50 protein-coding genes and 1 pseudogene are annotated in these 45065 nt (G+C 63.2%); 17 read left to right on the top strand and 34 right to left on the bottom strand.

Annotated features, from left to right (window positions below; translation table 11 throughout):
• A pseudogene (locus AC1DX6_RS20110) lies at positions 1–274 on the bottom strand (peptigoglycan-binding protein LysM); the annotation flags it as partial.
• Between the two features lie 116 nt (positions 275–390).
• Here AC1DX6_RS20110 and AC1DX6_RS20105 point away from each other — a divergent pair.
• Complete coding sequence (locus AC1DX6_RS20105; protein ID WP_477316436.1) at positions 391–1002, top strand: LOG family protein; 612 nt, start codon at positions 391–393, stop codon at positions 1000–1002.
• Positions 1003–1134: 132 nt separating this feature from the next.
• On the opposite strand, the gene AC1DX6_RS20100 is transcribed toward AC1DX6_RS20105, so the two are convergent.
• A complete protein-coding gene (locus tag AC1DX6_RS20100) occupies positions 1135–1617 on the bottom strand; it encodes a hypothetical protein (RefSeq protein ID WP_477316434.1) in 483 nt (160 codons plus the stop codon).
• Positions 1618–1906: 289 nt separating this feature from the next.
• On the opposite strand from AC1DX6_RS20100, the gene AC1DX6_RS20095 reads away from it, so the two are divergent.
• Positions 1907–2185 carry a hypothetical protein gene (locus tag AC1DX6_RS20095; RefSeq protein ID WP_477316432.1) on the top strand — a complete coding sequence of 93 codons (279 nt, stop codon included), beginning with the start codon at positions 1907–1909 and terminating at the stop codon, positions 2183–2185.
• Positions 2186–2239: 54 nt separating this feature from the next.
• Positions 2240–3235 carry a transporter gene (locus tag AC1DX6_RS20090; RefSeq protein ID WP_477316430.1) on the top strand — a complete coding sequence of 332 codons (996 nt, stop codon included), beginning with the start codon at positions 2240–2242 and terminating at the stop codon, positions 3233–3235.
• A 21-nt stretch (positions 3236–3256) separates the two neighbouring features.
• Here AC1DX6_RS20090 and AC1DX6_RS20085 read toward each other — a convergent pair whose 3' ends face one another.
• The 9 genes from AC1DX6_RS20085 to cysS all read right to left on the bottom strand — a co-directional run bounded on the left by AC1DX6_RS20085 (position 3257) and on the right by cysS (position 10982).
• Positions 3257–3943: a glutathione S-transferase family protein gene (locus AC1DX6_RS20085; RefSeq protein ID WP_477316428.1), complete on the bottom strand. Its 687-nt coding sequence runs from the start codon at positions 3941–3943 to the stop codon at positions 3257–3259.
• A 9-nt stretch (positions 3944–3952) separates the two neighbouring features.
• Positions 3953–4879, bottom strand: a complete 927-nt coding sequence (gene rarD, locus AC1DX6_RS20080; RefSeq protein WP_477316426.1) for an EamA family transporter RarD — start codon at positions 4877–4879, stop codon at positions 3953–3955.
• Between the two features lie 140 nt (positions 4880–5019).
• Entirely contained in the window at positions 5020–6642 is a 1623-nt protein-coding gene (gene cimA / locus AC1DX6_RS20075) for a citramalate synthase (RefSeq protein WP_477316424.1), read from the bottom strand.
• Positions 6639–7595 (bottom strand): prolyl aminopeptidase, encoded by a 957-nt coding sequence (gene pip, locus AC1DX6_RS20070; protein ID WP_477316422.1) that lies wholly within the window; start codon positions 7593–7595, stop codon positions 6639–6641. Before pip ends, cimA begins: the two co-directional genes overlap by 4 nt.
• A 10-nt stretch (positions 7596–7605) precedes the next feature.
• Positions 7606–8082 (bottom strand): GFA family protein, encoded by a 477-nt coding sequence (locus tag AC1DX6_RS20065; RefSeq protein WP_477316420.1) that lies wholly within the window; start codon positions 8080–8082, stop codon positions 7606–7608.
• A complete protein-coding gene (locus tag AC1DX6_RS20060; protein WP_477316492.1) occupies positions 8079–8570 on the bottom strand; it encodes a GFA family protein in 492 nt (163 codons plus the stop codon). Before AC1DX6_RS20060 ends, AC1DX6_RS20065 begins: the two co-directional genes overlap by 4 nt.
• 6 nt (positions 8571–8576) lie before the next feature.
• Positions 8577–8963 carry a VOC family protein gene (locus tag AC1DX6_RS20055; RefSeq protein ID WP_477316418.1) on the bottom strand — a complete coding sequence of 129 codons (387 nt, stop codon included), beginning with the start codon at positions 8961–8963 and terminating at the stop codon, positions 8577–8579.
• Complete coding sequence (locus AC1DX6_RS20050) at positions 8960–9319, bottom strand: endonuclease domain-containing protein (protein WP_477316490.1); 360 nt, start codon at positions 9317–9319, stop codon at positions 8960–8962. The genes AC1DX6_RS20055 and AC1DX6_RS20050 overlap by 4 nt, the downstream gene beginning before the upstream one ends.
• A 226-nt stretch (positions 9320–9545) precedes the next feature.
• On the bottom strand, positions 9546–10982 hold the full coding sequence (gene cysS / locus AC1DX6_RS20045; RefSeq protein ID WP_477316416.1) for a cysteine--tRNA ligase: 1437 nt from the start codon (positions 10980–10982) through the stop codon (positions 9546–9548).
• A 401-nt stretch (positions 10983–11383) separates the two neighbouring features.
• On the opposite strand from cysS, the gene AC1DX6_RS20040 reads away from it, so the two are divergent.
• Positions 11384–11539 carry a hypothetical protein gene (locus AC1DX6_RS20040; protein ID WP_477316414.1) on the top strand — a complete coding sequence of 52 codons (156 nt, stop codon included), beginning with the start codon at positions 11384–11386 and terminating at the stop codon, positions 11537–11539.
• 134 nt (positions 11540–11673) lie between these two features.
• Here the strand turns inward: AC1DX6_RS20040 and AC1DX6_RS20035 are convergent, their stop codons facing one another.
• Positions 11674–12435, bottom strand: a complete 762-nt coding sequence (locus AC1DX6_RS20035) for an SOS response-associated peptidase (protein ID WP_477316412.1) — start codon at positions 12433–12435, stop codon at positions 11674–11676.
• 119 nt (positions 12436–12554) lie between these two features.
• On the opposite strand from AC1DX6_RS20035, the gene AC1DX6_RS20030 reads away from it, so the two are divergent.
• The 4 genes from AC1DX6_RS20030 (at position 12555) to AC1DX6_RS20015 (ending at position 14944) form a co-directional block, all read left to right on the top strand.
• Complete coding sequence (locus AC1DX6_RS20030) at positions 12555–12980, top strand: NUDIX hydrolase (protein WP_477316410.1); 426 nt, start codon at positions 12555–12557, stop codon at positions 12978–12980.
• A gap of 49 nt (positions 12981–13029) precedes the next feature.
• Positions 13030–13407: a TIGR02301 family protein gene (locus tag AC1DX6_RS20025; RefSeq protein WP_477316408.1), complete on the top strand. Its 378-nt coding sequence runs from the start codon at positions 13030–13032 to the stop codon at positions 13405–13407.
• 354 nt (positions 13408–13761) lie between these two features.
• Positions 13762–14019 (top strand): hypothetical protein, encoded by a 258-nt coding sequence (locus AC1DX6_RS20020; RefSeq protein WP_258603005.1) that lies wholly within the window; start codon positions 13762–13764, stop codon positions 14017–14019.
• A gap of 121 nt (positions 14020–14140) precedes the next feature.
• The gene (locus AC1DX6_RS20015; protein ID WP_477316406.1) at positions 14141–14944 is read left to right on the top strand and encodes a hypothetical protein; all 804 of its coding nucleotides are present in this window, start codon (positions 14141–14143) and stop codon (positions 14942–14944) included.
• Between the two features lie 103 nt (positions 14945–15047).
• Here AC1DX6_RS20015 and AC1DX6_RS20010 read toward each other — a convergent pair whose 3' ends face one another.
• The gene (locus AC1DX6_RS20010; protein WP_477316404.1) at positions 15048–15275 is read right to left on the bottom strand and encodes a hypothetical protein; all 228 of its coding nucleotides are present in this window, start codon (positions 15273–15275) and stop codon (positions 15048–15050) included.
• A 52-nt stretch (positions 15276–15327) separates the two neighbouring features.
• Complete coding sequence (locus tag AC1DX6_RS20005) at positions 15328–16659, bottom strand: dihydroorotase (RefSeq protein ID WP_477316402.1); 1332 nt, start codon at positions 16657–16659, stop codon at positions 15328–15330.
• Positions 16660–16741: 82 nt separating this feature from the next.
• On the opposite strand from AC1DX6_RS20005, the gene ygfZ reads away from it, so the two are divergent.
• The 3 genes from ygfZ to AC1DX6_RS19990 all read left to right on the top strand — a co-directional run bounded on the left by ygfZ (position 16742) and on the right by AC1DX6_RS19990 (position 20447).
• The gene (gene ygfZ, locus AC1DX6_RS20000; RefSeq protein ID WP_477316400.1) at positions 16742–17602 is read left to right on the top strand and encodes a CAF17-like 4Fe-4S cluster assembly/insertion protein YgfZ; all 861 of its coding nucleotides are present in this window, start codon (positions 16742–16744) and stop codon (positions 17600–17602) included.
• Positions 17602–18240: a YfbR-like 5'-deoxynucleotidase gene (locus AC1DX6_RS19995; protein WP_477316398.1), complete on the top strand. Its 639-nt coding sequence runs from the start codon at positions 17602–17604 to the stop codon at positions 18238–18240. Before ygfZ ends, AC1DX6_RS19995 begins: the two co-directional genes overlap by 1 nt.
• 68 nt (positions 18241–18308) lie before the next feature.
• The gene (locus AC1DX6_RS19990) at positions 18309–20447 is read left to right on the top strand and encodes a putative bifunctional diguanylate cyclase/phosphodiesterase (protein WP_477316396.1); all 2139 of its coding nucleotides are present in this window, start codon (positions 18309–18311) and stop codon (positions 20445–20447) included.
• A gap of 7 nt (positions 20448–20454) precedes the next feature.
• Here AC1DX6_RS19990 and AC1DX6_RS19985 read toward each other — a convergent pair whose 3' ends face one another.
• Positions 20455–21288, bottom strand: coding sequence for a helix-turn-helix transcriptional regulator (locus AC1DX6_RS19985; RefSeq protein WP_477316394.1), 834 nt, complete (start codon positions 21286–21288; stop codon positions 20455–20457).
• 107 nt (positions 21289–21395) lie between these two features.
• Between AC1DX6_RS19985 and AC1DX6_RS19980 the strand changes: the two genes are divergently transcribed.
• A complete protein-coding gene (locus tag AC1DX6_RS19980; protein ID WP_477316392.1) occupies positions 21396–22565 on the top strand; it encodes an amidohydrolase in 1170 nt (389 codons plus the stop codon).
• Between the two features lie 9 nt (positions 22566–22574).
• Here AC1DX6_RS19980 and AC1DX6_RS19975 read toward each other — a convergent pair whose 3' ends face one another.
• Positions 22575–23492 carry a fatty acid desaturase family protein gene (locus AC1DX6_RS19975; RefSeq protein WP_477316390.1) on the bottom strand — a complete coding sequence of 306 codons (918 nt, stop codon included), beginning with the start codon at positions 23490–23492 and terminating at the stop codon, positions 22575–22577.
• 87 nt (positions 23493–23579) lie between these two features.
• Between AC1DX6_RS19975 and AC1DX6_RS19970 the strand changes: the two genes are divergently transcribed.
• Entirely contained in the window at positions 23580–24491 is a 912-nt protein-coding gene (locus AC1DX6_RS19970; RefSeq protein WP_477316388.1) for a LysR substrate-binding domain-containing protein, read from the top strand.
• A gap of 35 nt (positions 24492–24526) precedes the next feature.
• On the opposite strand, the gene AC1DX6_RS19965 is transcribed toward AC1DX6_RS19970, so the two are convergent.
• From AC1DX6_RS19965 to recO, 7 genes are all read right to left on the bottom strand, one after another.
• Positions 24527–24799: a DUF3303 domain-containing protein gene (locus AC1DX6_RS19965; RefSeq protein WP_477316386.1), complete on the bottom strand. Its 273-nt coding sequence runs from the start codon at positions 24797–24799 to the stop codon at positions 24527–24529.
• A gap of 17 nt (positions 24800–24816) precedes the next feature.
• Positions 24817–26280: a RimK family protein gene (locus AC1DX6_RS19960; protein ID WP_477316384.1), complete on the bottom strand. Its 1464-nt coding sequence runs from the start codon at positions 26278–26280 to the stop codon at positions 24817–24819.
• 5 nt (positions 26281–26285) lie between these two features.
• Positions 26286–27383, bottom strand: a complete 1098-nt coding sequence (locus tag AC1DX6_RS19955; RefSeq protein ID WP_477316382.1) for a peptidase C39 family protein — start codon at positions 27381–27383, stop codon at positions 26286–26288.
• Between the two features lie 207 nt (positions 27384–27590).
• Positions 27591–28382, bottom strand: a complete 792-nt coding sequence (locus AC1DX6_RS19950) for an anti-sigma factor family protein (protein WP_477316380.1) — start codon at positions 28380–28382, stop codon at positions 27591–27593.
• Positions 28379–28897 (bottom strand): sigma-70 family RNA polymerase sigma factor, encoded by a 519-nt coding sequence (locus AC1DX6_RS19945; protein ID WP_477316378.1) that lies wholly within the window; start codon positions 28895–28897, stop codon positions 28379–28381. The genes AC1DX6_RS19950 and AC1DX6_RS19945 overlap by 4 nt, the downstream gene beginning before the upstream one ends.
• Positions 28898–29072: 175 nt before the next feature.
• The gene (locus AC1DX6_RS19940) at positions 29073–31766 is read right to left on the bottom strand and encodes a DUF2339 domain-containing protein (RefSeq protein WP_477316376.1); all 2694 of its coding nucleotides are present in this window, start codon (positions 31764–31766) and stop codon (positions 29073–29075) included.
• A gap of 185 nt (positions 31767–31951) precedes the next feature.
• A complete protein-coding gene (gene recO, locus AC1DX6_RS19935) occupies positions 31952–32713 on the bottom strand; it encodes a DNA repair protein RecO (RefSeq protein WP_477316374.1) in 762 nt (253 codons plus the stop codon).
• A gap of 267 nt (positions 32714–32980) precedes the next feature.
• On the opposite strand from recO, the gene AC1DX6_RS19930 reads away from it, so the two are divergent.
• A complete protein-coding gene (locus AC1DX6_RS19930) occupies positions 32981–33775 on the top strand; it encodes a CPBP family intramembrane glutamic endopeptidase (protein WP_477316372.1) in 795 nt (264 codons plus the stop codon).
• A gap of 51 nt (positions 33776–33826) precedes the next feature.
• On the opposite strand, the gene era is transcribed toward AC1DX6_RS19930, so the two are convergent.
• The 9 genes from era to rpoZ form a co-directional block, all read right to left on the bottom strand.
• Positions 33827–34762 carry a GTPase Era gene (era, locus tag AC1DX6_RS19925; protein ID WP_477316370.1) on the bottom strand — a complete coding sequence of 312 codons (936 nt, stop codon included), beginning with the start codon at positions 34760–34762 and terminating at the stop codon, positions 33827–33829.
• Complete coding sequence (gene rnc, locus AC1DX6_RS19920) at positions 34759–35484, bottom strand: ribonuclease III (protein WP_477316368.1); 726 nt, start codon at positions 35482–35484, stop codon at positions 34759–34761. Before rnc ends, era begins: the two co-directional genes overlap by 4 nt.
• Before the next feature lie 4 nt (positions 35485–35488).
• Complete coding sequence (gene lepB / locus AC1DX6_RS19915; protein WP_477316366.1) at positions 35489–36238, bottom strand: signal peptidase I; 750 nt, start codon at positions 36236–36238, stop codon at positions 35489–35491.
• Between the two features lie 96 nt (positions 36239–36334).
• Positions 36335–36748, bottom strand: coding sequence for a holo-ACP synthase (gene acpS, locus AC1DX6_RS19910; protein WP_477316364.1), 414 nt, complete (start codon positions 36746–36748; stop codon positions 36335–36337).
• On the bottom strand, positions 36745–37329 hold the full coding sequence (locus AC1DX6_RS19905) for a DUF2062 domain-containing protein (protein WP_477316362.1): 585 nt from the start codon (positions 37327–37329) through the stop codon (positions 36745–36747). Before AC1DX6_RS19905 ends, acpS begins: the two co-directional genes overlap by 4 nt.
• 263 nt (positions 37330–37592) lie before the next feature.
• The gene (locus tag AC1DX6_RS19900; protein WP_477316360.1) at positions 37593–37982 is read right to left on the bottom strand and encodes a VOC family protein; all 390 of its coding nucleotides are present in this window, start codon (positions 37980–37982) and stop codon (positions 37593–37595) included.
• 5 nt (positions 37983–37987) lie between these two features.
• The gene (gene pyrE / locus AC1DX6_RS19895; protein ID WP_477316358.1) at positions 37988–38566 is read right to left on the bottom strand and encodes an orotate phosphoribosyltransferase; all 579 of its coding nucleotides are present in this window, start codon (positions 38564–38566) and stop codon (positions 37988–37990) included.
• Between the two features lie 82 nt (positions 38567–38648).
• Positions 38649–40877: a RelA/SpoT family protein gene (locus AC1DX6_RS19890; protein ID WP_477316356.1), complete on the bottom strand. Its 2229-nt coding sequence runs from the start codon at positions 40875–40877 to the stop codon at positions 38649–38651.
• Between the two features lie 125 nt (positions 40878–41002).
• A complete protein-coding gene (rpoZ, locus tag AC1DX6_RS19885; RefSeq protein WP_454588394.1) occupies positions 41003–41404 on the bottom strand; it encodes a DNA-directed RNA polymerase subunit omega in 402 nt (133 codons plus the stop codon).
• Positions 41405–41734: 330 nt separating this feature from the next.
• Here rpoZ and AC1DX6_RS19880 point away from each other — a divergent pair, with 330 nt between their 5' ends.
• Positions 41735–42316, top strand: a complete 582-nt coding sequence (locus AC1DX6_RS19880; RefSeq protein ID WP_477316354.1) for a LabA-like NYN domain-containing protein — start codon at positions 41735–41737, stop codon at positions 42314–42316.
• Positions 42317–42327: 11 nt separating this feature from the next.
• Positions 42328–42984, top strand: coding sequence for a uracil-DNA glycosylase (locus AC1DX6_RS19875; protein WP_477316352.1), 657 nt, complete (start codon positions 42328–42330; stop codon positions 42982–42984).
• 20 nt (positions 42985–43004) lie between these two features.
• Here the strand turns inward: AC1DX6_RS19875 and AC1DX6_RS19870 are convergent, their stop codons facing one another.
• Complete coding sequence (locus AC1DX6_RS19870) at positions 43005–44018, bottom strand: zinc-binding alcohol dehydrogenase family protein (RefSeq protein ID WP_477316488.1); 1014 nt, start codon at positions 44016–44018, stop codon at positions 43005–43007.
• A 96-nt stretch (positions 44019–44114) separates the two neighbouring features.
• Here AC1DX6_RS19870 and AC1DX6_RS19865 point away from each other — a divergent pair, with 96 nt between their 5' ends.
• Entirely contained in the window at positions 44115–44474 is a 360-nt protein-coding gene (locus AC1DX6_RS19865; RefSeq protein ID WP_477316350.1) for a winged helix-turn-helix transcriptional regulator, read from the top strand.
• 16 nt (positions 44475–44490) lie between these two features.
• Here the strand turns inward: AC1DX6_RS19865 and AC1DX6_RS19860 are convergent, their stop codons facing one another.
• Complete coding sequence (locus AC1DX6_RS19860) at positions 44491–44964, bottom strand: Lrp/AsnC family transcriptional regulator (RefSeq protein WP_023727560.1); 474 nt, start codon at positions 44962–44964, stop codon at positions 44491–44493.
• Between the last annotated feature and the right edge of the window lie 101 nt (positions 44965–45065).

The following is a 45065-nucleotide window of genomic DNA, read 5'->3' as shown; positions in this document are numbered from 1 at the left end:
CCGCCGCAGGTGCTGCAGGCGCCGCCGGTGCCGCGGCAGCCGGCGCGGGTGCAGCCGGCGCCGTCGCATCGGTGGCTGCGGCGGGTGCTGGCGGCAGCCGTCCCTCGGTGCCCGGATCGGCCGGCTTTTGCGCCGGCGGTGTCAACGCCGCGACTTCCGCCGGAGGCGTGTGACTGAAATACGGGTCAAGTGCACCCGACACATAGGCCGTTCCCGCGACCGCAACGGTCCCACCCGCCGCGAACAAAAACGCCTTCAATGGATTGATTGCCATGTATTTGCTTACCCCTTAGCCACCTAATGCCGGTCTAGCGCGTTTTGTCTGGACCGACAAGAAAAAGCCCGCCCCGGGCTTGACCACGCTTTCAGACCCAATCACCAATCACTTGCATGAACACGATTCGATCCGTCTGTGTCTATTGCGGCTCGTCTCCGGGCCGCGATGAAACCTATGCCAAGGCCGGACACCTGCTTGGCCGTTCGATTGCCAGGTCCGGCCTGCGGCTGATCTATGGCGGCGGCACCAAAGGCATCATGGGCGCCGTCGCCGAAGGCGCATTGCGGGCCGGCGGCAAGGTTACGGGCATCATTCCGCGCTTCCTCATCAACAAGGAAGCAACCGGAACCGCGCTTGACCGGCTCGACGAGCTCGTGATCACCGACAACATGCACGAACGCAAACATAAGATGTTCGAGAAATCCGACGCCTTTGTGGCGCTGCCGGGCGGCATCGGCACGGTCGAGGAGATCGTCGAGATCATGACCTGGGGCCAGCTGGGCCATCACCGCAAGCCGATCGTCTTCGCCAACGTCAAAGGCTTCTGGGACCCGATGCTGGCGCTGCTCGACCACATGACGGCGGAAGGCTTCATCCACACCGCGCAGCGGGTCAAGCCGCTGGTGGTCGCCGACCCCGAAGCAATCGTCGCCGCCATCATGGTGGCGGGATCGTCCGTCGACGCGCCGACCGAGGGTGTGCAGTCGGTGATAGACAAGATGTGAGGCAGCCGGGAACTAGGAAGGGCAGCTATGCCTACCGCCGCGGTGCCGCTCGCGCCCTATTCCGGCTTCGGGCCGAAGTGCTGAGGCCGGAGCGATGAAGAAGCGAAGGCGTTGTCGCTGACGCGGCAGCGCTCACCCGCGACCGAAAATACGCCGAAGGACGCTTGCGCGCCGCGCGCTAATATAACGTTCGGGCAAGGGGCGGGTGAGCAAAAACTGCTCATGGCCCTCGATGGTTTCCGTGCCGCGATAGCTGCATTGCAGGGAACGGGCCAAGGGAGCGATTTCCTTCAGCACTGCCCGGAATCCCTCTCCATCGATCGGCACGTCCTTCACCATGCGCAGTTCCCGAGAGAATGCCTCGAAAGCGATGAAGCGATAGCCGCGTGATTCGAGCTCGGCGCGCAGCTTTGTCAGCGACGACTCCGCGCCCCAGAATTCGAAGCGCGTCGGCCGGATACGAGCGTCGGAGGCGATTTCCAGGCTGAGGTCGCCAATCGCCTCGGCAGGAAGAATTTGCGGGGCAACTGCGCCAAGCGAGTGCCGCTCGAGTGTCAGTGGAAAGGCAAGAGCCTGTGCGGCCGACCGCGCAATAGCCTCGAAGCCGGGGGACATCCTCCGTTACAAAGTAGAACTCCCGCCGTCCCTCGCCGTGCCGCTCGGCGAGGTAGCACGCAGGGCAGGCCGCGCTGACCAAACCCTCGCAGAGTTTTTCGAGGAAGGCGTAGTTCCGCTTCGACCCCTTGGGTGTCAGCAAAGCGTCTTTCCGCATCACTTCGTCTTCGCGGGATGTGGGCTTCACCAGCAGGATCGGAAGCGAAGTCGCAGCTTGCAGAAGTGCCATGTTCACCCTCGTATGGATGAACACCTCGCTGCCGTCGGCACGATACCGTATGAGGCTTCGATGCGGATCACCCTTGCGGATGACCTCTTCCGTCACATCGTCCGATACCTGTTCGCCGGTGACCTCGAACTGAAGCAAAGTCATTGCGTGGCCTTCGCTCCCAAATCGCAATTGGTGGGTGTGACGCCACCGATCATAGCTCATCATGCGCGGCAGTCGAATCAAAGCTCGCAGGAGCGCTACACGCCAAAGCGGATCCGCCAGCCGCGCGCCGCTGATCGACAGACTGTGATCCGCTGTCAAAAAACCGTCACACGAAACCGGGTTCGCCCATGCTAGGAATTTGCAGCCGCCGCCGCGCGGCGCAGTATTCGTGACCTTGGCGCAGCGACCATGAACATCGCCCTCAATCCGGAAAGCCCTTCGTCCCTCTTGCCCGACGAGCATGGGCTGTTCTTCATCTATCATTTCACCGCTGAGGGCGCGCGAACCAAGGACGTCGCCGCCGCGCACTGGACATGGCGCAGCTACCAGCTTTCCGATATGCGCGCCCGCCACGAAATCGCCACCGAGCCGGCGCTGCCGCCACCGGTGCGCGAGGCCTTTCTGACCTCGAACCATGGCTGCCACATCGACCTCGAGGACGACTGGCTCTATGGCGACCTGCCGGACCTGCGCCACGACTATTCGGCGGAGGCGCGCGGGCTCGGCCATTTCCGCTTCGCTCTCAACGAGACGATGCTGATCGGCGCTCGCAAGCAGCCGCTGCAATCGGTCGACAATGTGCGCAAGGCAATCGAGAACGGAGCGCGCAAATTCCGCTCGCCGGCCGAATTGATCGAGGCTGTCATAGGCCAATCGTTCGACGGCATGGCGAAAGAGCTCGCCGGCCTTGGCGACACACTCGACGGCATCGAGGACCGCATCGTCTGCGACGCATGGCACAATGAGCGCCAGGCACTGGTCGATGCGCGCCGGCATCTGGTGGTGATCCACCGGCAGATGGCGACGCTGACCAATCTGTTTCGCCATCTCGACCATTCGCACCGCAACGATCTGCCTGACTCGATCAACGACATGGCGGCACGGCTGTCGCACCGGGCGCAAACACTGCACTATGACGGCGAGCAGCTGCAGGCGCGCGCCCGGCTGTTGCAGGACGAGCTGATGGCCAAGCTGACGACGCAGTCGAACCAGTTGCTTTACGTGCTGTCGGTGATGACGGCGGTGCTGTTGCCGATGACCATCATCTCGGGCCTGTTCGGCATGAATGTCGGCGGTCTGCCCTTGGTCAACACGCCGATGGGTTTTTGGGTGGTGTCATCGGTGTCGCTGGTGATCGCTGGGATAACCTATCTCTTCGTCCGCCGGCTCGGGCGAGGGTTTTAGAGAGAGATAGCGCCCTTCCCTTCAAGCCGTGGCGCGCAGGTCTTCGATGATGGTGCCGCCGGCACGAACTTCCGCCTCATGGTCGGGTTCGCGCCATGTCTCGGCAATAGCCGCTTCATACCAGTCGCGCATCGCCGGCAGGTCGAGCAATTGCCTGGGATAGGCGTTGGCCGCACCCTCGAAGGACAGGGCATAGGACAACGCCCGAAATGCCACCGGAGCAAAGAAAGCGTCGACGGCGGTGAAGTGCTCGCCGGCCAGGAACGGTCCGCCGAAGCGGGCAAGACCGTCGTTCCAGAGATCGCCGAGGCGGAAGAGGTCGTGCTTCAGCGCATCCGACATTGGAAAGGGTTTGACGCGCAGGCCGCAGCTCATCGGGCATGAACCGCGCAGAGCGGTGAAGCTCGAATGCATTTCAGCGGCGGCCGAGCGCGCCCAGGACCGCGCCTTGGCTTCGACAGGCCACACACCATGGTGGCGCTCGGCGAGATATTCGGCGATGGCCAGCGAATCCCAGACCGCCCAGCCGTCGTCGATCAGGCACGGCACCCGGCCGCTGGGCGAAAAGGAACGGAAGAGATCAAAGCTCGATCCGGTCGGAAATGGCGTCAACCGTTCCTCGAACGGGATGTCCAGCATGCGCATCAGCACCCATGGCCGCAGCGACCAAGAGGAATAGTTCTTGTTGGCGATATGCAGCACGTACATTGGGGATCCCTAGCTTGTGGCCGCCACCGGCCGGATCTCGCGGCCACGGAACATCGACCACGAATACATCGCCAGCGCCGCCCAGATCAGGCCGAAGGCGATGGCCTGGACGGTGCCGAAAGGCTCATTGAAGATCAGCACGGCGATCAGGAAGACAATGGTCGGCGCGATGTACTGCATGATGCCGATGGTGGACAGCCGCAGCAGCCTGGCGCCGAACGCAAACAGCAGCAGCGGCACCGAAGTGATCGGGCCGCAGCCGATCAGCAAGGCGGTATCGGTCGCGGTGCCATGGACGAAATGGTCCTGTCCGGTGGCGATCAGGGAGGTGATGTAGCCGAGGGCCGGCACCGACAGCAAAAGCACTTCGAGCAGGAAACCCTGGCTCGGGCCGATCGGCAATGTCTTGCGGAAGAAGGCGTAGGCGGCGAAGGAGAAGGCCAGCGCCAGCGACACCCAGGGCAGCTTGCCGCCCTCGATGGTCAGCACCGTGACCGCGACCGCCGCCAGCGCCACTGCCGCGATCTGCAGCCGGTCGAGCCGTTCGCCAAGCAGGAGCGCGCCGACGACGACATTGACCAGCGGATTGATGTAGTAGCCGAGGGCGGTTTCGACGGTGCGATCCATCGCGATCGCCCAGACATAGATGCCCCAGTTGACTGAAATCAGCGCCGCCGTCAGCGCGGCCATTGCAATGGTGCGCGGCGAGCGAATAGCCGCCTTGAAATCCGCCGTGCGGCCGGCCCAGACCAGAACGGCCGCGGCAATCGGCACCGACCAGACGATGCGATGGGCGATGACTTCGGCCAGCGGCAGATGCGCGACCGCCTTCATGTAGAAGGGCAGCAGCCCCCACAAGAGATAGGCGGCGAGCGCCAGCAGGAAGCCGCGACGGGCTTTGGCATCTGCTTCCAGGCGAATTGCTTCAGTGACCATGGCCCAACGCTATGGCCCAGCCGCCTCGCCAAGACCATCGCAAATTACTGATGGATCAATGGACTTTTGGTGATGGTTCAAACGCCAGGCGCAAGTTCCTCGCCCCACGAAGTGGGGAGAGGAACCCAAGTCCTGCAAGCTCACTCCGCCGCCACCAGCCCGGCCATGTCGCGGTTCTTCATCAGCTTGTAGACGATCGAATCCATCAGCGCCTGGAACGAGGCGTCGATGATGTTTTCGGAGACGCCGACCGTCCACCATCGGGCGCCGGTGCCGTCATGCGATTCGATCAAAACCCGGGTGATCGCTTCGGTGCCGCCATTGAGGATACGCACCTTGAAGTCGGCCAGTTCGAGGTCGGCGATCTCGTTCTGGAATTTGCCAAGATCCTTGCGCAGAGCGATGTCGAGTGCGTTGACAGGGCCATGCCCTTCGGCCACCGACATCTTCTCCTCGCCGTCGACCACCACCTTGACGATCGCCTCGGAGACCGTCTTCAGCTGACCGTTGGCGTCGAAGCGGCGCTCGACCATGCAGCGGAATGAGGTGACGTTGAAGAATTCCGGCACGCCGTGCAGCATCCTGCGCGCCAGAAGCTCGAAGGAGGCGTCGGCACCTTCATAGGCATAGCCCTCGGCTTCGCGTTCCTTGACCACGGAAATCAGCGCGTCGAGCCGATTGTCATCCTTCGGCATGTCGATGCCGCGCCGCTTCAGCTCGGCGAGGAAATTGGCCTTGCCGCCCTGGTCCGAGACCATGACGCGGCGGCGGTTGCCGACGGCTTGCGGCTCGACATGCTCATAGGTTGCCGGTTCCTTTGCCAGCGCCGAGGCATGGATGCCGGCCTTGGTGGCGAAGGCGGACGCGCCGACATAGGGCGCCTGCGCTTCCGGGGCGCGGTTCAAGAGCTCATCGAAGGCGCGGGACAAGCGCGATACACCAGTCAAGGCCTCGGCCGAAATGCCCGTTTCGAAACGCGTGGAAAAGGCCGGCTTCAGCGCCAGCGTCGGCACGATCGAGATCAGATTGGCGTTGCCGCAACGCTCGCCGATGCCGTTCAGCGTACCCTGGATCTGGCGCACGCCGGCCTCGACTGCGGCCAGAGAATTGGCGACTGCCTGGCCGGTATCATCATGGGCATGGATGCCGAGATGGTCGCCGGGGATGCCGGACGCAATAACCTTGTCGACGATGGCGCGCACCTCCGACGGCTGCGTGCCGCCATTGGTGTCGCACAGCACCACCCAGTGCGCGCCGGCATCATAGGCGGTCTTCGCACATGCCAGCGCATAGTCGGGATTGGCCTTGAAGCCGTCGAAGAAATGCTCGCAGTCGACCAGCGCCTCCTTGCCCGAAGCGATCGCCGCCTCGACCGAGGCTTTTATCGAATCGAGGTTCTCCTCGTTGGTACAGCCAAGCGCGACGCGCACATGATAGTCCCAGGTCTTGGCGACAAAGCAGATGGCGTCGGACTTCGACTGCACGAGCGCGGCGAGGCCAGGATCGTTGGAGACCGACACCCCTGCCCGCTTGGTCATGCCGAAGGCGACGAATTTGGCGTTCGCCGTGCGCTTCTCCTGGAAGAAGGCGGTGTCGGTCGGATTGGCACCGGGATAGCCGCCTTCGACATAGTCGATACCAAACTCGTCGAGCAGCTTGGCGATGGCGATCTTGTCCTCGACGGAAAAGTCGATGCCCGGCGTCTGCTGGCCATCGCGCAGTGTGGTGTCGAAGAGATAGAGGCGCTCGCGAGCCATGGTCATTTCCCCGCAAACCGGTCGGTCGTCCGGATCAGACGGTCGAGGATGCCCGGCTCCGAATAGGCATGGCCGGCGCCCTCGATCAGATGGAAATCCGCTTTCGGCCAGGCCTTGTGCAGCGCCCAGGCATAGCGCGCCGGGCACGGCATGTCGTAGCGGCCGTGGACGATGGTGCCGGGGATATCGCTCAGCTTGCCAGCATCGCGCAGCAGCTGTCCTTCCTCCAGCCAGCCGGCATGGACGAAATAATGGTTCTCGATGCGGGCGAAGGCAATGGCGAAGTCGTCCTCGCCGAACTTGTCGCTGGTCTCCGGCTCCGGCAGCAGCGTGATCGTCTCGCCTTCCCACAGGCTCCAGGCAAGGGCGGCTTCTAGCTGCGCCTTGCGGTCGGAGCCGACCAGCCGCTTGCGGTAGGCGGCCATCATGTCGCCGCGCTCGGCCTCAGGGATCGGCGCCTGGAAACGTTCCCACTTGTCGGGGAACATTTCGGAGACGCCGAACTGATAATACCATTCAAGCTCGGCACGGGTCAGCGTGTAGATGCCACGCACGACGAGCTCGCTGACGCGATCGGGATGCGTTTCGGCATAGGCGAGCGCCAACGTCGAGCCCCAGGAGCCGCCGAACACCAGCCATTTGTCGAAGCCGCACATGGTGCGCAGCCGCTCGATGTCGGCGACCAGATGCCAGGTGGTGTTGGCCTCCAGCGAGGCGTTGGGCGTCGATTTTCCGCAGCCGCGCTGATCGAACAAAATAACGTCGTAGAGCTTCGGGTCGAACAGCCGCCGATGTTTTGGCGAGATGCCGCCGCCGGGGCCGCCATGCAGGAAGACAGCCGGCTTGGCGCCCTTGGTGCCGGAGCGCTCCCAATAGACCTGGTGGCCGTCGCCGACATCGAGCATGCCGGACTCAAAGGCCTCGATCTCGGGATAAAGGGTACGAAGGTCACTGCTCATATTTCAACGCTCACAATTGCAGTCCGTGCGCCGGCCAGTCCGTGGTTTCGTGGTCGGGATGCTGGAAGGAAATGATCTGCTCCTGGCGGGTGTAGAAATCCGGATCCTGATGCATGGGCTGATCGAAGATCGTCTCCACCCAGGGCAGCCGGACGGCGTAGTTGACCTGAATCTGCGGCGCCAAGTCCGAGCGGTCGTCGAAAGCGCCGATGGCGATCTCCAGCCCGCCGGGCTGGCGGTAGGTCAGCGGCGTGCCGCAACGGGCGCAGAAGCCGCGATCGATGTTGATCGAGGACTGGAAATAACTCGGCTCCTCGCGGATCCATTCGACACCGTCCTTGGGCACCGTCACCAACGCGCCGAAGAAGGAGCCGAACTGTTTCTGGCACATCCGGCAATGGCAGATGGACGGGCGGCCGAGCGCGCCGTGGATGCGAAAGCGCACGGCGCCACACTGGCAGCCGCCGGTTCGAACTTCATCGGTCATGATCTTTCCTTCGGCGGCCATTGTTCGGTGTCGTGGTCGGGATGCTGATAGGAGACGAGGTCGGCAAGATAGGGCGCCGACGAGAGATCGGCCTCCGTGTCCTCGCCCGGCAATTGCGGGATAGAGTCGACATAGGGCAGCTTTGCCTCGGTGCCCCACTGGATCAGCGGCACGATTTCCGCCGGCTCGTCGAAAGCACCGATGGCGAGGCCGACGCCGTCCGGCGCGGTAAAAGTCAGCGGCGTACCGCAATCGGCGCAGAAGCCGCGTTGGACATGGTTCGACGACTGGAAATATTTCGGCTGGCCGCGCGTCCAGTCGAGTTTGGCGCCGCGCACCGAGACCAGCGGCGCATAGAAGGCGCCGAAGGCCTTCTGGCACATGCGGCAATGGCAGATGGAGGCATCACCCAGCGTGCCTTCGACGCGAAAGCGGACCGCGCCGCACTGGCAGCCGCCGGTATAGATCGGCCGGTTGTCGAGGCTCATCATGCGTCACTCCGGGGCATGGCAGACGGCTTCGACATTGTTGCCGTCGGGATCGAAGACGAAGGCGCCGTAGTAATTCGGGTGATAGTGCGGGCGCAGGCCCGGCCCGCCATTGTCCTTTCCGCCGGCGGCAAGGGCCGCGGCATGGAAAGCATCGACCTCGGCGCGGCTGCGCGCGGTGAAAGCGACGTGCTGGTGGTCCTTCGGCTTGTCCTTGCCGGCATGCAGCCAGAACACCGGCCGGTCGCGGCCATAACCGCCGACCTTGGCGCCGCCGGTGTATTCCTGCGGCACCATGTAGAGAAGCGACGCACCGAGCGGCGCCATCGCCTTGTCGTAAAAGGCTTTTGACGCGTCGAAATCGGAAACGGTGATGCCGAGATGGTCGATCATGATACTGCCTCCCTTGCTGGTTCGCTTGCCGGCATTTCGGCGCCGGCCAGACCGGCCACAATCACGATGTGCTGGCAGACATTGTCGATATCGCGAATGACGTCGTCGTTCCAGAAGCGCAGGATGGTCCAGCCCAGCTCTTCAAGCCTTGCGCTTCTCTCGGTGTCCAATGCCGAAGCCGCGGCTTGGGCATGCTGTGACCCATCCAATTCGACGATCAGCTTTTTGTCCGGGCAGGCGAAATCGACGATGTAGCCGGCAATGGGCATCTGGCGGCGAAACGCCAATCCCATAAGCCGGTGCGCGCGAATCTCGTTCCAAAGCTTCAATTCGGCGTCGGTCATGGCTTTGCGCATCTTGCGCGCGTTGCCGCGGTTGTTGGCGGGTACTGGATAGTGGGTCACCGCAGTTCGCCCCCCTCTGTCCTGCCGGACATCTCCCCCTCAAGGGGGGAGATTGGCGGTTTCGCCGGCAGCGCCTTTTCTGCAATCTCGGCGATTGGCGAAAACGACGATGCCATCCAATCTCCCCCCTTGAGGGGGAGATGGCCGGCAGGCCAGAGGGGGGTATTCTGCCGAGCCCTCACCGCCTGACCTCCCACGTCGTCACGCGTTCGCCGGTGGCGGGGTCCTTGCCGTCCTTCAACTGTACACCTTGCGCCAAAAGCTCGTCGCGGATGCGGTCGGCCTCGGGCCAGTTTTTCGCAGCGATGAGCGCAAGACGGTTGGCGATCACCTTGGCGACATCGCCTTCATCGACAACAGCCGAAGCCACATCGAAGCCGAGGAACAGAAGGGCGGCCTTCAGCGACGCAGCTGCATCGTTGCCGTCGGCGGCCTCGCTGGCCAGTTGCGTCAGCACCTGGAACGCGGCATAGGAGGCAAGATCATCCGACAGGGCTTCGACCACGGCCTCAGGCAACGGCTTTACCGCCGCAGGCGCCAGGTCCGCCGCCCGCTTCCATTTGCGCAGCGTGTTCTCGGCCTCTTCCAGCTTGCGCACGGAAAAGTCGATCGGCTCGCGGTAATGCGTCATCAGCATCGCCAGCCTGAGCACCTCGCCCGGCCATTTGCGGCCGCCAAAGGTCTCGGTCTCCAGCAATTCGTTGATCGAGTAGAAATTGCCCAGGCTCTTGGACATCTTCTGGCCCTCGACCTGCAGGAAGCCGTTGTGCATCCACACCTTGGCCATGACATCGGTGCCGTGGGCGCAGCGCGACTGGGCGATCTCGTTCTCGTGGTGCGGGAAGATCAGGTCGAGGCCGCCGCCATGGATGTCGAAGACCTCGCCCAGATAGGCGGCCGACATGGCCGAGCACTCGATGTGCCAGCCCGGCCTGCCCCTGCCCCACGGGCTATCCCAGCCCGGCTCTTCCGGCGACGACAGTTTCCACAGAACAAAGTCGCCGGGGCTCTTCTTGTGCGCGTCGACGGCGACGCGGGCGCCGGCCTGCTGCTCGTCGAGATTGCGCTTCGACAGCTGGCCATAGTCCGGCATCGAGGCGGTGTCGAACAGCACTTCGCCTGAAGCGACATAGGCATGGCCGCGCTCGATCAGGCGCTCGATCAGGGTGATCATGTCGGCCTTGCCGTCGGCGCGCGGGGCGACGAATTCGGTGGCGCGCGGCTCGACCGTCGGCTCGAGGCAACCAAGCGTCGCGACATCCCTATGGAACTGGTCGGCGGTCTTTTCGGTGACCCGCCGGATCGCCTCGTTGAGCGACAGTTTTCCCGAAGCTATCTCGCCGCCGAAATCGCGCAGCGCGCGGGCGTTAATCTTGTCGTCGACATCTGTGATGTTGCGCACATACGTCACATGCGCCTCGCCGTAGAGATGGCGCAACAAACGGAACAGCACATCGAAGACGATCACTGGCCGCGCATTGCCGATATGGGCAAAGTCGTAGACGGTCGGGCCGCAGACATACATGCGCACATTCAACGGATCGATCGGGAAGAAATCTTCCTTGCTCCGCGTTAGCGTGTTGTAGAGGCGCAGGCCCTTCGATGCGTCAGACATTCGTGCCGTCCCGGTCGGTTGCTTCGTTCGAACATGGTTCGGAGCCAGCTTCGCGCCGAGGCGCAAATCAGGCTCCAGCCTGCTGGCCGGGGCGTTTGTCCACTCTAGAAGGAAGATGAGGCGAAAACGTCCGGACCAGCGCGAGGCTAGCCAATAATGCAAATGCCACAAATGGCGAAAAACGTTTTCATGCGCGGCTTTATCGCCTCGCCCAGTGTTGCCGTCAAGTCGCAACTTTCGGCAAAAGAGCCGTTGGACCAGAGGTAATCGAGGGCTGAAACATTTTATTAAACATGTCGGCACAGTCATGAAACATTCGCCGACTAGTTCACCAGACGTCACGATTCGGTCAGATTCGGCCGGCAAACGCAGACACGAAAATGTTACCAGGGAAGAGAAGCATGTCTCGAAGCAAGCAAGATACCAGCCGCGCCCAGCAACCGGCGCTGGCCAATCACTACCGGGCGATCGGTCCGGCCGCGATTGTCGCCGCCCTTTTGCACACCGCGAAAAAGAAGAAGCCGGCACCGAAGCTCGTATCGCCGCGCGCTGCCTGAATTGAGGCGCAGCCGGCGCAATGCGTCGGCGATGAAGGCTGAGGCGCCAAGCGCCTCGCAAACACAGCCTCTGTCCCCCTTTGCTCGAGCACGATCTTTCCCGAAAATCGGGAACCACTTTACGGGATCATGCGCTAAAACAACGTCATCTGAGTGTCGTCCGCGCCAGGCTTCTGGCGCTTGACCTTCTCCGGCTCCGGCCCAACGACACCCCTCTCCTGAATCTCCGGTCCGGTGTTGGCGACCTTGTTGACGAGGTCGGAAACGGAAATCGCCTCGAAGAAATCGGGCTGTGCCGGCCGCAGCAGGTCGGCCACGTCACGCGGCTCGAGCGCCCGGCAATCAAGCCAGCGGGCGAAATCCTCAGGCGCGATCACCACCGGCATGCGGTCATGGATGTGGGCGATGTCGGCATTGGCGTTGACGGTCAGGATGGCGCCGGTGTCCATTTCCGAGCCGCCCGGCTCGGCATAGGTCTCGATCAGCCCGGCGAAGGCGACCAGCCCGCCATGCCTCGGCCGTATCCAGTAGGGCTGCCCCTTCTTGCCGCCGGTTTGACGCCATTCATAGAAGCCGGAGGCCGGCACCAGAGCGCGGCGGTGGCGCATGGCGGCCTTGAACGATGCCTTTTCGGCCGCCCCTTCCGAGCGGGCATTGAACAGCAGCGGAAACTCGCGTGTGTCCTTGACCCAGGTCGGAATCAGGCCCCAACGCACCAGCATCGGTTGCCGGTCGGGCAGGTTCGAACCCGGCGCCTGTGGCAGGCTGGAGAGCGCCATCAGGATCGGCTGCGTCGGCGCGATGTTGTAGCGGGCTGGAAAATCCTCGAGCTCCGCCAGACCGAGAAAGGCGGCGGTCTGGTCCGGCGTGGCGGTCAGGGCAAAGCGTCCGCACATGAGGCTGAACTCGCGAATTGGTCCGATGCGAAAGTGGCGATGGAACCGGCGGTGCGCAACCGCTAAAGCTGTTTGTCACTGGCCGTCCACAGCGACAGCAGCCGAACGATCGGAAATCCATGGACGAGATGCGAAAGACACTGCCGGCGGTCTCGGTCGCCGTCGTGCGCGGCGACACGGTGCTGCTGGTCAAGCGGGCACGGCAGCCCTCGCAGGGGCTTTATGCCTTTCCGGGCGGCAAGGTCGAAACCGGCGAGACGCTGGAGCAGGCAGTGCAACGCGAATTGCTGGAGGAAACCGGGCTGCGTGCAGCCGCGTATCGCCCGCTGCGCGAAATCCATATCGATGGCAGGAGCGACGGCCATCCTGTCGACTACCTGCTGACGGTGTTTGGCGCCGCCTATGTCGGCGGCGAGGCGGTGGCCAGCGACGACGCCGAGACCGCCGCCTTCTATACGCTCGGTGAAATGACAGCACTGCCCCTCGCCGGTTCGGTGTTTGCCGTGGCCGAAGAATTGCTTGGCTCCAAGAGCACCGGAGCTTGAGCCCCGAGAATCGCCTTGCAGGCGACAAATTGTTTGGCCAGAAAGACTTATGACCCGCGCTTCGCTGTTCCTTGCCGCATGCCTCGCCGCCAGCACGGCTGTCGCGGCGCGCCCGGCCTTGGCAGTCGAATCGCCGTTCGAGCCCGGGCTGATGCGGCTGGCGGAGGTTCTGGGATCGCTGCATTTTCTGCGCAATCTGTGCGGCGAGAAGGGCGATCAGTGGCGTGGCGAGATGGAAAAGCTGATCGAATCGGAAAATCCAGACCCGGAGCGGCGCGCCCGCTTCATCGCCAGTTTCAACCGCGGCTACCGCTCCTTCGGCGGCACCTACACCCGGTGCACGGCGTCGGCGACCGAAGCTATCAGCCGCTACATGAAGGAAGGCGAGACGCTGTCGCGCGACATCGCCTCGCGCTACGGTAACTGACAGGCGCTTAAGGCGGCTTCCCACCTTGGCGCCATTCGCCTTCGAACCTCCCCGTCTTGTGTCCGATGCCCTCTTGGTGCAAACCTTGTGTTGCACTTCTGCAACGGTATTAACGAAACGTTACCGCGCAGATATGGAATTAACTCAAACTGAAGGTTTTCACCCCGTAGGCCGGCCTAATCGGCTAAGTTTGAATCGGATCGAACGCAGGTTTGCTAAAGACGACGCACCTTTTGGAAATCGACCCCAGAAATGTCGTATTTACAAACACTTACTTGGACCTGCGTATAAAAGGGACAGCCCAAGCCTGATCCGCATCTTTCGGATCGTCGCTTGCAAAGGGTGGACATCGCAATGGAACATGGCGTCAGCGACATCGACGCGTTGGTCAGGGAAGAAAAGCGCCTGACCGCAGTAGAAAGCCACAGCGAGGCCTGGGCGGAAGGATTGTCGGCTGGAATCGAGCCGGAAATCATCGCCGAGGCGGCACTCGAAACCGCATTCGGCGAGATGCTGCGCGCCAATGGCGAAACCTCGGCCCTTGCCCTGCTCGACCGCATGCGTGAAAAGGTAATTGCTGGCGCCTTCGAACCAGGACGATTGCAGCACTAGACCTGGTTCTTCGACGGCGACGCGCCACTTGGGCACCCGCCCCAAGGCATCTGGACGAGCCTGGGCACCTGTAAAGGCCCGAGGCACCTGTAAGGGCCTGAGAACCAAGGAGAAGCAGTCGGTGAATTTTTCGATGTCAGGCAAGCCGCGTGGCTTGATCCTCAGCATCTGGCTCGCCGCCTGCTGCGCCGCTACACCGCCGGCGCTCTGTCTTACCAGCAGCCCCGCTTTTGCCTTGAGCGAGATCAAGCGGGACGACCTTCCCTCGCCGGTCGCGCCACCCGCCGCCGACGACATGTCGCCGCCCGGAACTGCCGTGCCGATGCCCGATCCGCTCGGCACGACGCCACCGGCGGCCGGTCAGCCGAAGCCTTCCGACGATCCCGAACAGAGCGAGCCGGAAGGGCCGACCGACGATGGCGGCGTGGCCAACCCGCGTGCCGATCCGGATGCGCCCTTGCCCGAAGTCGTCTACGACCTTTCCAAGCTGCCGGAGCCGGTCAGGCGCATGCACGATCTGATCGTCGAGGCCTGCGTCAGCGGCGACATCGAGAAGCTGAGGCCGCTGATCGGCAAGGGCGATACGATGACCCAGTTGTCGCTGGGCGACATCGATGGCGACCCGATTGCCTTCCTGAAAGGCCTTTCGGGCGACACGGAAGGCCAGGAAATCCTCGCCATCATGGAAGAGGTGCTCAATGCCGGTTATGTCCATATCGACGTAGGCACGCCGCAGGAGCTCTATGTCTGGCCGTATTTCTTCGCGCTGCCGCTGGACAAGCTCGACGCGAAACAGCGGGTCGAGCTGTTCAAGATCGTCACCGCCGGCGACTATGACGACATGAAGCAGTTCGGCGCCTACATCTTCTACCGCGTCGGCATCACGCCCGCCGGACAATGGACGTTCTTCGTCGCCGGGGATTGAGCTCCCTTGTGGGGCAAGCGGGCGACAGTTTGACTTCTGCTCGCAGTGTGTCCTGTTTGATATTCTGGCTGCGAGAAGGAAGATCGGGAGGAGAGAGCGCGCTTCAGACAGTGGTTAAAAGGATGCCATGACCGAATTCGTTGGCCAGATTCTGGATAAGCAGCTTTTCACGCGCCGTCAGGCGCTTCTGATCGACAAAACGCCAATTGCGCTCGTATAGCGCAAATGCCTCTTCGGCCGGAATTGGGCGCGTAGCGTCGCGGCTCCAGGCGATTGCCTGGAGTTCCGGAAACTCAGCGGGGACGATCATGGGCGCGACATCTGCGTTCATAATTCCCTTAACGTAGTGGATTTTGCTTAAAAAATCCAACGCGTGGAAACACCTAGCCCGGCAACGCCTCGGAAAACTCCACTGCCCTGCCCTGGCCCGGTGTGACGATCTCACCGTCCCACACGACGCGTCGGCCACGCACGACGGTGCCAATTGGCCAACCGGTAACCTCTTTGCCGTCATAGGGCGTCCAGCCAGCCTTGGAGCCAGCCTGGGCGTTGGTGATGGTCTGCCGGCGCTTCAGATCGACAATGGTGAAATCGGCGTCGTAGCCGGCGGCGATGCGGCCTTTTCTGGCCATGCCGAAGATGCGCTGCGGGCCGTGGCTGGAGAGGTCGACGAAGCGCTGCAAGGTCAGCCGGCCGGCATTGACGTGGTCGAGCATGATCGGCACCAGCGTCTGCACACCGGTCATGCCCGACGGCGAGGCCGGATAGGACTTTGCCTTTTCGACCAGCGTGTGCGGGGCGTGGTCGGAGCCCAGCACATCGACGATGCCTTGCGAAATGCCATGCCAGACGCCGTCGCGGTGGCGCGCGGCCCGCACCGGCGGATTCATCTGGATCAACGTGCCCAGCCGCGCGTAATCGTCGGCGCTCAGCGTCAAATGGTGCGGCGTCGCCTCGCAGGTGGCAACATCCTTGTGCTGTTCGAGGAACACGATCTCTTCGGCGGTCGAGATGTGCAGCACATGGATACGGGCGCGGGTCTGTCGCGCGATGCGCACGAGGCGCTCGGTGCAGCGCAGGGCGGCGATCTCATCGCGCCAGACAGGGTGCGATGACGGGTCGCCGTCGATGCGCTCGCCAAGCCGCTCGCGCAGCCGGAACTCGTCCTCGGAGTGAAAGGCGGCACGGCGGCGGGTGTTTCTCAGGATCGAGGCGACACCCTCGTCATCCTCGACCAGCAGGTCGCCGGTGGACGAGCCCATGAACACTTTGATGCCGGCCGCACCAGGCAGCCGTTCAAGTTCGCCGACGTCTTTGGCATTCTCGCGGGTGCCGCCGACCCAGAAGGCAAAGTCGCAATGCATGCGGCCGGAGGCGCGCCGTAGCTTGTCGGCGAGCGCCGCCTCGCTGGTGGTCAGCGGGTTGGTGTTGGGCATCTCGAACACGGCGGTGACGCCGCCCAGCACCGCAGCGCGCGAACCGGTCTCCAGGTCTTCCTTGTGTTCCAGCCCCGGTTCGCGGAAATGCACCTGGCTGTCGACGACGCCGGGCAGGATGTGCAGGCCGCGGCAGTCGATCGTCTCGCCGGCCGAGGCCTGGCTGAGATCGCCAATTGCCGCGACGCGGCCGCCGCTGACGCCGACGTCGCGAATACCCTCGCCGTCATGGTTGACCACCGTGCCGCCTGTCAGGATGAGGTCGTAGGTCGTGGCCATGTGGCTCCGGTCTCTTGCGGGGGGAGTATCAGCGGCTTACGTAAAGGCCGACCGTTTTGCAAGATCAGGCTGCTTTTCACCCATGCCCTTTGCCCTGCTGAGAGACCGCGCCCTCATTTCCGTGTCAGGCCCGGATGCCGAGCATTTTTTGCAGAACATTCTCACCACCGACCTCGACGTGCTCCGCCCCGGCGAGGCAAAGCCGGGTGCGCTGCTTTCGCCGCAAGGCAAGATCCTGTTCGACTTCCTGATCTCGCGCACCGGTGACAATGGCTTTCGCCTCGAATGCCGCGCCGAGGTCGCGGATGATTTCATACGCCGGCTCATGCTCTACAAATTGCGCGCCAAGGTCGAGATTGCCAAGGTCGATCAATCACTTGTCACTGTCGCCTGGGGCGACGATTCAACTGCCTCACAATCTGATTCAACTGATGTCGCGGACACGCGCTTTGCCGACGCGGCCGTCAGGCGCGTCTACGGCGGCGGCGCCCAGAATGGCGACCTCATCGCATGGCAGGCCCTGCGCATCGCCCATGGCATCGTAGAAAGCGGGACCGACTACCAGCTAAGCGACGCCTTCCCGCACGATGTGCTGCTCGACGAGATCGGCGGCGTCGGCTTCAAGAAAGGCTGCTATGTCGGCCAGGAGGTGGTCTCGCGCATGCAGCATCGCGGCACCGCCAGACGACGGGTGTTGATCGTGCAGAGCCAAAGCCCCCTGCCCGCGCCGGGCACGGAACTGACGGTTGCCGGACGGCCGGTCGGCACGCTCGGCTCGACCGCCGGCACGACCGGCCTCGCCATCGCCCGCATCGACCGCGTCAAGGCGGCGCTCGATGCCGGCCAGCCTGTCATGGCCGGTGATGTCACCGTCTCGCTTGCCATTCCGGCCTGGGCAAAGTTCGGTTTTCCTAGGGAAGCCGTCGGCGCGGAGGAGGCCTGATGGCGCCCGACCGCGCCGGGGCGCCACCGCGCGCCTGGCAGCGCATGCTGTCGGGACGGCGGCTCGACCTGCTCGATCCCTCGCCGCTGGACATCGAGATTTCCGACATCGCCCACGGGCTCGCCCGCGTCGCCCGCTGGAACGGCCAGACCCGCGGTGAGCATGCCTTTTCGGTCGCCCAGCATTCGCTGCTGGTCGAGGCGCTGTTTTCCGAGCTGGTGCCCGACGCCATGCCCGATGCCATGCTGGCGGCGCTGCTGCACGACGCACCGGAATATGTCATCGGCGACATGATCTCGCCGTTCAAATCGGTGATGGGCGGCAGCTACAAGGATTGCGAATTGAGGCTGCAGCACGCCATCCATCAGCGCTTTTCGCTGCCGCAGGAACTCGGTGTGACGCTGCGCAAGGAGATCAAGCGCGCCGACCAGATCGCCGCCTATTTCGAGGCGACGCTGCTTGCCGGTTTTTCAACCGCCGAGGCAACCGAGTTCTTCGGCCGGCCGCGCGGCTTCAACGCCGAGCGCTTCGATGTCACCCCGCGCTCGGTGACCTGGGCGCAGAATGCCTTCCTCAAGCGGTTTGCGGCGCTTGAGACCAGGCGCCAGGCGGTCATTGCGGCGCATTCCGGTCCCTGAACGAACGGTAAATTAACCGGCGATGGCGACAACTATCCGTGTTTGATCACGGTCTGCAGGCTCGCCTCATGCCCGTCGCTCCTATCGAGGTTGATGCGCCTGTCCCAGGACAGGAGGCCGAAGGTGTGGCTACGCCGCGACCCATCGAAGACGAGCTGCGCGAGCAAAACGAGCGCTTTTCGGCCGCCGTCGAGAACATGTCGCATGGGTTGTGCATGTTCGATGCCGATGAGCGGATGATCATCTGCAACCGCCACTACCTCGACATCTTCTGCCTCGACCCCGCGATCGTGCGGCCCGGCATACGCTTCTTCGATATTCTGCAGCACAGCGTCGAGACCGGCGTCGCCTCGCACAGCGCCGCGGATCTCTATGGCATCCGCAAACCCTATATCGACGGCGCCAGGCCTTCGACCTATGAGGAAACACTGTCGGACGGGCGCATCATCGACATCTCGCACCGGCCGCTGGCGCCGGGCGGGTGGGTGTCGATCTATGAGGACATCACCGAGCAGCGGCGCGCCGAGCTGGAGCTGAAGGAGCAGCATCGCCGCTTCGACGCGGCGCTCGCCAACATGTCGCAAGGCTTGTTGATGTATGACGCCGACGGCAAGATGATCGTGCGCAATGAGCGTTTCCTGGAGCTCTACCAGGTCAACGCGGCCGACTTCCCGTTCGGAACGACGCACCGCGACGCACTCGAAAAACTGCTGGAACTGGGCATCTATGCCAAGATCGACGTCGAGAGCGAAGTCACCAAGACCGAAGCCAGCCTGAAGGCGACGAAAACGCATTCGGCATATCGCCATCTTACAGACGGCAGGACGCTTCTGGTCACACGCCGGCTCATGAGCGGCGGCGGCTGGGTAACGACGTTCGACGACGTCACCGAGCGCCAGCTTGTCGAAGAGCGCATGACCCATCTTGCGCATCACGACACGCTGACCAACCTGCCCAATCGTTCGATGTTCCGCGAACGGCTCGACCGGGCCTTGAGCGAGGCCAAAGGCACGCCACTGGCGATATTCTCGCTCGACCTCGATCGCTTCAAGGCTGTGAACGACACCTGGGGGCATCCGGCCGGCGACTGGCTGCTGAAATGCGTGGCCGAACGGCTGCAGCGCTGCCTGCGCAACGAAACCGATGTCGTGGCACGGTTCGGCGGCGACGAGTTCGCCATCATCCAGTTCAACCCCAAAGGTGCTGCCGACGCCGAGAAACTGGCAAAGCGCATCGTCGACATCATCGGCAAACCATTTCGCGACAAAAGCCGCGACATGCATGTCGGCATCAGCCTCGGCATCGCGCTTTACCCCAATGACGGCGAGGATGCCGACACGCTGCTGAAGAACGCCGACATGGCGCTCTACCGTGGCAAGAGCGAAGGCCGCAACGTCTACCGCTTCTTCGAGCCGGGCATGGACGCGATGGTGCGGGCGCGCCGGTTGCTTGAAAGCGACCTCGAAGCGGCATTGCCGCGGCGCGAGTTCGCGCTGGATTTCCAACCGATCATGAACATCGCCTCCGGCGACATCGTCGGCGCCGAAGCCTTGATGCGCTGGCATTCGCCGACCCGCGGCCTGATAGCCCCTGACGATTTCATTGCGGTCGCCGAAGAGACCGGGCTGATCGTGCAGCTGGGAGACTGGGCGTTGCGCAAAGCCTGCACGGTGGCGGCGGGCTGGCCGAACGGGCTGCGCGTCGCGGTCAATGTTTCGGCGGTGCAGATCAAGAGCGGCGGCTTTGCCCGCAGCGTCATCTCGGCGCTGGCATTTTCCGGCGTGGCGGCCAGCCGGCTCGAGCTGGAAATCACCGAGACGGTGCTGATGGACGAAAGCGACACGGTGCTGAAGACGCTCGGGCAGCTACGCGATCTCGGCATCCGCATCGCGCTCGACGATTTCGGTACCGGCTATTCCTCGCTCGGCTATCTCCGGCGCTTCCCCGTCGACAAAATCAAGATCGACCGCTCCTTCATCCGCGACATCGACAGCCACGAGACCGCGGCGATCGTGCGCACCATCATCGGGCTTGGCAAGGAGCTTGGCATCACCGTTACCGCTGAAGGCGTCGAGACCGATGCCCAGTTGGACACGCTGCGCAGATATGGCTGCGTCGAGGCGCAGGGCTACCTCATCGGCGTGCCGTCGAAGGTGGCGGATTTCAACCGGCTGATGAAAACCAGCGTGCTCAGCCAATCTGGCTGAGGCTATGTCAGCCAGCGCGCCTGAACATCCCCGGCGTCATGCCATGCGCCGCACGGAAAATGCGGGAGAGATGGCTCTGGTCGGAGAAGCCAGCTGCAAAGGCGGCATCGGCGAGACTTGAACCTTGCTGGATCAGCAGATTGGCGCGGCGCAATTTCCGGTCGCGGATGACTGCCGCAGGCGTGAGACCCACCACTTTCCTGAAATCCCGGATCACCTGGAACCGGGTCACGCCGGCGGCTTGAGCGAGCCTTTGTAGGTCGAGTTCAGCGGTGAGGTTGTATTCGATCACCTGCTCATAGATCGAGAACCTGCTTCGTGACCCGAAACTTTCGACCGCCTCGCGCCGCCGGTCGCCCCAATCGCCATAACGAAGGATGAGTTTGCGCAAGGCGACGAGCATGGATGTTTCGGCGCTGGTCGCGTCACCGGATGTCGAGCCCTGGTGCGCCAGGGCGACCGCCTGGACGAGATCGCCGTCATCGATGATCGCTTGTGAAAACAGCGGCGGACGATCTTGCCCCAGTTCCTCAGCGACCGTGCTCATCAGCGGGACCGAGGGGTAGAAGGTCCTGTAGGCCCAGCCTTCATCGGCACCCGCCTCGCCGTCATGCCACACCTCTGGATTGACGATTAGCACCGTACCTGCCGGCGCGACCACGCTCTGGCTGCCGATGCGGACGCGCTCGCATCCTTGTGTGATCAGCGCGATCACGTAGGTCGGATGCGTGTGCAGGTCGTAGCGATGCCGGGTGAAGCGCGCCTCGAGCATGCCGAGATCGCGAAAGCGAGGATGGCGCCAGAACTGCGTCGTCTCTGCCTTGGGATCCGGAATTCTCACCACGGTCAATCCTGTTCAAGACGCTGCCGATCCCAGCCTCTATTTCCTTGTCGGCACCCGCAACCCAAACCGTACCGAGTTTATGTCGACCAGGAAGGAGAGTGCAAATGCTGCACAACGACCCCGTCGCTGCCCTCACACCGGAGGTGATCGCCTGGCGGCATCATATCCACGCCAATCCCGAACTCGGCTTCAACGAGCATGAGACCGCGCGCTTCGTTGCCGACCGGCTGCGCGCCTTCGGGCTCGACGAAGTCCACGAAGGCATTGGCGGTACCGGCGTGGTCGGCGTTCTCAGGAGCGGATCAGGCTCGCGCGCGATCGGGCTGAGGGCCGAACTCGATGCCTTGCCCGTACAGGAAAAGACAGGATTGCCCTACGCTTCGAAAAAGCCAGGCGTGATGCATGCCTGTGGCCATGACGGCCACACGTCGATGCTGCTCGGCGCCGCAAAACTGCTGACCGACAGCCGCGCGTTTGACGGCACCGTCTATTTCATCTTCCAGCCGGCGGAGGAGAATGAAGGCGGCAGCATGCGGATGATCGAGGATGGGGTTTTCAAGCGTTTTCCGGCGGAAGGCGTCTATGCCGTGCACAACTGGCCAGGGGTCCCGCTGGGGACGATTGCCACCCGCGTTGGCCCGATGATGGCGGCCGTCGACAATTTCGAACTGAGTTTTGAAGGCACCGGCGCGCATGCCGCCATGCCGCAACTTGGCGATGACCCGATCCTGGCAGCCGGAGCCTTCGTCCAGGCTGTCCAGCGCGTCGTCAGCCGCTCCGTCGATCCGCAGACCGCGCTGGTTGTCTCGATCACGCAGATCCATGGCGGCAATGTCGGCAACATCGTGCCAGGCAAGGTCTGGCTGCAAGGAACCTGCCGCTTCTTCGAACCCGCGCTGTCGGACCATTGCGAAAAGCGCATCGGCGAGATTGCGCAAGGGATCGCCGCCACACATGCCCTGACCAGCAAGCTCATCTACAGGAAAGGCTACCCGCCGGTGATCAATACGTCGGCTGCGACAGCCCGAGCCGTTCAGGCCGCTGCCTCCGTCGTCGGCCGCGAACAGGTCGAGACCGAATTCAGCCCCAGCATGGGCTGCGAGGATTTCGCCTACATGATTCGGGAAGCCGGTGGCTGTTACGCGTGGATCGGGGCCGGCAATGTCGGGCCCGGCGAAGGGCTACATGGCGACCGCTATGTCTTCAATGACGCGATCGTTCCCACCGTGCTGCGCTACTACGTCAATCTCGTCGAGCAGACCCTGCCAAGGTGACCACCTGAGTCAGCGCAGCGTCTCGATGTACTTTTCATGGAAGCTGACATAGCCGGGTTCAACCACCTTGAGATGGCGCTCGATCAGGGCGTGAAACTGCGGCAATTGATGGAAGGGCACGCCCGGATAGGCATGGTGCTCGGCGTGGAAGGGCATGTTCCAGGCCAGCTTGCGGACAAGCCAGTTGGTAAGCGTGGTCCTGGTGTTCTCCAGCATGTTGGCGACCAGCGCGCAACGACCATGCTCGGCCAGCAGATAGAGCCGCAGGAACGGCTGTCCGAGCAGCGCCGGCAGGATCCAGACATAGACCAGCACCGTCGCCTTGAACCATAGCGCCAGCACGAGCACGACGGCATAGAAGGCGATCATTGCGCGCGCCTCGGCGCGCACCTTGGGGTGGCCCTTTGGCGGCACGTAGCTGCCGCTGCATTGTCCGGTGGCGTTGATGTAGAGCGTCTTGAAATGTCCCCACCACAGCGGAATCCCGGAGACGTGGATCAGATACTGCCGCCAGGTCTCGGGCTTGGGAAAGGCCAACTCCGGATCGTTCTCCGGATCCTGGGTGAAACGGTGGTGTGCGAAGTGGAAATAGCGGAACCAGTCGGCCGGCAGCACGATCGCAAGGCTGCAAGCGCGCGCCACCAGATCGTTCAGCCGCTGCGTCTCGAAGGCTGTACGATGCACTGTCTCGTGCAGCAGCGTGAACAGGAAGACGATCAGTATGCCTTGCGGCAGCATCAGCAGCGGCCAGTAAGGAACTTTCACGGCGATCAGTGCGCCGAGGACGACGATCGCACCCCAATGCGCGGCGAGCTGGACCAGCCCAAGGCGATCCGACTTGGCGGTCAGCCGGTCGCGCTGCTGCTGCGTCAGCGACGCGATTACGTCGCGATGATCCCTGGGTTCATTTTGGGCTGATGTGTTCATGCAGCCAAGCTACTCCAACAAGAAACCTTTCGAAAAACGAGTATTTATGCAAAATAGGTAAGCTAAACTTATCTATTGGATCGACGAATGGCCATGCTTCCATCGCTGAAAGGACTTCAAGCCTTCGAGGCAGCTGACCGCTCCGGCAGCTTTGCCGCGGCGGCGGACGAACTCTCGATCTCGGCGGCCGCGGTCAGTCAGCTCATCCGCACCGTCGAAGAACAGATGGGCCGCAAGCTGTTCCACCGGGTCAACCGCCGCGTAGTGCTGACCGAAGCCGGCGTTGAGATGCTACCCAGGCTGAGCATGGCGTTCCAGGAGATCGGCAGCGTCTCGCGTGAGCTGGGCGGCGATGCGTTCCGCCCGCGGCTGGTGGTCTCGGTGCCGCCATCCATGGCGATGGGCTGGCTTTCCCGGCGTCTGGCCGGCTTTGTCGCCAGCCATGGCGCCGTCGACATATCGCTCCGAGGCGACGACGACCCGGTGTCGTTCGACCGCGAGCTGATCGATATCAGGCTCTCCTACGGCCCGCATTATCGCGACCAGCCGACCCAAGATATCGTCAGGGACGCCGTCTATCCCGTCTGCGCGCCCGGACTTGTCGGTGAGATCAAGCCCGAAGGCCTCGCCGGACTGCCGCTGATCCACACGGATTGGGGGCCGACCGGCGCGTCCTTTCCATCCTGGCGCAACTGGTTCGAGGCGGGCGGCGTTGCGCCCGGCCGTGCCACACAGCGCGGCCTCTCGGCCAACTCGTCGCGGGCAGCACTCGACCTTGCCATCTCAGGGCTGGGTGTGGCGCTGGCGCAAGGCGTCTTTTGCGCCGAGGCGGTGGAGGATGGCAGGCTGGCCAGGCCGGTCGCCGGCTCGATCGAATTGCGCCAACCCTATTGCCTGACGATCCCGGAGCGAAGCGCAAGGCGCGACGTGGTGGCAGCATTCCGCACTTGGCTGATCGAGGAATGCCTGCGCTCGGTGGGCTCGCCGGCGCTCCGTTGATGGCTTGCGGAGCTTGGAGATGGGCGGTTGACCACTCAGAGATGGCTAGCCAATGCCGCTGTCATGTCCTTGCTCGTCGCCACGGGAATGATCTCAAATTCAACCAGGTCGGCCCATTCGATGACCCAGCGCTGCAGCAGCGTTACGTCGTCGGCTTCGACCAAAAGGAAGCAGCGGCTCATATCCGCCGCGATCCAGGAGTGGTGCACGACAAGCTCGTCCGGCTTCAGGCGGCCACGGTCGCGAAAGCGGCGGTAGATCTCCTTGCGATCGCAGCCGGTGAAATCCTCGATCACGATGAACTGCATCTTTTCCCCTCGGTGAACTACCGCCCGGGACGGTCGAGCCGTTCCAGGAACCACTGTGTCAACCGCACCCAGACCTCGTCCTTTTCGCCAGAGTCCTCCCAGCCATGGTCGAGATTGGGATTGTCGTTGACTTCGATGACGAAGACACCGTCCTTGGTTTCCTTGAGGTCGACGCCGTAGAGGCCATCGCCGATGCAGCGCGCCGCCTTGACCGCCGTCTCGACGACATGGTGCGGCGTCTCCTTCAGCGTGAAGGTCTTGATGCCGCCCTGGTCGGGCTTGCCATTGGCCTTGTGGTTGACGATCTGCCAATGCTTCTTGGCCATCAGATAATGCACCGCAAACAGCGGCTGGCCACCCAGCACGCCGACGCGCCAGTCATATTCGGTCGGGATGAATTTCTGCGCGATCAGAAGGTCGGAATCCTCCAGCCATTCGGTGGCGAGCGTCTTCAGCTCTTCCAGGTTCTCGCATTTCTTGACGCCGCGCGAGAAGGAGGAATCCGGGATCTTCAGCACCAGCGGGAAGCCCAGCGTCTGCGCCGCCACTTCGAGGTCGGAAATGCCGGCGATCATCACCGTCGGCGGCACCGGCACCTTGTTGTAGGTCATCAGTTCGTTGAGATAGACCTTGTTGGTGCAGCGGATCATCGACAGCGGGTCGTCGATGACCGGCATGCCTTCCTGCTGGGCGCGGCGGGCGAAGCGGTAGGTGTGGTTGGAGATCGAGGTGGTCTCGCGGATGAACAGCGCGTCGTAATTGGCGAGCTTGGCCAGATCCTTGCGAGTGATCGGCTCGATTTCGACGCCCATCTTTTCAGCGATCTTGGCCCAGTAGCGCAGCGACGAAATCTCCGACGGCGGCAGTTCCTCATGCGGATCGACCAGCGTGGCGAAGGTGTAACGCGCCGGCGTGCGGCCCTTGGTGTCGCGCCACTCGCGGTTGGTGTAGGTCTCCAGGCACTGGATGAAGTGTTTTTCTTCTTCCTCGGTCATCCTGGCCAGCGGATGAAAACCGATCTTGCGGATCGAAGCCCATTCGGCGCTATCCCTGATGTGAACTTCCAGCGCCGGAGCGCGAAACCAGTCGAACAGAAGTTTGGCGAAGCGGTCCCAGATCTTGGACGGGCCGATGCCGAAGAAGATGCAGACTTTCTGCGGAAAGGCGCCGCCGAGATCCTTGCGGCATTTGTTGAGCGCCAGTTCCAGTTCCGGCAGCGCGTGCTCGTAGAGCTTGCGCTCCGACAGGTCGATCATGGTCTCGACCGTCGGGATGACCTTGTGGCCGCGCGAACCGGCCAGCAGCGAGGCATAGTAGCCGCGGCTCTGGTAGCCGTAATTGTTCGACAGGTTGATGACCTTCGGCCGCTGGCCGCGAAACAGCGACGGATGCGCAAGATATTCGCGATTGGTGATGATCTTGTGCGGCGTCGCCACCTGGTCGAGATCGCTCTGCCGGCCGGTTAGGATGACCCAGGTCATTGTTATCAGCGTTTCCCAAGAGTGATGGCGGCGCGCAATCCGTCGCGGCCGAACTGCGCCATGTTCATGAAGATGCCGTAAGGCACGGGAATGTTGGCGGCATCAAGGATGGTCTCCTGCCTCTCATCCTCGACCCAGGGATCGTGGATCAGGATATGGTCGCCATCGTCGCCAATGGCCAGCACCCAGTGCGGAACCTTCTTGCCGAACATCAGGAAGCCGCTGATCAGCACCAGCACCAGTTTTCCCTCCGCGATCGCGCTGCGGATATCGTCAATGGCGAACGAACGGTAATTCACCGGGATGCCGTATTGTTCCGCCCGGCGGCGAAAGTCGACCTGCGCCAGTTCCATCACCCGGCGCTTGTCTTCGCTGCGCACCGACTGCAGGAACAGCGCGCCGTAGAAAGACACGTAGATTTCCGCCGAAAGCCCGCTTTCATAGCCGGATACGGCGAGGCCGAACGGCTCACAGCCGCCTGGTCCCGACATCATGAAGACAGTGGTCGATTCGCGCCACAGCCGAATCTCCATGACCGGGTCGGGCACGAAGCCGGCATCGAAATTGGCCATCGCCATCATCAGGCAGCAAGGGCCACAGGTGAATTCGCAGGTCTGCTGGTAGAACGGCACCTTGGTGGCGACCGGGATGTCGCCACGCAAGGTCTTTTCGTAGCGCAGCGCCGTGGCGCCGTCCTCGTAATATTCAGGTTCACGGCCGATCTTGCGATAGCCGCTCTGCTCGTAGATGCGGATGGCCCGAGCGTTGTCCTCACGCACCTCGAGGCGAAGCATCATGCGGTCGTGCTCGAAGGCGGCCTCTTCCGCCTTTTGCAGCAACATGCGGCCAATGCCGCGGCCGCTGAAAAAGGGGCTGGTGGCGATGGAATAGAGCCGGGCGACGCCGCTGCCCTTGCGAAACAGCACAACCGCATAACCGGCGACGCGGCCGTCGTCTTCGGCGACCAGCATTTCGGCGGTCTCGCGCTCGATCAGCAGGCGAAAGGAGCGGCGGGAAATGCGGTCGCTGTCAAAAACGACCTTCTCGATGGCGGCGAGGTCATCGACGTCGGACGCGCGGGCCGTGCGAATCTCGGCAGGCATGCGGGCTCGGAAAACCTCGATTGGGTTGTAGAAAAGGCCCTGGTCGAAAACGTCGCAAACACCAGCCGAAAAACCGGCATTCATCAATGCGCTATCGCACCTCGATTAGGGCCGAATTGTGACAGTTTCGCTATAGGTCAGGCGCCGCAAATACTCTGAACAGTATCCGCTTTCGATACTGGCGCCGACTTCGGAAAACGGCACGGTTCAACTGGCTAGGCCGGCCAGAAGCTGGCCGTAGGCGCTCTTGGCCACGGCGGCCAGCCGCTCGCGCGGCAACGAGCCGACGACGGCGCAGCCATAGCCCTTGTCCAGCCAGTAGACCGCCTCGGGCCCATCGGAGTCGGCCATGTAGGTGCCCTTCGTCTTCTCGGCCGATTCGGCGGTGACGAACAGCGATATGCGCTCGCCCTTGGCGTCCTCGTAAAGCAGCATCGCCGCCTTACCCTGGCCGGCAGGCAACAGCCGGCCGCCGACGAGCTGGAAGCCTTCAGCCACCAGATCCGGCGCGACCAGTTTGAGGCCGACCCGGTTGGACAGCCAGGTCTGCAGATGATCCTTGTCGCTGGCCGGCACTTCCACCGCATGCCGCTGTTCGGCGGCATAGATGACATGGGCAGCGATTGCCGCCTCGGCCAACTGGTCGTCGGCGCCGTCGTCCCGGCCAATCCCATCGATGCCGGCGAAATAGCCGCCCACACCGCCAATGACGAGAACCGCCGCAGCCGCGGCGGCAAGCCACCAGCGCGAACGCGGCACAGTCACTCTTGCCGGCGCATCGCCAAGCACGATTTGCCTCAGCCGCGCCGGCACCGGCTCGTCGAGCACACCGGCGAAGGCGGCACGCAATGCGGCGCGGTCCGCCGTGTAGCGGACGCTCCTTGCCTTCATTTCGGGATTGGCATCAAGCCAGGCGTCATAGGCCATACGCTCGTCGCTCGGCAGTTCGCCGTCGAGGGCCATGTGGATGTCGCGCTCGGAAAAATCGCGGCGGGTCATTTGTCAACGATCCTTATCGCGCGGCGGCGCGCCGTGTCGTCCAGCAGCCCGCGCAACTCTTCACGCCCGCGCGCAATGCGCGACATCAGCGTGCCGGCGGGCACGCCAAGAATGTTGGCGGCTTCGGCATAGGAAAAGCCCTCGATGGCGACCATGACAAGTGCGGCACGACGATCGGGGCTGATCGCCTGCAAGGCGTCGATGATCTCGCGCGAGGCGATGCTCTCGACCTGTTCGGCGGGGGCGGCCTGCGCCTCGCCCGCTTCCAGCGGCAGCATCGCGGCCTCGCCGCGTCGGTTCACCTTGCGCATCTGGTCGATGAACAAATGATGCATGATCGTAAACAGCCACCTCCTGGGGCTTTCTCCTGTCTGCCAGTTGTCGAGCCGCATAAGCGCCCGCTCGAGACAGTCCTGAACGAGATCGTCGGCGGAATCGCGGTCGCGCAAAAGCGAGCGTGCGTAGCGGCGCAGTCGCGGTATTTCGCCAAGGATTGCTGCCTTCTTTTCGTCCATGACCGCTGGTTCTGAGGTCGCCTTCGTTGATCCCGATTGAACGCGCGTTCTAAGCGCGGCGCAAGCGGCCAGCGCGAAGCGGTCCGCCGCCCCGGTCACCCAAGCAATGAGATAACGATGCCGGCTGCCGAATTATTCCCGGCCGGACTGAAAATCTTATTGTTCTTGCTTGCCTTTATCCGTTTTCCTTCGCCGCCCGCGTCAGCAGCCGCTGATAGAACAGGCCGATGCCGATCAGCACCGCACCGAGGCCGATGAAGGACAGCGCCCGCAGCACGCCTTCCAGCTCAGACATGTCGAAGATGAAGACCTTCGCCACGGCGACCGAGATCAGCACGGCAGATGCAATGCGCAACACCTGCGACTTCAGCCAGACGCCGGCTGTGAGCAGCGCCACGCCGATGACCAGCCAGAGAGCCGAATAGGTGTAGGTCTCCAGCTGGCCGAGGCCGCTCCACAGGCCGATGAACTCACCCTTGAACAGCCGCCTGACCGAGAGCGTCGCATAGGCGAAGGCAAGCACGGCCGCCACCAGCGCCAGCATCTGCGCATACCATTTCGGCCGCTTGTCCCTGGCGTAGAGCGCCAGTCCGCCGGCGGCGACCGCCGGCAGGAGATAGGCGAGGAACAGCAGGTTGAACACCGGGATGCGGCCGGTCGATTCGTCGGTGAACAGCGGGTTCAGCACCACGAAATGCCTGATGACGACAAAGGCGACCGAAACCACGCCGGCGGCCATCGAACCATAGCGCAGCACCGAGCTTGGCGAGCGCATGTCGATGGCAACCAGGATGGCGCCGGCGCCGATGGCGATCAGCGTGTAGATCGCCTGTTCGGCGAGCGTCATAACACCCGTGTCGATGACGCCGCCATGCATGGCATGGCGCACCAGCATGGCAACGGTCAGCAGTGCAAACAGTGCCGCCGCTGCTTCCATGGCGAGGCGTGGCCGGCCATTGGTGGTGCGGGCCAGCTGCCAGGCGGCAAAGCCGAAGGCGAGCGCCGGCACGCCGTATCCCGGCAACAGCCAGTTGAACACCGGCGTCGTCGACAGCAATTCGGCGCCGACGATGGTCGGATCGAAGGCGACACGGCCGAGCACGGCGATGACCGCGCCGACCGAAATCCAGCCGAGCATCGGATAGCTGCGCCAGCGTGTGGCCAGCGCCGGCACGATGGCCGCGGCACCGACCAGAATGGTGGTCCAGCCGGAACCGAAGGTCATGTGCAGCATCAACAGGCCGGCCAGTGCCGCGCCACCAAGCGCGAAAGACACCGCAGGCCCGCCCTGCAGCGGCGGCTCCTCACCGCGTGCGATCCACTCGCCACCGGCGGCGAAGACCGCGACCAGAAGTGCGGCGGCCGCTGCATAGCCAAGATCGCGGTCGAGATTGCCGTAGGTGAACCACAGTGCCAGCAGGATGACCAGCGGCGCGACCACGCCCCATGCCGCCCAGCATGCCGCGCGGATCCGCGCCGAGGCGACGAAGTGGCGTGCGGCCCAGAAACCTGCGCCGATGAAGACCAGGCCGAGGCCGAGACCGATGTGCAGCGTCCAGGCATTTCCGGCCGTCACCGGCAGGCCGTCAAAGCCCAAATTGCCTTGGGACAAACCGGAGCCGATGGTGGTGGGCGGAATGATGCCGAGATAGATCATTACGCTCACCACGCCGGCGGCGTGCAGCAGCGGCAAAGCGCGCGGCCTATAAAGTGCGGTGGCGACGAGGGCGACGAGGACAAACGCGCCCGGCACGGCATCGCCGGCGGCGACAAGGGTGGAGTCGACGGACAGGCCCAGCGCCGAAAACGCAACGAAAACGCCCGGCACGATCGAGGGCCAGTCGAAGCCATTCTTTGCAGTTTCCGCCTCGCCGACACGACTGCCTAGCCAGATGAAGGCAAGCGCCGCCAGCGTCACCGCATTGATGAACAGAATGACGGCAAGCTCGGCGGCGGGCGCGCTCATCATGTAGGCGATGGTCCAGGCGCCGGTGCCGAAGAAGGCCGCCGCCATCAGGAATTTCCAGTCGCGCATGCGGGCGATCACCGCGGTGGCGGCCAGCACGATCGCGAGATAGACGAACAGCGCCCATGGATTTGGCGCCTGCGAGGAGACAAGCGCCGGCGTCGCCATCGAGCCAACAAGGCCGATGCCGGCCAGGGCCTGGCCGTGGACGAGAGCGGCGACAATCGTCGCCACGCCGATGGCGCCAAGCACGGTGAAGGCGAAGGCCGGGCCGACGAAACCGTAAATGGCGTGCGCAGCGTAGACCGTGCCGAACAGGACGAAGGCGCCGGCCGCAGTGAGGATCGCCGGAATATAGGCGCCGGCAGCCCCTTGCACCGGCACCTTGAAGCCGGTTCGCCTGATAAACTCGCCGCCGGCGATCAGCACCAGCCCGAGCACCGCGGCCATGGCCAGCCGCACCTCGGGCCCAAAAATGCCAGCCTCGATGGTGTAGCGGATCAGGAACAGGCCGCCCAACGCCAGCGCGATGCCGCCGACCCAGACCGCCCAGCGGGTGCCGAGCGCCGTTTCGATGTCGGGCTTTTGCGCGGCTTTCGCCGCTGCTGCCGGTTTGGGAGGTTCGGCTGCGGCCGGTGCCGGTGCCGCTTCCGCTTCCGGCGCCAGCGCCGTGACGGCCTCGCTCACCGATGGCGCCGCCACATCGGCAACGGCGGCAACTGCCGGAGCTGCGTCCGCCGGCTCGGCCGGTTTGATCTCAGGCAGCACGGCATGCGCGCCTGAAAGGACGAGGCTGCGCAGCGCGCCAAGCTCACGCTCGATCAGGCCGATGCGGCTCTGCTGGCGCGAGACGATGACGAATATCGCAATGATGACGACAAGGCCGATCAGGCTCTCAAACATGGCGGTTCCCCCAAACCAGGCCAGTTTTCACTGACATTCAAATGCGGCGGCCAAGCGGCCAGCCAAATTCAACGCGCCGCCAGATTGGCGGCTGGAAAGATCGAGCATGTTTCAGTGCCGAAAGCCAGCAGCTTGCCATTGGCATCCTTCAGGCGAAACCCGGCCGGGATAAAGTTCGACTTCGCTCATGCTGCGGTTTCTCCGGCAATCGCCTTGCCCCGCGCATGGTGCTTGCGCAAGGCGGCGAGGAAGCCGACACGGGCGTCGGGCGGCTCGATGCCGCGCGGCTCATAGACATGGCGGGCAAAGAAGAAGCCGGTCAGCCGAAACGCGTCTTCCACCGCCGCCGGGTCGGCGCGCAGGCCCGAGCCACGCTGCAGGAAGGCCGGCAGCGCCAGCATCTTGTCGTGCCACGGCGCGCCTGCCTCACGCGACACGGCGCGGCCGGATTTCGGCGAGACATAGGCAAGATCCTGTCGGCTGCCGGTTGCCGCGCACTGGCTGAGATCGAGGCCGAAGCCGAGTTCGTCGAGGATCAGCAGTTCGAAGCGCGCCACCAGTTCGCCGGCGGCGTCGGGATCGTCGAGATGGACGATCATCACCGCAAGCGTCTCAAACAGGCCGCCATGGGCGTCGCGCTCGGGCAAAAGGCGCAGATGCTGGGCCATGGTCTGCAGGCCGTAGACGGCGATGGCGCTGTCCATCAGCCGGGCGGCGTTCATCTCGATCGCCTCGGCCTGGAAGGTGCCGAGATGCTCGTCGAGCCGCGCCCGCCACAACAGGTCGACGCGGTTGCCGGGCTGCAGGACCGGCTGCTGCTTGCGCGAACGGCCGCCGCGCACGAGGCCGAGATGGCGGCCATGCGCACGCGTCATCACCTCGAGAATGGCGCTGGTTTCGCCATGCTTGCGGGTGCCGAGAATGATTCCCTCGTCGCGCCATTCCATGTGGAGAGCTTGTCACCGGTTCGGTGGTGAAATCAAGATTTGGCTGAGCCTGGCGCAGGAATGCAATCGCCGGCGGCGCCAGCAATATCGGAAATTCATCAGAAACCCCTCGGGATTTTTCGACCGCATTGGCGCCAAATGAGGGCAAGTTGAACGGCACGGACGGCTCAGTCCGCCGCAAAAGGTCCCGCCGCTCTCATCCTGATGTGTCGACCTCTCGGGCAGTTGACCTCTCGTTTCCAATCTGCCCGATGAGAGGACACTGCCATGACTTCCTTCCTGAATCTGGTGCGCAGGCATCAGCTGACCTCGTTCGTTTCGCTGACGCTCGGCCTGACCTGGCTGGCGTTCATCCCGTTCTGGCTATCGAGTGGCGACAGCATTCCCTGGTTTACCTTCGGCCCGCTCGTCTCCGCCTTCATCGTCGCGGCAATGTCCGGCGGCTGGGGGGCGGTCAAGGCCATCCTCGCCTCGATGGTGAAGTGGCGGGTGCATCCAGTATGGTATGCGGTAGCATTCGGCCTGCCGTTTGGAACGCAGCTGGTCTCGATCCTGATCAATCCGCTGTTTGGCGCCGCAGCGCCCGCCTGGAGCAACATTCCCGCGATGAGCGAGATGCTGCCGATCATTGGGCTCTATGCAATCTTCAGCGGTCCGCTTGGCGAAGAGCCAGGCTGGCGCGGCTTTGCGGTGCCGCGTCTGCTCGCCAGCCACTCGGCGCTGACGGGCAGCCTGATCCTCGGCGTGATCTGGGCTATCTGGCACTTCCCGCTCGGTCTGGTCGGCGACCTCAGCGTCTATGGCACGATCAATGTGCTGCTGGCAGCGGTGGTGTTCACCTGGCTCTACCAGAACACCGGCAGCGTGCTGCTCGCCTTCATCATGCATGTCACGCATCAGAACAGCGTGCGCTTCCTCGGCAAGGTGTTCGTCGACGCCGACTATACGCAGCAGCAGTGGATTGGTGTTGCGATCTGGGCGGTCATCGCGGTTGCCATCGTCGCCTACTACGGCACCGAGAGTTTTGTCCGCCGGCCGAAGGCGCAACTGGCAATCGCCTGAACCAATCCGCCAAAAGGCGCGGCGCTCCTATCCCGGGCGCTGCGTCAATTCTCAGTGCGGAAACTCGAGCCCCATCTCGCGGTAGCGCTCGGGGTCGTCGCCCCAGTTCTCGCGCACCTTGACGAACAGGAACAGGTGCACCTTCTGTTCCAAAATGCCGGCGATCTCCATCCGCGCGGCCTGCCCGATGGCGCGGATCGTCTCGCCCTTGTGGCCGAGCACGATTTTCTTCTGGCTGTCGCGCTCGACATAGATGGTCTGGTCGATGCGCACCGAGCCGTCCTTCTTCTCTTCCCATTTCTCGGTCTCGATATGCGAGGAATAGGGCAATTCCTGGTGCAGCCTGAGATACAGCTTTTCGCGGGTGATCTCGGCGGCTAGCTGGCGCATCGGCAAGTCGGAGATCTGGTCTTCGGGATAGTACCAGGGGCCGGCCGGAAGCGCTTCGGCAAGATAGTCGAGCAGGTCTTTGCAGCCGGAGCCGGTCAGCGCCGAGACCATGAAGGTACGCTTGAACGGCACTTTCTCATTCGCTGCCGCGGCCAGGGCCAACAGCGCTTCGTGCTTGACCCGGTCGACCTTGTTGAGGATCAGCACCATCGGCTGGCGCACATCCTTCAGCCGCTCGAGGATGGCGTCGGCATCGCCGCGGATGCCGCGCTCGGCATCGATCAAAAGCAGCACGATATCAGCATCCTTGGCACCGCCCCAGGCGGTCGTCACCATCGCCGTGTCCAGCCGGCGCTTCGGCTTGAAGATGCCCGGCGTGTCGACAAAGACGATCTGCGCGTTGTCATGCGTGGCGATGCCGCGCACGATGGCGCGGGTGGTCTGCACCTTGTGCGTCACGATCGATACCTTGGCGCCGACCAGCTGGTTGACCAGTGTCGATTTGCCGGCATTCGGCGCGCCGATCAGCGCGACGAAGCCGGAGTGCGTGGCAGCGGCGGGCGTCGCCGGCACAGTGTCTTCGGTGGTGGCGGTCATGCCGCGCTCCCTTGATTGAGCCAGACGCCCTCACGCAGCAGGAGTGCCGCGGCGGCGGCCTGCTCGGCCTCGCGCTTGGAACGTCCGCTGCCGGTGGCCGGGGCGTAGGCGCCGACCTTGACGCTGACGGTGAACAGCGGATCGTGGTCGGGTCCCTCGCGGCTGTCTATCGTGTAGCTCGGCACGGCGGTTGCCGCCTGGTGCGCCCATTCCTGCAGCTCGGTCTTGGCATCGCGGCGGGCAGCGCCGGTGGCCTGCGAGCGCGGTTGCCAGTATTTGTGGATGAAGGCGCGCGCCGCCTCGAGCCCGCCGTCGAGATAGAGCACGGCAATCAGCGATTCCAGCGCGTCGGCACGCATATTGACGCGCTTGCGCCCGTCGAGGCCGCGCACGTCCGAGCCGGCGCGGATCAGGTCCGGCAGGCCGATATCCTCGGCGATCTCCGCCAGGGCCTCGGCGTTGACCAGCGCATTGAGGCGCAGCGACAGTTCGCCCTCGGCGGCATCCGGAAATGCCGCCAAAAGCATGTCGGCAACGACAAGGCCAAGAACACGATCGCCGAGGAATTCGAAACGCTCATAGTCGATGCCGGCATGGCTTGAGCGGGCACTGGCATGGGTTAGCGCGCGCTGCAGGCGCTGGCGGTCGGCAAAGGCGTGGCCGGTGCGCTGCATGAGCGCTTCGGCGAGCGCATCGGCGGTCAGGCGTTTTGTCGCTGCCATCACCCTAATTGACGAAATGGAACAGGCGCGAGGCGCGGATCAGCGACGGCCATTTCCAGATTTCGAGCGGGCTCGCCTTGCCGGCGATCGAGAAGAAAACCAGATTGGCGCGGCCGACCAGGTTCTCGGCCGGCACGTAGCCGACGGTGAAGCGGCTGTCCGAGGAATTGTCGCGGTTGTCGCCCATCATGAAATAGTGGCCGGCCGGCACGTTCCATTCGCGGGTGTTGTCGCCGATCGAATTGGGATTCAGGTCGAGCGTGTCGTAGCTGACGCCGTTGGGCAGCGTTTCCCGGTAGACATCGATCGGCTGATTCTCTTCGGTGATGTCTGGGTTGTCGATCTGACCGGTTTTCACGCGCGGCACGCCGACATCGTTGATGAACAGCTGGCCGTTCTTGACCTGGATCTTGTCGCCCGGCAGGCCGACGACGCGCTTGATATAATCGATGGACGGGTCCGGCGGGAACTTGAACACCACAACATCGCCGCGCTTCGGCTCAGAGGCCCAGATGCGTCCCGAAAACAGATCCGGCCCAAACGGCAGCGAATAGCGGGAGAAGCCATAGGACCATTTGGTGACGAACAGGTAATCGCCTTCAAGCAAGGTCGGCCGCATCGACCCCGACGGGATCGAGAACGGCTGGAACAGCAGCGTGCGGATGACCAGCGCAAGCAGCAACGCCTGAATGATGACGTTGACGGTTTCGCCAAGTCCGCCGGTTTTCTTCTCAGTTTTTTCAGCCACGCTCATGTCGTCCTCGATTGTGCGTTGGTTGGTATAGAGTCTCGGCACGCGCTGGGCAACGTCATGCCAGCGTTAGTTATAATCGCCGGTCGTCAGATGCAATCAATGTGGCGCTTCTTCGACGGGCAGCGCCTCGATGATCACAAAGGCTTGAGCGAGCGGAAAATCGTCGGTGATTGTCAGGTGAATCGCCGCGCGGTGCCCTTTCGGTAGGATCTTGTCCAGCCGTACTGCGGCACCACCCGTCAGCGCCATGGTCGGCTTGCCGCTGGCCAGGTTGACGACACCCATGTCGCGCCAGAACACGCCTTGCGCCAGACCGGTACCAAGCGCCTTGGCACAGGCCTCCTTGGCGGCGAAGCGTTTGGCGTAGGAGGCCGCGCGCGCCCTGCGGTTCTCGGAGCGGGCTTGCTCGACCTCGGTGTAGATGCGCTGGATGAAGCGCTGGCCATGACGCTCCAGCGACTTCTCGATGCGCCTGATATCGATCAGGTCGCTGCCGATGCCGATGATCATTCCGCGGGAACTTCCCGTCCGGTCTGGGCGGCCTTTTCGGCCTTTGCGGCCAGCCGCTTGCGCCTTTGTTCGCGGAAGGTGGTCATGCCCCAACGGGTGATGCCGTAGAAAATGAGCCCGAAGATCAGTCCGAGCGGCACCGCGCCGATCAGCATCGGCTCCAGCACTGGATGCCACAACTTGGCGAAGGATAGCGTGTGCATCATTTCGCCAAGATGCTCGGGCGGTCCGTGCTTGGGCAGGCGCTCATGCAGGATCAGCTTGCCGGTCTCCCAGGACGCGCCCCACAGCAGCGGGAAGGTCAGCGGATTGCCGAAGAACACGGCGCCGAGGGCTGCCGCCACCAGGTTTCCTGCGATAATCCAGCAAAGCACGAATGCAATGGCAAAATGGAAACCCACCGGAAAGAACGAGGCGAACACGCCGGCCGCGACACCGGCCGCCACGGCGTGCGGCGTGGCCTTCAGCCGCAGGATGCGCTTGGAAAAATACTGCAGCGAGCGCGAAAACGAGCGGCGCGGCCACAGATAGGTACGCACCCGCTCGAAAAGACCATCAGGCTTGCGGCGTCGAAAAAGCACTCTGTTCCCGTTCCCGGTTTACCAACACCACCATACCCAGCCATTTCGGGCTAGGCGCAACGGCAGCCATATCTTGCGCTTTGCGGTCGCCAGAAGGCAACAACGACTTTGATATAGCTATGCGCAGACCGAAGAACAACGGCGGACCATGGCGCGACAGGCGCTGCCGCTGCCTTCAAAAGCCGGGCGTTGCCGTCTCCAAAGCGACGCAATCGCGGCGGATTTGAGGTGGGCATCACTCTCGCCATCGGCGATTGGAACGTTCACCTCTTGCCAGGTTGGTACTCGCCGACCTCGACAAGGTTGCCGTCGGGGTCGCGAAAATAGACCGACATCATCGGGCCTCGCGCACCGATCCGCTCGACCGGGCCGACTTCAACGGCGACGCCATTGACCGCCAGGCTGGCGCAGATTTCGGAGAGCGGCCGGGCGGCGACGAGGCAGAAATCCCCGGAGCCGGGCGTCGGTGCCTTGGCCTTTGGCTCGAAGGTGCGCCCGACCTCATGCAAATTGATCTTCTGCGCTCCAAACAGCAGCGCTGTCGGTCGGTTCGGCTCGTCGAGGCGCTTGAGGCCGAGCACACGCCGGTAGAAGTCGCAGCTGTCATCGACGGAGCGGACCGTCAGCACGAAATGGTCGATGCCGGCGATCATGTTGGTCAGATGTTGCGGCTGCCGGGCTTGATGGCCGGTATGGCGGCGAGTTCCGGCGGCAGCCTGTCGGCCGGATAGGCCGGAACCTCGTATTCGGCAAGCGCGATCAGCGGCACGCCGACATTGGTCTTGCCAGCCGAGCGGTCGATGATGCAAGCGGCGGCCACAACCTCGGCGCCAAGCTCGCGCAGACATTCGATGGTCTCGCGGATCGACAGGCCGGTGGTGACGATGTCCTCGACGATGACGACGCGCGCGCCCCTGGCGATCTCGAAGCGGCGGAGCCTGAACTCGCCCCCTTCCCGCTCGACCCAGATCGCCGGTACGCCGAGATGGCGTGAGGTTTCGTAAGCCGGGATCAGCCCGCCGATCGCCGGGCCGACGACATAGTCGATCTTGCCGGGCACGGTGGCGCTGATCTTTGCGGCAAGCGCCTTGCAGAGGCGCTCGGTCTTGTCGGCATGCATGAATACCCGCGCCTTCTGCAGGAAGACCGGGCTGCGCAGACCAGACGTCAAGATGAAATGTCCCTCGAGAACGGCGCCGGCCTCGCGGAAAATACCCAGCACTTCATCGGTGTTCATCGCTGCCTTGTCCCCCAAGCCGTTAGTCTCGTTTGACCATGATCTTGTCCAAAAACCGGTTCCCACTTTTTGGGATCATGGTCTAGCCGTTGACGCGCCGCGCATCGCTGACGCTCGAATTGTCCTTGAGCTGCGACAGCAGCCGGTTCAGGTGCTTCAGATCCCAAACTTCGAGATCGATCAGCATTTCGGTGAAATCGGGCGCGGTGCGCACCATCGACAATGTATGGATGTTGGCGTCGTTGGAGGCAACGACCTGGGCGATGTCGGCCAGCGAACCCGGCGCATTGATGGCGGTGACCGAGACGCGCGCCGGAAACCGCTCCTTGGTGCGCTCGTCAATGTCCCAGCGCACGTCGATCCAGCGCTCGGGCTGGTCGTCAAAGGCCTGCAGGGCCGGCGACTGGATCGGATAGATGGTGATGCCGGTTCCCGGCTGCACGATGCCGACGATGCGGTCGCCGGGCACGGCTCCTTCCGGCGCGAAGCGCACCGGCAGGTCGCCGCGCACGCCGCGAATCGGCACGGCGCCGTCCTTCGGCTGGTCCTTGTCCTTGCGCGCGGCACGGCCCGGAATCTGGAACAGCATGCCGGCGGCGTTGCGGATCTTCGACCAGCCCTCCTCGCGCTGCTTGGGCGCGGCCAGCGTCACGCGCTCGTCCTTGAAGTCTGGGAAGACCGCCTTCATCACATCGGTGGAGGCAAGTTCGCCGCGGCCGACCGAGGCCAGCACATCCTCGATATCCTTGCGCGCCAGCCGATGCAGCACAGGCTTTAGGTTTTCCTTGGTGAAGGTCTTGCCGGCCCGCTCGAAGGCGCGCTCCAGAATGCGGGCGCCGAGGCCCGAATACTGCTTGCGGATGGCATTCTTGGTGGCGCGGCGGATGGCCGAGCGCGCCTTGCCGGTGACGACGACCGATTCCCACGCCGCCGGCGGCACCTGTGCCTTGGAGCGGATGATCTCGACCTCGTCGCCGTTCTTCAGTTCGGTCATCAGTGGCATGATGCGGCCATTGACCTTAGCGCCGACGCAGGTGTCGCCGACATCGGTGTGCACGGCATAGGCAAAGTCGATTGGGGTGGCGCCGCGCGGCAGCGCGATCAGCAGGCCCTTGGGCGTAAAACAGAACACCTGGTCCTGGAACAGTTCCAGCTTGGTGTTTTCGAGGAAATCCTCGGGATTGTCGCCTTCGGCGAGCTGTTCGATGGTGCGCCGCAGCCATGCATAGGCGTTGGTCTCCTTCGAGATCGCGTGCGCAGTGCCATTGGTCTTACCGCCGGTGTCCTTGTAGATCGAATGCGCGGCGACGCCGTATTCGGCGATCTTGTTCATCTGGTGGGTGCGGATCTGCAGTTCGACGCGCTGGCGCGACGGGCCGACGATGGTGGTGTGGATCGAGCGGTAGTCGTTCTGCTTCGGCGTCGAGATGTAGTCCTTGAAGCGGCCTGGCACCATCGACCAGGTGGTGTGGATGGCGCCGAGCGCGCGGTAGCAGTCCTCGGTCGACTCGACGACGACGCGGAAGCCAAAGATGTCGGACAGCTGCTCGAAGGACAGCGCCTTGGCCTCCATCTTGCGGAACACCGACCACGGCTTCTTCTGGCGGCTTTTCACGCCGGCCTTGATCGCATGCTTTTCAAACAGCGTGGACAGTGACTTCTCGATCTCGGACAGCACGTCCTTGTTGCGCTCGAAGATTTCGGCCAGCCGCGCAGTGACGGCGCGGTAGGCTTCCGGATTGATGAAGCGGAAGGCGATCTCCTCCAGCTCCTCGCGCATGCCTTGCATGCCCATGCGCCCCGCCAGCGGCGCATAGATATCCATTGTCTCCTCGGCGATGCGCAGGCGCTTGGCCTCGGGCATGTGGTCGAGGGTGCGCATGTTGTGCAGGCGGTCGGCGAGCTTGACCAACAGCACGCGGACATCCTCAGAGATCGCCAGCAACAGCTTGCGCAGGTTCTCCGCCTGCTCGGCCTTCTTAGAGACAAGGTCGAGCTTCTTCAGCTTGGTCAGGCCTTCGACCAGCTTGCCCATTTCCGGGCCGAACAGATCGTCGATCTCGGCTCGCGTCGCCGTGGTGTCCTCGATCGTGTCGTGCAGCAAGGCAACGGCGATCGTCGCCTCGTCCATGTGCATTTCGGTGAGGATGGCGGCGACTTCGAGCGGATGCGAGAAATAGGGGTCGCCGGAGGCGCGTTTCTGGTGGCCATGCTTCTGCATGGCATAGACATAGGCCTTGTTGAGCAGCGCCTCGTTGACGTCAGGCTTGTAGCGCTGGACGCGCTCGACAAGCTCATACTGACGCATCATGGGCAGGATCTCTCAGGGCTGAAATGGAACATGCGCCGCACTTGTGTACGGCGCATGTCATAGATAGCCACGAAACGGACGATACGGAAGTGCCGGAGTTTGTTCCAGCGACCAGATCGAAACTCTTAGTAGTCGTCGCTCTTTTCCGGGGGGACGAGGCCCTCGATGCCGGCCAGCAGATCCTCTTCGGTCATGCGATCGAAGGTGACGTTGTCCTCGGCGTCGTCGGCGTCGGTTGCCGCCACGGCGCCGCCGGTCTGGTCGGCAATCGCCTCGCCGTCGGCTTCCGGCTCGTCGACCTCGACATGCTTCTGCAGCGAGTGGATCAGGTCTTCCTTGAGGTCGTCGGGCGACAATGTCTCGTCGGCGATCTCGCGCAGCGCCACGACCGGGTTCTTGTCGTTGTCACGCGGCACGGTGATCGGCGCGCCCTGGCTGATCTGACGGGCGCGATGGCCGGCCAGAAGCACCAGTTCGAAGCGGTTGTCGACCTTGTCGATGCAATCTTCAACGGTTACGCGGGCCATGGATTGCCCCTTTCATGCGATGGATTTGATGGAAAACAGGCGCGGTCCTTAACCTGAACGCCGCCAAAATACAAGCTTCATGGCAAGGAGGGCTGTGGAGCCGGCCAATGCCGGCTCCACAGCGGGGTTGACAGCTCGCCGGCAGTGCGACCGTCTGCGACGATACGGCGTCGATCACAATTGCTTGCAGTGCGGCAACACACCTTGGATTGCCGTAAAACTGGCGCTATCTCGGATAAAGAAAGCTCAGCCGGTTTATTAAAGCCGAGCGATAGTCACTCACGCATTTTCGTTTAGACGGCCGCTTATTGCGAAAAAGGGATATTTTCCATGTTCGACCCTCGTGAAAAAATCGCTCTTTTCATCGACGGCGCCAATCTCTACGCGACCTCGCGCGCGCTCGGCTTCGACATCGATTACCGCAAGCTGCTGTCGAGCTTCCAGAAGCGCGGCTATCTGCTGCGCGCCTACTACTATACGGCGCTGGTCGAGGACCAGGAATACTCCTCGATCCGGCCGCTGATCGACTGGCTCGACTATAACGGCTTCAAGGTGGTGACCAAGCCGGCCAAGGAATTCACCGACTCGACTGGCCGCCGCAAGATCAAAGGCAATATGGACATCGAGCTGACCGTCGATGCGCTGGAGCTTGCCGATGTCGTCGACCACTATGTCATCTTCTCCGGCGATGGCGATTTCCGCACGCTGGTCGAGGCGCTGCAGCGGCGCGGGCGCAAGGTTTCGGTGGTTTCGACCATGGCCTCGCAGCCGCCAATGATCTCCGACGATCTGCGCCGCCAGGCCGACCATTTCATCGACCTGATGACGCTGAAGAACGAGGTTGGCCGCGATCCGTCCGAACGGCCGGTGCGCCGGCCCGAGCCGGCCGAGGCCGAAGAGGACGATTATTGACGGCGGCGGCGTTGACCGCCCCTGCCGCCTCCGAACCCGGCCGCGACTGCCCGCTCTGCCCGCGGCTGCATGATTTCATCGCCGATTGGCGGCTGCGCGAACCGTCCTGGTTCAATGCGCCGGTACCGACCTTCCTGCCGCCCCAGGGCGAGGATGCCGTCAAGCTTTTGATCGTCGGGCTGGCGCCCGGCCTGCGCGGTGCGAACCGGACCGGGCGCCCGTTCACCGGCGACTATGCCGGCGACCTGCTCTACTCCACATTGATCGCGCAGGGTCTTGCGCGCGGCGAGTTCAAGGCGCGGCCGGATGACGGGCTTGAGCTTGTCGGCACAGCGATCACCAATGCAGTGCGCTGCGTGCCGCCGGAGAACAAGCCGGTTGGTGCGGAGATTGCCACCTGCCGGACGTTCCTGGTGCCGACGATCGCACGCTTTCCCAATCTGCGCGCCGTGCTGGCGCTAGGCTCCATCGCTCACCAGTCGACGGTCAGGGCGCTGGGTGGGCGCGTCGCCGCCTACCCATTCAAGCATGGCGGACAGCTGCAAGCCGGCGGCATCACGCTGTTTTCCAGCTATCACTGCTCCCGCTACAACACCAACACCGGCGTGCTGACGGAAGCGATGTTCGTCAATGTTCTTAGCCAGATAGAAGCTTTCCTGCAGAGCTAAGTCGGGCTGGCGACCTCGCGTCAGAAGCCTTCGAGGACAATCTTACCCTTGGCCTTGCCGGTCTCGATCAGTGCATGGGCGCGCTTCAGATTGGCGGCGTTGATTGGGCCGAATGTCTCGCCCAAGGTGGTGCGGATGGTACCGGCGTCGACAAGCCGGGCCAGTTCGTTCAGATGCTCACCCTGCGCGGCCATATCCTGCGTCTCGAACAGCGAGCGGGTGAACATCAGCTCCCAATGGACCGAAACGCTCTTGCGCTTGAACGGATTGATGTCGAGCGTCTGGGGATCGTCGATCAAGCCGAAACGGCCCTGCGGCGCGATCAGTTCGACGATCGCGGCCAGGTGCTTGTCGGTGTTGGTCGTCGAGAACACAAAGGCTGGTGCGCCGATGCCGAGGGCTGCGATTTCTGCAGCCAGCGGCTTGGAATGGTCGAGCACATGATGGGCGCCAAGCCCAAGCACCCAGTCCCGCGTCTCCGGCCGTGAAGCCGTGGCGATCACCGTCAGATCAGTCAATTGGCGCGCAAGCTGGACCGCAATCGAGCCGACGCCGCCGGCGCCACCAATGATCAGGATGGCGTTTGTCGCGCCGCTGACTGGCTTCTTCACGTCAAGGCGATCGAACAACGCCTCGAAGGCGGTGATCGCCGTCAGCGGCAGCGCTGCCGCCTGCGCATAGTGGAGCGAGCTCGGTTTGCGGCCGACCAACCGCTCATCGACAAGGTGGAACTCGGCATTGGTGCCTTGCGGCGCGAGCGCACCGGAATAGAAGACATCGTCGCCGCGCTTGAACAGGCTGGCGTCCGCACCTGCGTCGACAACCCGGCCGGCAGCGTCCCAACCAAGCACGCGCCAGCTTCCGGCTTCGGGTCTGGCGCTTCGCCGGATCTTGGTGTCGACCGGATTGACCGAGATCGCCTTCACCTCGACCAGCAGTTGACGGCCCTTCGGCTCGGGCTTGGGCAAGTCGATATCGACAAGGGAGGCCTCATCGGTGATGGGGGCTGGGTTTTGATAGCCGACGGCGCGCATCTTCTTCTCCATGTTGTCTGGGATAGAGATGCCGTCTACGATCACCATGCGCAAGAATGCACATATAAAGCACATAGTGTCGAAAAGGATACCGTCATGCCACGCATTCGCCATGAGCGATTTGATTGCAGCCCCGGCTGCACCGTGGAAGGAACGCTGCGCTATATCGACGGAAAGTGGAAAGGCGTCGTGCTCTACCATCTGTTCGAGGGCACGATGCGCTTCAACGAGATACGTCGGCGCATCCCGAACTGCACACAGCGCATGCTGACCAACCAGTTGCGCGAACTGGAGACGGACGGGCTCATCGCCCGCAAGGTCTACGCACAGGTGCCGCCGAAGGTGGAATACAGCCTAACGCCGCGTGGCAGGAGCCTGGAGCCGGTGATCACCGCCCTGAAAGTCTGGGGCGACGCGAATGTGACGCTGGCGCCGGAGGTTTCTCAAGCCGCCTGACTTCAGTCGACCCGTCTCACACCGGCAGCAGCGCGTCGGGCTTCACGTCCGATATCGACGCATAGGTGTGCGTTTCCCTGACACCTGGCAGCGGCAGGATCACGCGCTTCAAAAAATCCTGATAGGCGGCCATCTCGGAAATGCGCGCCTTGACCAGATAGTCAAAACCGCCAACGACCATATGGCATTCCAGCACTTCAGGGGCTTTCGCCACCGCCTCAGCGAAACGGTCAAACACATGCGGCGCCGCCTGGTCGAGCCTGACTTCGATGAAGACGAGCGTGCCGCGGCCGATCTTTTGCGGATTGAGCACAGCTCTGACCGCGGTGATGAAACCGTCCCGGAACAGGCGCTTCACCCGCTGGCTGGTGCCGGTCGGCGACAGGCCGACGCGGGCTGCGAGATCGAGCGTGGTGCGACGCCCGTCCTCCTGCAGCAGCCGCAGCAAGCTGCGGTCGATGGCATCTAGTTGATCGGATTCATGATTCACGCTCGCGGTGCCTCTGTTGTGTGAATTTCACTTTCCTATCGCGAAAACAGCATATTTTGTCACACCATTTTCAACAATAGGGTGCGCTTCCAACGAAGCCG

It is taken from the genome of Mesorhizobium sp. P2_C4, from assembly GCF_056404575.1.
Note: the sequence above shows the minus strand (reverse complement) of the source record. Positions and strands in the feature narration are given on the sequence as shown.

What these genes read in the sequence shown, in the direction of transcription:
- AC1DX6_RS20105 (WP_477316436.1), top strand. Translation starts at nt 391, where the DNA reads ATGAACACGATTCGATCCGTCTGTGTCTATTGCGGCTCGTCTCCGGGC.
- AC1DX6_RS20100 (WP_477316434.1), bottom strand. Translation starts at nt 1,617, where the DNA reads ATGTCCCCCGGCTTCGAGGCTATTGCGCGGTCGGCCGCACAGGCTCTT.
- AC1DX6_RS20095 (WP_477316432.1), top strand. Translation starts at nt 1,907, where the DNA reads ATGCGGATCACCCTTGCGGATGACCTCTTCCGTCACATCGTCCGATAC.
- AC1DX6_RS20090 (WP_477316430.1), top strand. Translation starts at nt 2,240, where the DNA reads ATGAACATCGCCCTCAATCCGGAAAGCCCTTCGTCCCTCTTGCCCGAC.
- AC1DX6_RS20085 (WP_477316428.1), bottom strand. Translation starts at nt 3,943, where the DNA reads ATGTACGTGCTGCATATCGCCAACAAGAACTATTCCTCTTGGTCGCTG.
- rarD (WP_477316426.1), bottom strand. Translation starts at nt 4,879, where the DNA reads ATGGTCACTGAAGCAATTCGCCTGGAAGCAGATGCCAAAGCCCGTCGC.
- cimA (WP_477316424.1), bottom strand. Translation starts at nt 6,642, where the DNA reads ATGACCATGGCTCGCGAGCGCCTCTATCTCTTCGACACCACACTGCGC.
- pip (WP_477316422.1), bottom strand. Translation starts at nt 7,595, where the DNA reads ATGAGCAGTGACCTTCGTACCCTTTATCCCGAGATCGAGGCCTTTGAG.
- AC1DX6_RS20065 (WP_477316420.1), bottom strand. Translation starts at nt 8,082, where the DNA reads ATGACCGATGAAGTTCGAACCGGCGGCTGCCAGTGTGGCGCCGTGCGC.
- AC1DX6_RS20060 (WP_477316492.1), bottom strand. Translation starts at nt 8,570, where the DNA reads ATGAGCCTCGACAACCGGCCGATCTATACCGGCGGCTGCCAGTGCGGC.
- AC1DX6_RS20055 (WP_477316418.1), bottom strand. Translation starts at nt 8,963, where the DNA reads ATGATCGACCATCTCGGCATCACCGTTTCCGATTTCGACGCGTCAAAA.
- AC1DX6_RS20050 (WP_477316490.1), bottom strand. Translation starts at nt 9,319, where the DNA reads ATGCGCAAAGCCATGACCGACGCCGAATTGAAGCTTTGGAACGAGATT.
- cysS (WP_477316416.1), bottom strand. Translation starts at nt 10,982, where the DNA reads ATGTCTGACGCATCGAAGGGCCTGCGCCTCTACAACACGCTAACGCGG.
- AC1DX6_RS20040 (WP_477316414.1), top strand. Translation starts at nt 11,384, where the DNA reads ATGTCTCGAAGCAAGCAAGATACCAGCCGCGCCCAGCAACCGGCGCTG.
- AC1DX6_RS20035 (WP_477316412.1), bottom strand. Translation starts at nt 12,435, where the DNA reads ATGTGCGGACGCTTTGCCCTGACCGCCACGCCGGACCAGACCGCCGCC.
- AC1DX6_RS20030 (WP_477316410.1), top strand. Translation starts at nt 12,555, where the DNA reads ATGGACGAGATGCGAAAGACACTGCCGGCGGTCTCGGTCGCCGTCGTG.
- AC1DX6_RS20025 (WP_477316408.1), top strand. Translation starts at nt 13,030, where the DNA reads ATGACCCGCGCTTCGCTGTTCCTTGCCGCATGCCTCGCCGCCAGCACG.
- AC1DX6_RS20020 (WP_258603005.1), top strand. Translation starts at nt 13,762, where the DNA reads ATGGAACATGGCGTCAGCGACATCGACGCGTTGGTCAGGGAAGAAAAG.
- AC1DX6_RS20010 (WP_477316404.1), bottom strand. Translation starts at nt 15,275, where the DNA reads ATGAACGCAGATGTCGCGCCCATGATCGTCCCCGCTGAGTTTCCGGAA.
- AC1DX6_RS20005 (WP_477316402.1), bottom strand. Translation starts at nt 16,659, where the DNA reads ATGGCCACGACCTACGACCTCATCCTGACAGGCGGCACGGTGGTCAAC.
- ygfZ (WP_477316400.1), top strand. Translation starts at nt 16,742, where the DNA reads ATGCCCTTTGCCCTGCTGAGAGACCGCGCCCTCATTTCCGTGTCAGGC.
- AC1DX6_RS19995 (WP_477316398.1), top strand. Translation starts at nt 17,602, where the DNA reads ATGGCGCCCGACCGCGCCGGGGCGCCACCGCGCGCCTGGCAGCGCATG.
- AC1DX6_RS19990 (WP_477316396.1), top strand. Translation starts at nt 18,309, where the DNA reads ATGCCCGTCGCTCCTATCGAGGTTGATGCGCCTGTCCCAGGACAGGAG.
- AC1DX6_RS19980 (WP_477316392.1), top strand. Translation starts at nt 21,396, where the DNA reads ATGCTGCACAACGACCCCGTCGCTGCCCTCACACCGGAGGTGATCGCC.
- AC1DX6_RS19975 (WP_477316390.1), bottom strand. Translation starts at nt 23,492, where the DNA reads ATGAACACATCAGCCCAAAATGAACCCAGGGATCATCGCGACGTAATC.
- AC1DX6_RS19970 (WP_477316388.1), top strand. Translation starts at nt 23,580, where the DNA reads ATGGCCATGCTTCCATCGCTGAAAGGACTTCAAGCCTTCGAGGCAGCT.
- AC1DX6_RS19965 (WP_477316386.1), bottom strand. Translation starts at nt 24,799, where the DNA reads ATGCAGTTCATCGTGATCGAGGATTTCACCGGCTGCGATCGCAAGGAG.
- AC1DX6_RS19960 (WP_477316384.1), bottom strand. Translation starts at nt 26,280, where the DNA reads ATGACCTGGGTCATCCTAACCGGCCGGCAGAGCGATCTCGACCAGGTG.
- AC1DX6_RS19955 (WP_477316382.1), bottom strand. Translation starts at nt 27,383, where the DNA reads ATGCCTGCCGAGATTCGCACGGCCCGCGCGTCCGACGTCGATGACCTC.
- AC1DX6_RS19950 (WP_477316380.1), bottom strand. Translation starts at nt 28,382, where the DNA reads ATGACCCGCCGCGATTTTTCCGAGCGCGACATCCACATGGCCCTCGAC.
- AC1DX6_RS19945 (WP_477316378.1), bottom strand. Translation starts at nt 28,897, where the DNA reads ATGGACGAAAAGAAGGCAGCAATCCTTGGCGAAATACCGCGACTGCGC.
- AC1DX6_RS19940 (WP_477316376.1), bottom strand. Translation starts at nt 31,766, where the DNA reads ATGTTTGAGAGCCTGATCGGCCTTGTCGTCATCATTGCGATATTCGTC.
- recO (WP_477316374.1), bottom strand. Translation starts at nt 32,713, where the DNA reads ATGGAATGGCGCGACGAGGGAATCATTCTCGGCACCCGCAAGCATGGC.
- AC1DX6_RS19930 (WP_477316372.1), top strand. Translation starts at nt 32,981, where the DNA reads ATGACTTCCTTCCTGAATCTGGTGCGCAGGCATCAGCTGACCTCGTTC.
- era (WP_477316370.1), bottom strand. Translation starts at nt 34,762, where the DNA reads ATGACCGCCACCACCGAAGACACTGTGCCGGCGACGCCCGCCGCTGCC.
- rnc (WP_477316368.1), bottom strand. Translation starts at nt 35,484, where the DNA reads ATGGCAGCGACAAAACGCCTGACCGCCGATGCGCTCGCCGAAGCGCTC.
- lepB (WP_477316366.1), bottom strand. Translation starts at nt 36,238, where the DNA reads ATGAGCGTGGCTGAAAAAACTGAGAAGAAAACCGGCGGACTTGGCGAA.
- acpS (WP_477316364.1), bottom strand. Translation starts at nt 36,748, where the DNA reads ATGATCATCGGCATCGGCAGCGACCTGATCGATATCAGGCGCATCGAG.
- AC1DX6_RS19900 (WP_477316360.1), bottom strand. Translation starts at nt 37,982, where the DNA reads ATGATCGCCGGCATCGACCATTTCGTGCTGACGGTCCGCTCCGTCGAT.
- pyrE (WP_477316358.1), bottom strand. Translation starts at nt 38,566, where the DNA reads ATGAACACCGATGAAGTGCTGGGTATTTTCCGCGAGGCCGGCGCCGTT.
- AC1DX6_RS19890 (WP_477316356.1), bottom strand. Translation starts at nt 40,877, where the DNA reads ATGATGCGTCAGTATGAGCTTGTCGAGCGCGTCCAGCGCTACAAGCCT.
- rpoZ (WP_454588394.1), bottom strand. Translation starts at nt 41,404, where the DNA reads ATGGCCCGCGTAACCGTTGAAGATTGCATCGACAAGGTCGACAACCGC.
- AC1DX6_RS19880 (WP_477316354.1), top strand. Translation starts at nt 41,735, where the DNA reads ATGTTCGACCCTCGTGAAAAAATCGCTCTTTTCATCGACGGCGCCAAT.
- AC1DX6_RS19870 (WP_477316488.1), bottom strand. Translation starts at nt 44,018, where the DNA reads ATGCGCGCCGTCGGCTATCAAAACCCAGCCCCCATCACCGATGAGGCC.
- AC1DX6_RS19865 (WP_477316350.1), top strand. Translation starts at nt 44,115, where the DNA reads ATGCCACGCATTCGCCATGAGCGATTTGATTGCAGCCCCGGCTGCACC.